This is a genomic window from Salinicoccus sesuvii, assembly GCF_042648145.1.
GTDB lineage: Bacteria > Bacillota > Bacilli > Staphylococcales > Salinicoccaceae > Salinicoccus > Salinicoccus sesuvii.
The window spans coordinates 1-55,551 of the sequence record NZ_JBHRWV010000002.1 but is presented as its reverse complement, the minus strand read 5'-3'; the positions used below and the strand labels follow the sequence as shown (position 1 = coordinate 55,551).

Genomic DNA, 55,551 nt, shown 5'->3' with positions numbered 1-55,551 from the left:
CCCGCCAAGACTGAGTGGTTAATGAAAAGCTGTAGCCTTTCAAAATTATTTTAACATGAAAGGGAGTCATTAATATGGAATACGAATATGGAGTAGCGAAAATTATCGATAATTATACACTTGTTATATCTGGTGGTGAGTTAGATGGTATCCGCAAGGGTGACACCGTGAAAATATTGGATCAAAGCGGAATAACTATTAACAACCCATATAGCGGAAAAGACTTAGGACAACTGCCACGCATAAAACAAGAACTAATAGTCGAACGAGTTTATGACGAATTTAGTATTTGTACAACACTAACTGAAACCTCTTATTCCACACTTGACTCGATGACAATGGCCAACAAAAAAGCTTACGGAATCCTTAATAACTTTAATGAGACTAAAGAAGTTAAGAAGAGATTAAATATTGACTCTATTGAACCTGTAGATCTTGGTAGTAATAATGTAATAAAAGTTGGTGATCCAGTTGTCATTGAAAAATAAATATGTTAGTATAAAAGTAATCGAAATAGTCGACCCAAGTCGACCTGGGGACCCCGAAGGTTACTGTAATCTAGTAGCTTTCGGGGTTATCTCATTTTCTGGAGGAAAAAATGGGCAAATTTAAAGATACATCAGATATTTTTGACTCTCTCATTCCAGAGAATAAAATAAACGTGAAGGATGAAAAAACTGCTAGATTCATCATTGACACATACGGCTACTATAACGTTATTAACGCGTATAGGGACTTGCTCAAAGATAATGAAAAAGAATTCGAATACTTTTATAATCTGTTTCAATTTGATCAAGCTTTAAAAAGCATAGTACTAAAATATATTCTCTTAATCGAAACTCACTACAAACACGTATTGTCTAAAGCCTTATCTGAAGAAATTGGAGAAAGTGTGAGACAGTACTTGAACGTGAAAAATTACAAAGGTTCAGCTAAGTCAAACTTATCTAAAGCAGTTAATAAAATTAATTTTAATGAAAAACCTATGTCTTCTTATACGAGTGAAAAGCAAGGAATAGATTTTCCTCCTTGGATATTTCTTAAAAGCCTGCCGTTTGGCAACTCTATTAAAATTTATACTATCTCTAAAGCCGATATAAAAGACAGAGTTGCTAACGAAATGATCACTAATACTAAGGGATTTAAAATAGACGATAAGAAAAGAATCTTTATTGATAACATTGAGTTTTTGAGACAATATCGCAATAAATTAGCTCATGGAAATAGGTTAATTAATCATAAGGTCAAGAAAAAGCTGAATTATAACGATTGCCAAAAGTTATCTAAAACTAGATATGTCTCAATAGAGCAGTTTAAGAAAGGTATTGGAGAATCAGATTTGCTAGCCCTATTTTACTCAATTATGATATTAACAAAATCTATAGAGCAACAAGATAAATTTCTAACAGAACTATTCTCCCTTTTCGAGGATTATGAGGTAGTGGACAATCAAAAATTCATTGATATCATACTTAAAGTTTCTAACTTACCAAACAATTTTCAAGATATTATGTTGGATGCTAGGATTATTTGGAGATGATTTAACTAGCTATATAATTGGAGGGAACACGTGAGAATTTACAAAAGAGATAATAAGTGGGCTTACGACATTCATGTGGACGACAAGCGTAAGAGGAAAAGCGGGTTTAGCACAAAGAAAGATGCGACAGCTGCAGCACGTAAGTTGCTAAACGATTACGAACAAGGACTGCAGTTAGATCACTCTCTTATTTTTAAAGATTTTTATATGGAATGGGTGAATGTCCATAAACGCCCTCATATAAGTAAAAGTTCTTACAAATGGTATATCAATGCATTGAATATATTCACTGAAGAGTTTGGAGAGCACAAGCAACTTAAAGATGTTAGAAAGAATGATTATCAACGGCTGCTGAATAAGTATGGAGCAAAGCGAACTCAAGAATCTACGCGTAAACTGAACAACTGTTTAAAGGCTGCCTTCAACCATGCACATGATGAAGGTATTATTGCCAGGAACCCCGCTAAGGGCGCAGTAGCAAAAGGAAAGAAACCGACCGCCAGTGAAGATTCTAAGTATCTCAGTCGCACGCACTTTGAAAAACTAAAAGATTATGTAAAAACGAAAGACGATACGTCTTATTTAGTAATTTATGTGCTAATGATTACTGGTGCACGTTTCAGCGAAGTGGCCGATATGAAATACACAGATCTTCGGATGGATAACAGGATTCATTTACCAGGAACTAAAAGTGACACTGCAGATCGTCTCGTCCCGGCCAGTAAGAAAGATATTGTCTTCATCAAGCAGCGCCTGGATCGGCATCCAATTAAAATTACAGGGTCGCCCTTCTCCATCTCGCATACTGCAGCTCAAAAAGCATTGAGGCACGCACAAAAACAAATTGGTATTCCGGAAGATAAGTGGATTACGTTGCATGGATTGAGGCACACGTTCTGCTCTATTATGTTGGACCAGGGCATTATGCTATCGACCATGAGTAAAAGATTGGGACACGCGAATGTGGAGATTACACAGAAAGTTTATGCACATCTGCTTGAAGAAAGAGAGCTTGAGGATGATAAAAAGATGGTGGAATATTTAGAAGCGAATTAAAAATGGCACAAAAAAGGCACAAAACCCCTCAAAACCGCATGGTTTCAAGGGGTGATTACGGACAGTGAGGGATTCGAACCCTCGATACGGGGTTACCGTATACACGCGTTCCAGGCGTGCGCCTTAAGCCGCTCGGCCAACTGTCCATGATTTAAAACAGAAGTGAGCATGCTCACTTCTGAGGTATGACCCGTACGGGACTCGAACCCGTGTTACCGCCGTGAAAGGGCGGTGTCTTAACCGCTTGACCAACGGGCCATGGCTCCACAGGTAGGATTCGAACCTACGACCGATCGGTTAACAGCCGATAGCTCTACCACTGAGCTACTGTGGAATCATAAAGATGGAGCGGGTGATCGGAATCGAACCGACGACATCAGCTTGGAAGGCTGAGGTTATACCATTTAACTACACCCGCTTAATAAAGTAAGGGCGGCTGATGGGGATCGAACCCACGAATGCCGGAACCACAATCCGGTGTGTTAACCACTTCACCACAACCGCCGTAATAAAGAGTGGTTCAGGACGGAATCGAACCGCCGACACTGTGAGCTTCAATCACATGCTCTACCAACTGAGCTACTGAACCTAATTAAAACTTATGTAATAACAAAAATGGCGGTCCCGACGGGAATCGAACCCGCGATCTCCTGCGTGACAGGCAGGCATGTTAACCGCTACACCACGGGACCTATATGTAAAAAATTGCGGGAGGTGGATTTGAACCACCGACCTCCGGGTTATGAGCCCGACGAGCTTCCAGACTGCTCTATCCCGCGCTAATATTATTTACGTCTTTTTCAACGCCTGATATATATACTATACTTTCCAAGATGTATTTTCAAGCGCTTTTAATGATTTTATTACGTAAAATTTACACTTTCATTAATTTGAACGGTTTTAAATATATGTTTTCTAAATATAAATATTTCATTTAGGGTAAAGGAGATAAAACACTCAAGGAGGATTCCTTAATGACTGAATTCAAGCATGATAATATTTCCCTATGGTCTGATACTGTAGAACTGCCTTCCTATCCAAAGCTCGAAAACGATGTAGAAACCGAAATCCTGGTTGTCGGGCTGGAATCGCCGGATTAATGAACGCCTACCAGCTTGCCATGAGGGGCCATAAAGTTACTGTAATTGATACAGACTACGTGCTCGGCGGTACAACAGCCAATACGACTGCACGCATCACGGCCCAGCAAGGCCTACTCTATAGCCAGCTCATCAAACAGAAAGATAAAGAGACGGCACGCCTGTACTATGATTCCCAGATGGCAGCAATTGAAGAATTAGAAGCTATCGGTAAGAAACATAATCTAGATGGAGACTTCCGGAGGGTTGATGGCGTAATATACGTAGAAGAAGAAACTTCTATCAGTGAACTTGAGACGGAAGCAGAGGCCTATCAGACACTCGGCATAGACGGTACGTTGCTGAAACAAGGCATAGACCTTCCTTTTGAAACGTCGGCCGAGCTAGTCATGCGCAACCAGGCAGAGTTCCACCCACTTAAATATCTGAAGGGCATACTTGAAGTGCTCGAGGAGAAAGGTGTCACAATCTACGAACATACGCGTGGGAAATCATTGGATGGTGATATGCTGACTACAAATGATGGAAATAACATACACTTCAAGAACATCATTATTGCCACCCATTTCCCTTTCCTTGATTATCAAGGGTTCTACTTTAATAGTTTTAAAATCAGTCGCTCCTACGGCTTGGTAGTCACTACCTCCACCCCGCCGCCCGAAAACGTTTCTCTTAGTGGTCATGATGGCCCAAGTTTGACGACACGGCATATAATTGGGAGGGATAATGAACACCCCACCCTCCTATTCGGCGGCATGGGCCACATGTCTTACATGGAAAAAGATATGATTGATCAACTCGAAAAACTTAGACTCTATGCCGACCAGAAGACAATAAACGAAGAGCGTTTCTATGCATACAGAGCCCAGGATTCGATGACAGCAGATTCATTGCCATTTATTGGATGCTTTGACACCAAACATGATAATAGATTTGTAGCCGCCGGATTTAACAAATATGGCATGACGAATGTTGTCCTCCCCTCAATGATTATATCGGATCTAATTGAAGGAAGTGATAATCGATATCATGAGATGGTGAGTCCGCACAGAAATAAAGGTGTACTCCAGCAGATTAAACAGCACGCGACGACACCGATGGAGAGCATGAGTGTGGAAGCAAAGAACATGCTGAAAAACTATCCGAATATCGATGATGTAGAGTTGTCAGCCGGTGAAGGAGCAGTTGTGAAAGATGGAATGCTTAAGAAGGGGCTCTATAAAGATGAGGAAAACAATGAATATTACGTAGTCGACAATCGTTGTACCCATATGGGCTGCAGTCTCAGCTGGAATCAACCTGACAAGACTTGGGATTGTCCTTGCCACGGTTCACGCTTCAATTTCAAAGGCAACGTGATTGAAGGACCAGCAACTGAAGATCTAGATGTTGAAATTAAAAAGGACAATGACTAGGTTTTTAGCGTTAACCATAAATAAATGGGAGGATGAAATCTTCTTGAGACTTCATCCTCCCACTTTTATATAATAATCATAGGTGTCGCAATCTACAGACTAGGTTATTTCTAGTCGATTTGGATCCATTCCTCTGCCCATTTTTCAATGTTTCTTAAGACGGGTTCAAGAGAACGTCCTTTTTCCGTAAGAGAATACTCTATCACTACAGGCGTCTCAGGATAAACGTCCCTTTTTATGAGACCTTCCTGCTCCATATCTTTAAGTCTGTCCGAAAGTACTTTCCCACTTATCCCAATCGCATTCTGTATCTCTCCAAAACGCTGCGGGGCCTCAAGCATTTGATAGATGACCAATGCCGTCCACCGCTGACTCAATGTCGTTGCGGCTTTTTCGAACCTTGGACAAAGCGTTGATTGTTTCAAATATATCACATCCTTACTTGTATATTATATCACATTTGATTGTATAACCGCTATATATAAAGATACTCTTTTACTTTACATATATCTATTACTAACATATACTTTGTTACATAATGTTATTAAAGGAGAATACTATGAGTTTCCATACCCCATCCTCAGTCCATGTCTCTCAAGTAAATTTAAATGTATCAAGTATTGAGAGTGCACTCCCATTCTATACTGATTTACTTGGCTTCTCGATACTTGAAGAAAATGATCGCATGGTCCATCTTACAGTTGATGGCCAGACAAGTTTTCTTACATTGAATGTACCGGTTTTGCCCATCGAAAAGAAGAAAACAGCGGGCCTATATCACTTTGCAATACTGCTTGCTGAGAAATCGGAGCTTGCAGCATTAGTTATCCACTTAGCACACAATAACATTCAGTTGGGTGCCGCTGACCATGGTGTGAGTGAAGCAGTCTATTTTAATGATCCTGATGGAAATGGGATCGAAGTCTATGTTGATCGAAATCCAGAAACTTGGACTTGGTCAGGAGGTAACGTTCAAATGGTTACTGACCCACTTGATTTCGATGGCCTAGCCAAGACACTTAAAAGTGACCAAAAGTGGAGAAAAATGCCCACCAGTACAGTTATGGGCCACTTGCACCTGCATGTTTCTGACCTTTCTAAAGCAGTCCCCTTCTACACCGAGGGACTCGGTCTAGATATTGTCAGTCGAGTCGGCGAAAGTGCTGTTTTCATGTCGTCCAGCCAATATCATCACCACATTGCAATCAACATCTGGAACGGTGCCGGTGCCCCACAACCTGAAGCAGGCAGTGTCGGCTTGAAAAGCTTTACTTTATCCTATCCGAACCAAGACACACTCGATGCTGCTACGGCTCGTCTTGAAAAGATGGGATATGAAGTTTTCGAAGAGGATGGCCTAACAGTTACACAAGATCCTTCGGGTAACAGGGTAGGTATAATTTCAAATTGATTCCGATATAGAAGATTAGTCAAACCCCTTGCAAATATATTTTGCAAGGGGTTTGACTTTTAAATAGAGGGGGAATAACTATTTAACTATAAATGGAGGTCATCACACATGTATAAAAATCAATACAAACCATTCAAAACGGTTGAAGACGCTAAAATCTATCTCGAAAACTACATCGATCTGAAAGATTATACTGTTATATCGAAAACTGACCTATCGGAGCTTAAAGAGGACTTTTCGGACATCAATATCATTGATGAGAATTCCGACAACGCAGATTACCATATAGATCAGCTGGATTTTGATGAAGGCAGCAAAAAAGATTTGATGACTCATTACGACAACGATGCAATCATCATCTTCGAGAGACTGAACGTTGAGGAAACAGATTCCCCTGATATGGATCCTGCAGGAGAAAAAACGACCAATGTAGTCCCGAGAAACGAGTACGACACTGAAGTAATCGATGTAACTAATGGAGAAAGAACAATGGTCAGTGTAGAAGACAATAACCCTAATATGATGACAGAAGATGAAGAAGAATACTTGAAAAAACATGACGACGAAGAAGATTTGTTCGTAAGAAGATAGCATAGATTTATCTTTAAAAGAGAGGGCTATCCCTCTCTTTTAAGAGTTTTTGTGTATCTCTTATTCAGTTTTGTAAACACTTCAGCAGTTACTCTTTAAAACAGCATTGGAAGTGCATAATGCCTAGTTATACCATTTGTAACGAATATAGAAAGCAAGGTGAGACAGATGCGGAAAATGAAACGGTGGGAACGGGCGGAATACTCCATTCAAGAAGTCCAAGCAAAAAGAGATTTGCACGAATTCAACGTGATTAAGAACGAGGAAGTAATCATGACTATTACACCTAAAAATGTTGCCGAAATGAATGAAACTATTCGTAAACTAGACGAAAATGAACCAATTTATGGAATTTGAGCATTCGTATATATGAACTAAATACATGACAGTACTTGCTATCTCGTGCTACAATTATAAAATACATTTAACGTCCTACCTACTTTTCACCACAACTTTAGATGGACAATAGTAAGATTATGATGAGTACCATCCAAAAATAAAAGCAGAAAAACTGGAAACTCAGCGAACATACACAAATATGGCACTGCACAATAAAAGGATGTTTATTCACACTTTAGGAGATGTGAGCATGCCAGAAGAATTAAGGTACCAAGCGACAGGTTATTTTGTCGAGGAATATGAATCAATTGATAAATTGTTGTGTGAGCGGGGTTGGACATTAGAAGAATGTCTTGCCAAAATCAATGATTCCAAACACAATATCATTCCTGATCTTCCTGTCATTGTATATGAGAATCCAGATCTTTCTATATTTAAATTAGGCTACCTTGAAGAAGGTTTAACACCCATAAATGTCCTTGATGCTCTCAAAGGTAGCGTATGACGAAAAACGGACTAATGTCCGTTTTTTTGTTTATTTCTACCACAAAGTGATCAACTTTAGCTTGTATTCAAAATTCACTTATCCTAATTTAAAGCGAGGCAAATAACAAAATTTAACTAAAGTAAATTGCACTTCTTTCAAAAACTTTATTTTAATATGGGGCCAAAAAGGGCCAGAAAAAACAAAAAACCCAGTAACCACGGGGGTTACTGGGTATATAACGGAGATGGAGGGATTTGAACCCTCGCGCCGCAGAACGACCTACACCCTTAGCAGGGGCGCCTCTTCAGCCACTTGAGTACATCTCCATGGCTCCACAGGTAGGATTCGAACCTACGACCGATCGGTTAACAGCCGATAGCTCTACCACTGAGCTACTGTGGAACAATGTTATTTTTCAATCGAACATTTACAATTATAACAACTCCACACAATTTTTCAACCGTTATTTAACATGTTTTAATTTAAATTTACACTCTGTCTCTAATTTGTAGGCCATTTATATAGTTAATATAAGAATGATAGATTGATTCATTAATCTGAGCGACTTCTCCTCTACTCACTGTAGGGTATTGAAAGTGCATATTCATTTCCTTCTTTTGATACTTTTCCTTTTGCTGATTGAATTTATAATGAAGTTTTAATGCGTTTAAATACTGGTTGTTAAACGACGCATAAGATATATCGATAATTCGTTCTTCATTGTTTGAGAACTGTACGCGTGTCATACCTCGATCATTTGAATAAGTCTGGATATGTTTAATGTTAAACCAATTATTTTCACTAACCCTATCGGAGTGAGTACAGAAGTATATGTAAGATCCAAAAAGATCGACTATAATGGGAACTTTGCTTGTGATGCCAGTAAGCGTCTTGCTGAGGTCCTTACGTGCTGAATAGTTTTGTGAGTGATTTCTGCAATTCCGTTCAATTAGCTTATTAGGTGAAAGCCTGCACTCAAAGCCTTCCCCATATGCCTCCCCTACTCTACTTTCAATACGACTCCCATTGACGACCGGTACAATGTACATAGTATCCTCATGTATCTGATAATGTAGTCTATTCATCTTAATCCCCTTTTTTAAATATTTCAGCATTTTTATGATATCACATATATTTAAAAATGTTAACTATATATAACATTTACGTTAAATGGTAATGATATGTAGTAAAATTACAATAATAAATAATCTAAATATTCAAAACTTAGTTTGACCAAACCTATTTCGTGTTATATAATTTGTAACAACCAAATGATGAAGGGGGATTTAGGTATGAATAAACAAGTATACCCGGTTAACCAGTTGCGTGTCTTCATCAATACAATCAACGATCTGTCCGCTGAACTACTACTCCAAGAAGCTATGGATGACTACAATCGCAATCGATATAATGAAAAGATTGAAGAGGCACTCATAGAGAAGGACCAAGAGAAGTTCATGACCTATACATCATTGCTGAAGGAATTGACAAATGAAGATGAAGATGGCGCCCAATAGACACAGAATAAGCTGACTTTCAACTTGTACAATGTACATATTGTTGAAAGTCAGCTTATTTATTATGCGATGAGATTGAGGAACTCTTCTCGAGTAATTCTACCTAGATAGAAACTAATATCCAAGTCGCGAAGTGCCTGATCAATTGCTTCCTTATTGTGTTCTACACCAACAAGTTTCTCTTCAATGACATCCACCTCTCCTACACCAAAGAAATCACCAAAGATTTTCGCCTGCTCAATTCTGCCTTTCCTGACATTCAATCTAACATCAAGCAGACCGGCATCGAACTTGTGGGAAGCATCGAAGTTATACTTCGGATTTCTGCCATAATTCCACTCCCATGTTTGGTACTTTTCTTCAGAGAGTTTTCTTATCTTTTCCCAGTCTTCTTCTGTTAGTACATATTCTTCAATATTTTCTTCTCCCTCAAATATATACTCAAGAATTTTCTTTTTAAAAACTTCGATATCCAGCTTGTCATTCATATAATCATTAATATTGGCAACACGCGATCTAACAGACTTGATACCTTTCGATTCAATTTTCTTGGGATTCACTTTCAATGCATTTTGTACCTCTGATATATCACTATCGAGCATTAATGTACCATGCGAGAACATCCTGCCCTTTAAGCTGAACATTGCGTTACCAGAAACTTTTTTCCCATCAATCTCAAGATCATTTCTACCCGAAAGCTCTGCATTCACTCCCATGTCCTGAAGGACATCTACAATGGGCTGTGTGAACTTCCTGAAGTTATGAAAACTTTCTCCATCATCTTCGGTGATAAAGCTGAAATTGAGATTACCTTCATCATGATAAACCGCTCCACCTCCTGAGACACGGCGCACAACTTTAATGTCGTTCTCACGGATGTACTCTTCGTTGATCTCTTCAATGGTATTTTGATTCTTACCGATGATGATTGACGGTTGATTAACATAGAACAGAAAATAAGAATCATCTGTTGGGATTTCACGAAGAATATATTCTTCCATAGCAAGATTGAGCATTGGATCTGTAATATTGTTGTTTGATATGAATTTCATTACGTTTGCCTCCTTAAAAAAATGCCCTGATATTATACATGATAACATCCAGGGCATTTTCTGCCATCTTATTAGATTAAAGATTTCACAGTTTCTTTGGCCTGCTTGATACAATCTGGCAAGCCAACGCCTCGGTGGGAGGCGCCTGTTAGAACCACTCCGGGATAATTCTCAGCCATATAATCATGTATTCCATCGATCATCGCCTTATGACCGACCTTATACTGGGGCATAGAATGTTCTAGTTTGGTCACAATAGTGAATTCAGGTTCACCATTAATCGTCATTATATTATCGAGATCTTTACGCGCTAAACGTACAATCTCTTCATCACTCTTCTCATTTACAATATAGTCGCCTGGGCGCCCCACATAAGCTCTTAGCAATGCTTTTCCTTCGGGTGCTGCATGCGCCCACTTCTTATTCGTCCATGTACACGCCGTAATGGAAGTGTCCATTTTCCTGCTAACTACAAAGCCTGTACCATTGATGTCATTCTCTACCTGATGATCTTCAAACGCCATAACAACAGTCGCAACACTTGTCGCTCCCATATGCTTAAAGTACTCGAATGGCAGATCCTGAAACCATCTCTTATATTGGAAGTGAGGAGTGGTAACAATGATATTATCGTAGACTCTAGACTCTCCGTTGACACGCATCAAGTATTTCGATCCGTCGCGGGTGATTGATTCAACATCATGCTTAAAAAAGGTATTAACGCCATTTGTTTCTATGAAGGAAAGCAAGTGATCAATAAAAGACTGCAGTCCATTTCTAAATTGGAGAAATTGACCTTGTTTCCTAGCGTTAGGATTTGATGCATTTTTTTTCTGTCTGTACATTCCCTTAATTAGGCTACCATGTGTCTCCTCTGTTTCCTTAAAGTGTGGGAAAGTGGACATTAAGCTTAGTTCATCAATGTTCGTACCGTATATTCCAGACAGTAGAGGTTCGATGACATTTTCGAGCATTTCATCGCCCACTCTGTTTCTAAAAAATTTACCCACTGAAATATCAGTATAAATATCGATAGGACCCTTTATAAAATCGAATCCTGTCCTGAGCTTCGCTCGTGCTGAAACGAGATCTGTCGTCAGAAATGGGACTAGCTCGGTTGGCATACCAAGTATTGCCCCTTTTGGCATTGGCGAAAGCTTGTCGTTCACGTAAATATACGAAGTGCCTGTCTGGTTACGAACGAGATCATCGCCTAGCCCAATCTCTTCAGCTAGTTCAGTCATAATCTCTTTTCTGGCGAGATAAGATTCAGGACCAAGTTCAATTGTGTACCCGTCCTGTTTATGGGTCTTTATCTTGCCACCAGCACGATCACTTTTTTCGAAAAGATCGACTTCGACATTCTCGTGCTTCGATAAATAATGCGCAGCCGATAATCCTGTAATGCCGGCCCCTATAACTGCTACTTTTCTCAATTTGATCAGCCTTCTTTACTACAGTTTATTAATCTCGTTGATCATTGCTTGGATATAACGTTCGTCTGTATTTGGCATTTTCGGTCTATGATAGCCAGCGCCTACTTCATCACACACTTCCTTACACTCCACGTCATTATCGAAAAGAACTTCGAGGTGTTCGCAAACAAATCCAACTGGAAGATAGACGAAATGCTTATAGCCGTACTCTTCGTGGAGATCTTTTGTTAGATCCTGTACATCCGGTCCAAGCCATGGATCCGGCGTATTGCCTTCCGACTGCCAGCCAACATGGACATTTTTCAAATCTGCACTATTCTTGATGAGTTCAGCCGTCTCTTCAAGCTGATCAGGGTAAGGATCGTTCTGCTCTTTGATCTTTTCAGGCAGACTATGTGCACTAACAACAATAGCCGTATCATCTAACTCCGATTGGGGGATTTCTTCTAGCGAAGACTTAACAGCCTCTGTCCAAAAATCAATGAATGGTTGCTGGTGATAGTAGGATTCAACAGATTTAATTGAGATGCCGTATTTTTCAGCTTCTTCCCGCGCTCTCTTATTATAGGACCCTACGGAGAAGTTGGAATAATGAGGGGCAAGTACTACAGAGACTGCCTCTGTTATTCCATGATCGTGCATAGATTCTACTGCCTCTTCAATAAATGGATCAATATGCTTGAGTCCGATGAAAAGTTTATATTCTATTTGATCTTGAGAATCATTCAACTGACGATGAAGCGCTTCTGCCTGTCTTTTTGTTGTATCAGCCAGTGGAGAGATACCGCCGATCGCTTCATAGCGATCCTTCAGATCTTGAAGTGCTTCCTCTGATGGTTTTCTACCACGACGGATATGTGTGTAGTAGGGTTCAATATCTTCTTCTTTATACGGAGTACCATATGCCATTACCAGCAAGCCTTTTTTCTGTTTCATTTCAATCACTGTCCTTTACTATATTCATGTACAAATGAGGTTAGTTTTTTTAGTGTCTCGGGATTTACTTCCGGGAACACACCATGTCCCAAGTTGAATATGTGTCCGTCATTTCCACCTTGGTCTAGAATAGCCTTTGTTTGTTTCTCAATGACATTCCAATCCGCAAGCAACAGTGCAGGATCCAGATTGCCCTGGAGTGCTTTCTTGATGCCGGCGGCTCTCGCCTGCTCAATCGAAGTTCTCCAGTCTAGTCCAATAACGTCAGTGCCAAGACTATCCCACTCATCCAATAGATGGGAAGCACCGATACCGAAGATGATAATAGGTGTGCCTGTCTCCTTCACACTGCTGATGATCCTTTTCATTGCAGGAGAGAGATAATATGCATAATCCTCGCTACTCAGTGCGCCGCCCCAAGAATCAAATATTTGGATCATACTTGCACCCGACTCGATTTGGGCCTTAAGATAACGGATATTCATATCAGCAAGCTTATCCATGAGTTTGAACCAAGTTTCCGGCTGATTATACATGAGTTGCTTCGTTTTATGATAATTTTTTGAAGGGCCGCCTTCTATCATGTAACTCGCTACCGTAAAAGGAGCACCACAGAAACCGATAAGTGGTACATTAAGTTTTTCTTTCGTCAAAATCTCGATCGTTTTATAAATATAATCGAGGTCTTTATAGGGATCAAGCTCCCCGAGTTTTTCTACATCTTTAATATCGCGGATCGGATTCTGTATGACCGGCCCGACTCCAGGTTTGATGTCGACATCAATACCGATCGGTGCCAGAGGAGACACGATATCTTTATAGAGTACCGCCGCATCCACATTGTAGTTTTCGACGGGTGTCGCAGTAAGATACGCAGTCAGTTCAGGCTGACGCGTGATTTCCAGCAGCGAATACTTTTCTTTGACTTTATTATACTCTGGTTGGCTGCGTCCAACCTGTCTCATGAACCAAACAGGAGTATAATCCGTCTTTTCTCCTCTAGCTGCTTTAATTATCGTATCATTGAACACAGTTTTTTCCCCCAATTTTTATATATCCATAAGTATTTTAACACACTGCTAATAATTATTATTAATTAGTGCACGAATGTCAAAAATTCGATTTATTTTTGGTGGTTTATCTTCATCTGAATTAAGGGTATATACCTAAATAGACTACTTATGAGGTGAAAGCAATGATATTACACATTACAACAGGAACTATTACTTACATGCAACAGCTTAAATCAAAGCATCCCGATATCAATCTTGGAGCTATCGGGCAAGACGCTGTGCTCTACTACGAAGATAACAGCAATGACAGCATTTTCAGTTCGAAGCAGTCCTATAACCTAGATAAAACTTCTAGCGATCTTGACGAGGACCGGCCCACCTCGATTCATTTCATTCCAATTCCAGGTACCAGAAAAGAACCAATGTATGGACACCTGGCAGAAATACATGAAATTTTGAATGAAACAAAAGGGGTTATGGCATACCGTATAGGTGAATCATTGTCTGAAGAGGGATTCATCGTGCTTACCCAATGGGCTAAAACATCGACATATAACGACTTCAAACAGACTAACAACTACAAAAACTACTTTACGGCCGAAGCACTTAACAAACATCGAACAGCGGAAGCACTCTTCCATAAATCGGTATCTTCGAAACTATATCTGCCACTAAAAGATAATGCAGCTGAAGAAGACGAATTTTAAGCGACTGATATAATCAGTCGCTTAATTCTTTTTCTTTTTTGTATACGGTTCTGCTCAGACTCCTATTAATAACAAAGCCCCACAATGGAAACAGCGCTACCAAGAAGAAATACTCATAATGGATACTTAGGAACATCAAACTGAAAATAACACTGATCAAAAGAACCAATTTATGCGAGTATGCTACATAGCTTTTCTGAATGAAACTACGGTCTACCGGCCAGATTTTAGGCCAGAGCAGGTAGGCCTGTGCAGTATAGATTTGGGATATCTGAAGGACGATAATGTAGATCCCAAACAATATAATAATAAGGGAGAGATAGAGATTAGCAATCCAGATCATCACAATACTAAAGAGTAAGATCAGTCGCAATATAATCATTGGCAAATCGTGACTTCTCGCAAATGTTCTGTAGAATAGGTATTCATACATTTTGTCTTTACCGAAGGCACGGCCTTTAGGCTGCCAAAGCAGAGGATCTAGGTATTTCCTCCTTTTGAACTGTTTGTCAATATGACTGACGTTAGTAAATAACGCAACGCTGCGATAATAGCTGTTAAGCTGAGATGTTTCATAGTCGATAAGTGCGTGCCAGTCAAGGCGCGGATGACTCTTCCGCCTGGCATATACAAGCCCACCATAGTAAAGACCGACTGCCGGCAGAATCCACAAGGGGTTTAGCAAAATCAGTAAAAGAAAAATAAAGCTCGTGGCAATAAGACCTGCAACCATCACTGGATTCGACAGGGTGGCATTTATGGAAGCCTTCTTGATATAGAAGTTCATAATATAGAAAATAGCTGCCCCAATAACGAAGGTAGTGATTTCAATTAGATTGTGCCCGACTGTCAGGAGCAAGACGGCAATTGTACCGCCAAGAAACGGTCTGATAATTCCGAGCATCAGCGAATACCTGTCAGCTGACGCAAGATATTTACCGAGTCTCGCCTCATAAGGCAGTAAAAAGATACCGTCTGCCTCTTTTAACAGTGTTCGGTAAGCTGGAATTAGCATAATACTAGTCAGAAGCGCAGCAACCATATCCAACCACCTCGATGGTTCGAGAGTCTGCAATAACGTCAGCAATGAGTAGAGGAAGAATCCGGCTGTGATCGTCAGAAATATGAGAAAGTGGCTATTGAAGATGAATTTCCCGTAGTAGCTTCTCCTCGATACATCCTCACTCATTCTGTTTCTGAATAATTGATCAGACATCGCCAATGCCGCCCCCTGTTATTCTTAGGTACACATCATCTAGAGTCGCATACGGCATGTCATATTTGGAACGCAACGATTCTAAGCTGCCGAAGGCAATTAGGCGTCCTTCATCGATAATTGCAAATCGGTCACAGTACCTTTCTGCTGTCGCTAGAATATGTGTACTCATAAGTATCGAGCGGCCCTTATGCTTCTCTTCCACCATCAGATTAATTAGGGACTCTATACCGAGTGGATCAAGTCCAAGAAACGGTTCATCTATAATATATAAGTTTGGATGCGACAGAAATGCACAGATCAGCATAACCTTCTGCTTCATTCCTTTTGAGAAGTGGGTCGGGAACATATCCACTTTTGTCTCGAGCCTGAATATTTCAAGCAATCGTGTAGAGCGTGCGTGGGCCGTCGCCTCATCTATACCATATGCCATCGCAGTCATCTGGATGTGCTCTTTAAGCGTCAGCTCCTCATACAGTACTGGGGATTCAGGAATATATGCAAGCTGTCTGCGGTAGGCTTCGATGTCATTTTCAGCAGTAAGGCCGCCTACTTTTATTTCACCGGAATGAGGTCTCAAAAGCCCCAATATATGCTTTATGGTAGTGCTCTTTCCTGCGCCGTTTAGGCCGATTAGCCCAACAATCTCCCCCTGCTCTATGGCAAAGGAAATGTCTCTTATCACCGGTGTTTTCGAATAACCGCCGGTCAGTTGATTTATTTGAAGTACCATATTCGACTTCCTTTTAATTAATATATATTATTTGTATACTTATACTAAACAAATATATCACAACTGATCAATGGAGGTACAACGAATGAGTAAAACTATTTTTGAACAGATTGCGGCAGGTGACATTCCTGCTAACATTGTCTATGAAGATGAGGTATGTATCGCATTCACCGACGCTTTCCCCCTATCCAAAGGCCATACCCTTGTCGTTCCCAGGAAACCTGTGGAAAACATCTACGACCTGGATGAAGAGACAGGCGCCCATCTAATGAAAACTATCACAAATGTGGCGAATGCTATCAGGGATGCTTTTTCACCAGATGGTCTCAACGTAGTACAGAATAATGGTTCCTATGCATCTCAGTCCGTTTTCCATATTCATTTCCATCTGATTCCACGCTACAAGGACGGATATGACGGATTCGGTTACCAGTGGGAACAGGATCCAAATGAACGGACAGATGCGGAAAAATCTGAAATAGAAAACACTATCCGTACCCATCTTAATGCTTAACGCTTTAGAAGTCAGGGTATGTGTAAGAAAAAAGGGCGTGACACAACTATGAAACTAAAAAATATAGCAATCGGTTTTCTCGTGGGTGTAACCGGTGGATCATTGATTGCGATGCTGAATGCACCAAAGTCCGGAAGTGAGCTGCAGTCTTCATTGAAGTCTAGTTCCGGGAATCTCAAAACACAGATGGATCAGCTGAAAGTTGAAGCGAATGAAGTAAAATCCTCATTCCTTAAAACGAAGCATGAATCACAGGAAGTGTTCAAGACGCTGGGGGACGAAATCAAGGCGATGATTAGTAATTATCAGGCCGATATCAACCCTAACATAGAACGTATAAAAGGTGACCTTGAGAACCTTCAGAACAGAGCTGAAGACGTTCAGAGTACATTCACTAAAAACTGATATGCGGAAAGTGGCGGTTGTACAATCATTTGTACGCCGCCACTTTCTTGTGCTATATTAATTTCTATAGCCATAACCAAAGGAGAATTTCACATGAAGAAGAAACTAGCGCCGATCGTAGTGGGCCTCGGTCTTATCGGACTTGCAGGCTGTGGGAATGATAGCAGCGACAATGCAACAGAAAATGAGACCGAATTCGGAAATGTGCTCGCCACCAGTGATGCCGGTGATGTCACAACCGACGATATACTTAATGAACTTGGGACCGAGAACATCGCAAACCGTACATTCCAACTGACGCTCGATAGCATATTGCAGGATAAATATGCAGATTCAGTTGATCGTGAGGAAATTGAAAGTCAGATTAATGAAGAAATAGAATCCATGGGGGGCGAGGAGCAATTCGCCATGGTGCTCCAACAACAACAGCCTGGCATGACTGTAGATACTTATAGGGAACAACGTATAAATAACATGTACCACGACGCTTTCTTCGCTGATAAGTTTGAAGTTACAGATGAGGAAGCAATGGAATCAGTACGTGAAGCATCCCACATCCTTGTCCAGACTTCCGATGAAGAAGATGGACTTAGTGACGAAGAAGCCAGAGAAAAAGCGGAATCACTACTCGAAGAAATAAACGACGGTAGAGACTTTGGAGAAGTTGCTTCTGAGGAATCAGACGACACAGGCAGCGCCCAAAACAACGGCGAGCTCGGTTATGTACAGCGTGGACAGATGGTAGAACCATTTGAAGACGCACTGTTTGAACTGGAGCCTGGTGAAATTTCCGATATTGTAGAATCTGAATTCGGATATCATATCATCAAAAGGCACGAAACAGAAAATATGGATGAAGAGATGGATACGATTAAGCGTCAGATCGTTTCCCAAAGAATTCAGCAAAACCAAGAACAGGTTCTCGGTTTCTATAACGAACTGCTCGACGAATACAATGCTGAGTTTGAAAACGAAGATATCCGTTCTTACATTGAAGAAACATATTTGAGTACCGAGGGTGAGACGTCTTCTGACGAAGAATCCATGGAAGAGTCTACAGAAGAATCATCTTCTAAAGAAGAAGTGACTGAAGATTCCAGTGAGGAATCCACTGAAGAGACTTCATCTGAAGAATAAAAAATAACGTGAGATAATGTGGGAATCCACAATGTCTCACGTTATTTTTATTTTTAGTCGAGTGATTCAGGTCGATAGAAGAAACGGTTCTCAAGGGGAAATACTCGCTCTGTGAACTGGCCTTTATCCACCTTTTCCACATGCTTGTCCAACATCATCATGCGCGCATCAATATTATCGATAAAGTGCAGAATTTCCGCCTCTTTCAACATCGGTGCTTTCGGTGATCCATATTCTAACTTGCCATGGTGACTCAGAATCATATGTTTGAGCAACATGACTTCTTCCCCATCGATTTTCAAGTCTTCAGCCACTCTAGAAATTTCTTCGCTGGCGATGACGATATGTCCAATAAGGTTTCCTTCAACCGTGTATGTCGTTCCCACCGGTCCTGAGAGTTCCTTCACCTTTCCAATATCATGGAGAATGATACTGCTGTATAGCAAGCTACGATTCAAGGAAGGATAAATATCACATAATGCTTCTGCAGTTCTGAGCATGTAGTGCACATGATAAGCTAAACCAGAGACAAAATCATGATGATTTGACATAGCTGCCGGAAAACTCAGGAATTCCTTCCTGTATTTGTTCAGGATTTGCCTGACTATGCGTTGGAGGCTACCGTTTTCTATCTTGATGACATAATCCATAATGCTTTCATATAATGTATCTTCATCGATTGGCGCCTTTTCTACGAAGTCTTTAGGATTCAATTCATCCGCTTCAGTTGCTGTTCTGAATGCAGCAACTTTCATTTGCTTCTTATTGCGGTAGTCAATGACATCCCCTTTAACTTTGATAAGCGTCTCAGGTTTCAAAACCTCCATATCTTCTCGGGAGACCGACCAGAGTTTCGCTTCGATTTCACCGGTGCGATCTTGTAGGAAAAGCGTCATATACGGCTTACCTTGAGAAGTAACACCTTGCTGGCTCCGTTTAATCAGGTAGAACGACTCCACCGAATCTCCTGGTTTCAATTTGGATATATTATTCAACTGCAGCACCTCATTTTACTCTTTCTTTAAGTTTGACTGTCTGTGAGGAAGAAATGGTACTATCCAGATTACATGTAAAGTACAGTACTTGGTCATCAACTTCACTGCGCAGATAGTCCATAATAATCTTTTTGCGCTCCTTGTCGAAATGAACGAAAGCATCGTCGATGATGAGCGGCAGCTGGTAGTACCCCTTCAATGCTTTGATTAGACTCAGTCTCAGACTGATGTAGAGCATCTCCTTAGTAGACTGTGACAGTTCCAACGGGTGGAAAAGCTGTCCATTAGAATGTCTTACCTTGATGCCGTCTTCATCATAAATAACATTGATATAGCGTCCCCGGGTCACTTTCTCAAAGATGCTTCTCGCCTCCTCGATCACTACGGGCAACCGCTCATCTTTTATTGCTTTAATATGTGTTTCTATAAGGATGCGGATGTAGTTCAGTGACATGTACTCCTGCGAAAGATTCTGAATGAAGGTCTTCTTCATTTCAAACTGATGATTGACTTCACTCAGCTTGCCGTCAGCCTCTAGGTTGCTAATTTCCGAATTCAATTCAGCAAGAACTTTTTGGTCATTCTGTACCTTCTGGTTGAACTCCTCTATCTGTTCTGAAATGTTGACTTCCTCTTCTTTCAAATCAGCAATAAGGAACCTTGATAGCTCATTTCTGGCATCATAATCAAAATGTTCCTCTTCGAGTTTTTCACTCAGTTCTTTGAACCGTTCAATATTATTGTGGTATTCCTTATACTTTCTTGCGAAATAGTAATACTCCTCTTCATCTTCTGCATCCACATAATCAAAGAGCTGAGTAATCTCTTGCCTACTCGTGCTATTTCTCTCAGTGAGTACTTTGATTTCGTTCTCAAGGAGACCGATTTGATCTTTGAGCCTGTTATAGTGGCTCTCGTCTTTATACATTTTCGAAACCATATTCTTGATATCATAGAAAACTGTAGTGTCGTCATAGTGAATATCGAAGTTCAGGAGCTCATCTTTGACTGATCTTTTGAACTCATTAAGCTCACGATTGATATTATCGATCTCTACATTATGACGATTGATCTGATTGCGCTTTTGCTTGATCTCCCTGATGGTATGGATGGCATCAACGATATTCTTATTTTCAATGTCCGGATTCACTTTCAAATCGCGCTTGATCGTGGCAAGATCCGTATTCAATGCATCGTGATTAGTTTCTTTCAAAGCCAATGTTTCTTTCATTTCTTCAAGCCTGACATTAGAAGAAATTCTCTTGGTTTTCTGAGTCTTGAGATCCATCTTTAAATCTCTTGCATCATTGAGATCGAAATCGACATGGTTGTTTCTCTTTATCGTTTCAATGATTTCCTTGAGCTCCCTGACCTCTACTTCGTAGTCATTTTTCAAGGAATCATCTTCCTTCTGATTGGTCAAGAAGAGAAGTAGAAGCGTTATGGCTCCAATTGCTATAAAGATGCCGCCCATCAGCCAATTCGAATTGAAGAGATAGAATATACCGGTGATGAGTGCGATGACACTGATACCAATGATCAGTCCTGACTGTCCCCGCTTAATCCGGTTGCGTTCTTTCTTTTCCCGCTCATAGTCTTTCTCGATGAGCCTGAACATTTTTTCCTTCTCTTTCAACTCGAACTCTCGATCAGTGACTTCTTTCTTAATGCGGATACGGTCGTCACTGATCTGCTCTTCCTCGAGTCGTTCAATATCTTGATTCAGCTGCTTGATATCGGATTTCAAATGATCAATTTCTCGCACGAGGAACTGTTCTTCAAGCGTCACTTCATCAATCTTTGAAAGTACTGTCTGAACGGACTCTTTGACGATGTTTGAATCATCCACTTCGTGGTGTTCATCATTCCAACCGATATCCCGCCTAAGTTGCGCAATTTCTTCCTCAAGCGATTCTATAGCTGAAGTGAGCCGGGCATATTCAAGGTGTTTCTGTTTGATATCCGGTTCCTTCTTCTGGATGCTTTCTAGGTAGGACAATTGATTCTTATCCGGCAATGTGATGCCTGACATTTCGGTTTTAAGCAATTTCAGTTTTTCTGATCTGAGCGCAATATCCTGTTTAGTCTGCTGGACTTGTTGCTTTAGTGATTCATAACGCTCCAGCCCCTGCTCAGGAAAGATGACAGGATCTATGTTCAGTTTATCTTCGAGTGACTTCCACTCTTTAATATCCTTATGATACATGACTTCCTTCATCTTCTGTTTGCGTACCGTATCCAGCTGATATAGCGCACTCTTTTTGGCGTTGAGACTTTCCTCGGTTTTGATTCTCTCATTGACCAAATGCTTATACTTTTCTTCAGTCTGCTCGAGCGTCTTAATTTTGCTTGTGATATCGGAAATCTCTTCCATTTCTTTGTTGAGTTCTGGGTTGGTGCCATTCTTTTTATATATCGATTTCATTTCCGTATCGATGGCGCTGAGCATTTCATCATATTCATGAGAACCGAGAGCACCGGCACGAAGCAGATATTCCTGCAATTTATCCTCAGTCATGTTTTTATGAATATCCTGAAGGCCGAGCACATCAAAAGAAAATATTGAACGGTATGTCTTCTTATCGATAAAGTTCAGCTTTTTGATGAGCCAATCTTCACCTCTTACTGTTCCATCACTGAAGTAGACTTTTACATCCCCTTGAATCTTTCCTTTTATACGTTCAATTTCGATAGGGTCTGATTCATCCGGAAACTCGACGGTTATCTTTCCGCCGTATAGATTGTGCATGCGGGGTTCTCTTCTTGGTTCCTGTTCCTTTCGTGTTGGGAAACCGAAAAGGATTGAATGGATGAATGACTGCATCGTCGATTTACCCGCTTCATTTTCTCCAAAGAATTGAATGAAATGCTGATTTGTGTTTATTTCAGTTTCCGTAATCTTTCCATAGCCGTATATATTGAGTCCGATAATTTTCATATATCCACTACTTCCTCATCAGCATTTTAAGGCGTTCTTCGCCTTCTTTTAGCAGTTCTTCCTGTTCAATATCCTGGACGGGACCAAGATGTCTATTGAGTCGTGGATCCATATAGAGTGCGTTTACCGCTTCCTTGAACAGTTCCTTGTTGGAAGAATAGCTGGCTTTTATATCATTGAGCAGAGCGATATTGTCCTGATTCATGTATTTGAGATGCAGTTCATCGACCCATATAAACTGACGAATATCCCGTTCATCTTCCTTCAGAAGTTCGATAACCTCAGTGAAATCCGCGTCGGAAATTACATCTTCTCCATCATAAACCAGCTCAAGCTGAATGATGTGACGGCCCTTTTCCCTGAGTCGATGCTTGAACTCGACGATTTTTTGATATATATCTTGCTTATTCAAAGAATCAATTTCCAGCTGATATTCTGCAAAAATAAGTTCCTGAACGGCAACAAATCGTGTATCCAAGTAAACATCGTCACCTTCAACAAGAAGGAAACCTTTTTCTCCGTATTCATTTTTATGACGCCCTTGTATATTACCCGAGTAGTGGATAGGCGGAAGATCACTAAGCTGATCTCGCTGGTGAATGTGCCCGAGGGCCCAGTAATGGTACAGTTTGTCGTTTAATACTTCTAGGTTGAACTCTGTATACCTTTCTTGGCTGTAGCGGCTTTTGGCGTATGTCCCATGGAGTATCCCTATATGTATGCCCTGATTCATTGTGTTAACCGGATAGTAGTCCAGTTTGTTTTCATAGGAATCATCAAGATAGTAACTGAAGCCATGGAGGAATATTCGTTCACCTTTGCCACTGACCATCTCGAACGTCTCCACGTTTTCTTTAAACACCGTGACATTATCCGGCCAAGAGGTCTTGAATCCGTCTGTCAGCGGATCATGGTTCCCATGTATGATATATACGAAGATACCTGAATCCTTCAGCCTTTCAAATTGGCGCTTCATGAATATTTCCGACTTCAGTGTCCGATTCGCCTGATCGAACACATCACCGGCGATGATGATGAAATCGACTTTCTCTTCAATCGCAAAGTCCATCATTCTTGTGACGCTATTATATGTACTTTCCATCAATACTTCAAATATGCTGGTTGGCATTTTGGAACGTGACTTAAAAGGACTATCCAGATGTAGATCTGCGCTGTGAATGAATTTAACCATATATTTCACCTGACTTTTCATGAACATTATATTTTGATTATACCAAAAAAAATAAAAGAAAGAGGCCTATAACAGACCTCTTCATCAATTAATTCTGGTTATTCAGACCATAGAGTTCCTCTATAGGTTTCATGATTACACGATTCAGATCCTGGATGAGCTCACTCATTTTTTGTTCTGCTTCCATCAGTGATTTGATATTTTCATCTTTTTCAATATCTTCTGCTGATTTCTGTGCTTGCTGAACATCTTCTTCGAGGATTTCTTCGCCTTGCATTTGTTTTTGTTGCAGGTCCATTTGGATCTGTCTGAAGTCGTCGAAGAGCTGTTTAGATTCCGGATTGGAATTTACCTTTCCGTAAAGGTCTTGCATGTTTTGAAACTCATCTGATTGACGCAGTGCATCTTCCAATGCATTGGCCTGATCGTATACATTAACTGCCATTGATTAAAAACTCCCTTTAATAAAGATATCTATACTGTAACATAAAAAGGCGGCTTATAAAAACACAACGATAATCCCTTGTATGATTCCGATGAGTCCACCGAGAAAGAAGCCGAGCATTGTAATCATCCGGAATTCCTTGCTCGAAATTTCCATTACAAGTGTTTCGATGTGACTGAGCTCAAAATTGTCAATTTGTTTTTTTATGACCTCTGCAAGCTGAAGTTTCTCGACAATCCTGCCTGTATTCTTCTGCATGTACGCTATGATGTTGTCGCGCAGCTGATATTTGCCCCGTTTTTTGAAAGACTCGAACATTTCACGATTGAATTCTGCAATTGGATAATCCAAAATGCCTTCTATATCAATCTGCTTTTTAAGTACATCGTAGACGCTGTGGACGAGTTTTTCGCGATCACTGTCTGAGATCAGCTCCTCCACCCTACTGTGCTTGATCTTTTCATACTCATCGTTAATGATGCGTACTTGGATTTCACTCATTTTAGGATGATGAATCAACTTGTTGAGTTCGCTCCGAATGCTGTCGACAATAGTCTCCTTAGACATCAGATATTTAAGTGACCGAGCCAGTCTGCCACGATTTTCAATAAATTCATCGGCCATTGTGTAGAGGTCCCGGTATCCTTTTTCGGAATTGATATATTCTTCCACTTTCTGGGTAATCTGGGGCTGGAGAGCATTGATTTTAACATCCAGTGTCGTCATCGCATCTTCTGGTATCAGAGTCGAAATTTCACGGCCGTAGAGTTTCACACCTTCTTCATCAACCTTTTCCCTGAGCTTGTCATTAAATCCGACAGCTACCTTATCGGCTAGTCCATCGTTGAGTCGGTTCATAAAATATCTCAGTGTCAGTTGCTCAGTTTCGATCGTTTCTATCTGCCGATCGATAAACAGCATGGTGAAATTCCCAGTCTCGCGACTTTCCAGCTTCTCTATGAACGCATCCGGCGTCAGCAGGTGCTTTGTAATGATCTGTCCCATTTTAGCTGAAGCTTCTTCCCGCCTGCGGGGGATGACCCCAGGTGTTAAAGGGAGGCGTTTGCCAAAGAGGTACTTTGCTTCATAGGGTCTAAACAGCATGCGAATGGCCAGCATGTTGGTCAAACCACCAATCAGCGCACCTAGTACAGTCATAATTATAATCTGTAAACCATCATTCAAGGAAATACCTCCTTTTCTTGTCATAATCGTACACGAAACCAAAAGAAAAAGCACCTCACGGTGCTTTCCTTGTTATTAGACGGGCTGCAAGTCCGTCTGTCTCATGAAATATGTTCTGATCTCTCTTTCAATATATGAGGCATGAACCGGTTGATTCATGTTGTTGAGAACTCTATATATCTTATTGTTTTTGTTGTATTGCAGACGGAAACCGTTCTTCCTGTCAAGATCGTCCCAATATAACGCTTCACCTTCGTAGTTCGGATAGACACAGTGACCTCTTGATATCACCTGCGCCAATTCCAGCGGATCGCCACCGAACGAATTGGTCAACACTTCACTATCCCTAAAGAGTGCACAAAGCGAGATGCATGTTGTCCAGTTGGGAAGGATGCGTTCTTTTTCGATCTGTACGAGCGTCTTTTTGGAGAGCCCGATTGTCTGGCTCATAGAATCCTGCGTGTAGCCGGCTTCTGTCCTGACAATTTTAAACTTGGACTGGAGCATCTCCGTAAAAGTCTGTTTATCCATTCTTTTCTTCCTTTCACTCATATCGGATATTGTAAAATTTCCATTCGATAATAATACACTTTTAATATAATAATATATTTCAAACAAAATTTAAAGAGCATATATTGAATTTCACTAAGTGTTCAATATATGCTCCCTAATAATATTCTGTATTTAGGCCTATGCCTGACTTTCTGAAGCCGCTTCTTTTCTTTTCTGCTGTTCGCTTATAAGCAGTGCAATCGCCGCATCGCCGGTGATGTTAACCATTGTGCGTGTCATATCAAGTAGTCTGTCGATACCGATGATGATACCAATGGCTGCCGGATCCAATCCGACCGCTGTAAGAACCATCGCCAGCATAACGAGGCCGACACCAGGAACGCCTGCTGTACCGATACTGGCAACCGTTGCGATGACAACTACTGTCACCATTTGCATCAATGTCAAGTCAACTCCTGAGAGCTGAGCGATGAACACAGTAGCGACACCTTGCATGATTGCCGTGCCGTCCATATTGATTGTCGCGCCAAGTGGCTGAACGAAGCTCGAAACACTTTTACGGACACCCAAGTTCTTTTGAGCCGTCTCGAGTGAAATCGGCAGTACAGCACTGGAAGAAGATGTACTGAAAGCAACACCCATAGCTGGTGCAAAGTTCTTAATGAACCAGACGAAACTTTTCTTTGCCAAAAACTGTACTGCACTACCATAGACGATGGCCAAGTGCAGGAATAATACGAGTAGGACGCAGATGAAATACATGCCAAGCTGTTGGATGGCACCGAATCCTGCCTGGACAAATGCCGTTGCCACCAGTCCAAAAGCACCGATTGGAGCAAAGTATTTCATAATCGCCATGACAATCCACATAACTACGTCATTCCCTTGTTCAAATAGGGAAACAATGCCGCTGGTCTTATCTTTATTGGCGATGATTGCTACGCCGACGAAAATGGCAAAAGCAATGATCTGTAGCATATTTTGTGTGCCCATCGCTTCAATGACGTTTGTTGGAATCAGATTGATCAGCGTCTGGTCGAATCCTTGATTGATAGATTCGGCTGTAGCGCCCCCTTCGAGTTCCGTTTCACGATACTCGGAGACTTCATCTGAGTCCAGTAGCTGGGATTGCCCCTCGCCTGGGTTCAGGAAGTTCGCAACAAGCATCGCAAGAGAAATAGCGATGGCTGTACTGGCTAGGTAAAATGCTAATGTTTTAAGACCAATACCCCCGAGCATCTTTGGGTCCCCAACATTGACGACACCAAGTACAATGGAGATGAATACAACTGGTACAACCATCATGAATATCATATTCAAGAACAGTTGTCCGACAACATTGAATATGTACTGATCAATCCATTGTACCCATGTCTGATCCACCATTAGATTAAATACCGACCCAATGATGATACCGAGAATAAGGGCAATGACAATCTGTATTGTCAGTTTATTTCCTACTTTCATATTAACCCTCCAAATCTTGAAATTCTTGTTTCAATTATACTGCCTTTTCAAAGGGGGTGCAAATTAATTTTTGTAAGCGGTTACTATAGCTTCATATTAGTTTTCCTACAGTTCTACAATATTGTATTTGATAGCGTATATCACTGCCTGTGTCCGATCTGAAACTTCAAGTTTGTTGAGTATGTGGCTGACGTGGGTCTTGACCGTCTTTTCGCTTACATACAGTGCTTCTCCAATTTCTTTATTGGACTTCCCTTTAACAATCTCCCGCAATACTTCAATCTCCCGCGCCGATAGTGCGTTCTTCTCGTGCGGCATATCCCCTTCGCGATCGATGACCTCAAGAATGTTGGGATGGATCACCTTCTCGCCTTCAATCACCCTGATAATCGAATCGATCAACTCCTCGGCCTCCATTTCCTTGATGATATATCCATCGGCATGCGCTGCAAAGACGGGACGTATATATTCCTCACTAGTGTAGCTGGATAGAATGAGTACTTTGGTGCCCGGGTAGTGGCTCTTGATGATGCGTGTCGCCTCTATGCCGTCCATCTCTGGCATAACCAGATCGAGTAGCACAAGGTCTGTTTCTGCATGCTTAGTCTTTAAGTATTCCAAGACTTCCTGTCCAGTGCTAAAATCATCCAACACGTTGATAGTCTCAGTGGTTGATAGGAGGAACTTCATTCCTTCCCTAACGATGTGGTGGTCATCCACCAGGATAATATTATACATATACTCACTCCTTTGAGGGGACGGTGATGATGATGCGTGTCCCTTTGCCTGTTTGTGATTTAATTTTAAATGTCCCGCCAAGCTTATGAATCCGCTCCCGCATATTTGAAAGTCCATAACCGAATTTCTTCTGTTCGAGCGTGTCGAATCCTCGACCGCCATCCTCAATAGTGACGCGAAGTACTTTTTGTCCTGCGTCCATTCTAATGGAGGCTGCATTTGCCCCGGAGTGTTTCCTAATATTGTTGAGACTCTCCTGTACCACTCTATACAGTCCAATCTCCACTTGATCTGACACGTCGTAGAAGCCGTCAATTTGTATCTCAATTTCGAGATCAAGAAGCTCTGCGTATTTTTCTACAGCATCAATAATGCCATTTTCAAGACCGATCGGCTTCAATTGCCAGATCAGTGCCTTCATCTCCTTCATCGCGTGCTTTGACGTATGTTCGATTGAGTCGAATGCACTCCTTATCTTGGTTTTATCCTGCATATTTTTAGCAGCATGCGAAGTGATGCCGATTGAGAATAACATCTGGTTGACCGAATCATGCAGATCGCGTGCGAGCCGCTGCCTTTCCCGGATGATCATATTCTCCTGCTCCTGTGCAGTGAGTTCGATCCGTTTTAATGTGGAACCGATTTGAAACGCGACCGACTCGAGTAAATCAAGTTCATCTTGGCTGAATTCTTCCCTATGAGGACTTGCCACGTTCAACAGGCCAAAAGATTCATCCCCGGATATTAGGGGTACTGTTGCGTGATGCGTGATGCCATTGTTTCCCTCTGGATAGTCGATTCTTGCCTTCTCAAGGCGCGAACAGACAAATATATTGGTTGCGGTTCTAAGTTCTTTATTGTTGTACTTATTGACACACCAACATTTCCCCCCGCAGAGATGCTCGTGACCGCCCTTTTGTAAAGACGGCGGGAGACGATAATGAGCACTTAGCTCGTGCTGACCCTCTTCGTTAATGAAGAACAGCCAACCAGTGTCGAATTCAGAATGGTCAATCAGCATTTTCAATGCTCCCTGAATCATAGTGCTGCGATCCGTCTCTTCATTGAGAAATTCAGCAATATCCTTGAGTAGCTGGAGTTTGCTTTTCATCGTGCCACCTCTTTTTCACTAAACGTTAATAACTTTGTAAATATATATTTCCCATTCGTGCAATACTATCAATTATAATGATATAGTATGAGTTTGAATTAAAACAGTAAACAGGAGGAATAGTGTGACCAATAATAAACTCTTTATGCAACTGATCTTCTTTATTTCGCTGATTGCCACACTCGGCTCTCTCTACTTTAGTGAGATCAGACAGTACGTGCCTTGCGAATTTTGCTGGTACCAGCGTATTCTTATGTATCCGCTTGTCATCATCTCCCTAGTCAGTATCATTCGAGGGGATATGGGTGCGAAATACTATATACGTATATTGAGCGGCATCGGCCTGCTTCTTGCAGTCTACCATTACGGTCTGCAAAAACTCAGCTTTCTCGGGGACAACCTTGCAGCATGTACAGGTGTGTCATGCACCGTCCAGTACATCAACTGGTTTGGTTTCATTACCATACCGTTCCTCTCGTTCATTGCTTTTACCCTCATATTTATATTATCATTTATGATAAAAAGAAAATAAAAAGGAGTTCATAATATGGGAAATAAAATATTCTATGCCATTATTGCCATCGTCATCGTTGGTTTCGCTGCTGCATTCATCTTCATGAACAGCACTTCAGAAAATCCTGAGGACGGCTACTATCCGTATACAGACCTGCAATCAGAGCAACTGAGTGGTGCCACAATCGATAAGCTCGATGACGAAAACTACCACTACAATAAGACGTTTGATGAAACAAAAGAAATCATCGACGCTGGTGACGGGGAGTTCGTCTACTTCTGGAGTCCGACATGCGTGCATTGTAATGCCGCGACACCGTTCTTGATGGATGCATTCGATCAAACCGGTGAAGAAGTGACACAACTGAATGTGTTGGAATATCAGCAGCCATGGCCAGAGTACGGTATTGAGTCTACACCGACCCTCATCTACTTTGAAGATGGTGAAGAAGTGGATCGATTCGTCGGCAATCCGGGTAATGCAGACGACTACGTTGCATTTATAAATGCAATGACTGGTGATGAATAGATGAATTTCAACATCAATTCGAAATTTGATGGAATGACACTGGAAACAGTACTGCAGTCGCTGCACGTTCCAAAAAAGGAGCTCCACTTCTTGCGAATGTCAAAGGACATTACTATTAACGGTGAAATTGCGCCGCTGAACACAACGATCGCTAGCGGTGACCAAGTCGTACTGCCAGACACCGGAGCGAGAAGTCAGTATAAGCCAAGCTACCGCAACTGCGACGTCATGTATGAAGATCGCTATCTTGCGGTGCTGTTCAAGCCACGCGGTGTAAAGACGCATCCAAACGAGATGAGTGAGACAAACACACTGATGAATCATGCAATTTATACACTGGAAGCTGATTATCTGGAACCCATTCACCGGCTGGATCAGGAAACAAAAGGTGTACTGCTCGTCGCCAAAAATCCACTCGTCAAGAAAATGCTCGATCATATGCTGAGTGAACGCGACATTAAGCGTACCTATATTGCTAGAATAGACACGAAAAAACGTCTTGAACCCCAAACAATCAGTGCACCCATTGCTAAGGATCCGAGAGAGCGCAACAAGTATCACGTGACTCAAAAAGGCAAGGAAGCCATTACACACATCATTGGTTCCAAGGTCAATACTGAGTACTGTGAACTGGAAATAGAACTCGAAACCGGCCGAACGCACCAGATTCGTGTACACCTTGCCCACGCCGGTTTCCCGGTCATCGGTGATCCACTCTACGGAAACTCGACACTAAGAGACCTTCAGCTCTTTAGTTACAAGATAGAATTCATTCATCCAATACTTCAAAAGACTGTCTCTGTACAACTAGACAAAGATACCCTTTAATAAGCGAAACACCTTTGAAACACTAACGTTTCAAAGGTGTTTTTTTATATTTGCAGTACTTTTCGACAACATTTTTAATAAGACGTCTGCCCTCTACAGAGCCAATGGATTCTGGATGGAACTGGACACCTTCGATTGGCAGTGTGCGATGTCTGATACCTGCAATCTCACCAAGCTCTGATTTTGCAGTGACAACCAAACAGTCTGGAAGCGTCTCTTTATCAACGATGAGGGAGTGGTAGTTCATCACTTCAGAGGACTGGGAGAGGCCTTGGTAGATACCCGTGCCTTCGTGATACAACAGTGATGTTTTACCATGCATGAGTCTGCTTGTACGCCCCACAGTGCCGCCGAAAACGTGAGCGATGGTCTGGTGGCCGAGGCAAACCCCAAATATGGGGATATCCCCTTTATAGTGTTCGATGACATCCATCGTCATCCCAGTATCTTCCGGTCGTTTAGCGCCCGGCGAGAGGAATATCAGATCCGGTGCCAGGGCATCAATTTCGTCCAATGCCACTTCATCATTTCTTCTGACGACAACTTCTTCACCCATTTCTCCAAGGGCTTGGACAATGTTGAAAGTAAAAGAATCGTAGTGATCGATCATGTATATCATATCAGCCCTCCTATACCTTCATTGTATTTCTGCTGCCGAAAATACTTTCAGTCAGACGGATGGTATGCTCAAGTGCACTCGCTTTGCTGATGGTTTCCTGGTATTCCGCTTCTGGATCGGAATCGGCAACTACCCCAGCACCAGCTTGGATATAGAGGTCCTCCCCAACCAACGTCATCGTACGTATTGTGATGCAAGAATCGATGTTGCCATCAAATCCGAGATAGAGGATGCTCCCCCCATAAAGATTCCGTGCTGTCGGTTCAAGTTCGCGCAGAATCTGCATCGCACGCACTTTAGGCGCGCCGGACAATGTACCTGCTGGGAATGAGGAGATGAATGCATCGATTGGGGATATTCCCCGCTTCAATGTCCCCTGAACCTTACTAATAATGTGCATAACTCTTGAGAATCGACCAATCACCATATATTCACTGACCTCCACAGAGCCGTATTCAGCCACTCTGCCAATATCGTTTCTAGCCAGATCAACCAGCATACGATGTTCCGCACGCTCCTTTTCGTCCCCAAGCAGCTCCTCGGCAAGTGCTTCATCTTCCGTTTCGGTAGCCCCTCTCCTCCTAGTACCGGCAATTGGATGAATTTCAAGATTCCCTTCTTGAACTTCCAGTTGGCGCTCGGGCGAGCTGCCAATGACTTCAACACCCTCGAACTTAAGATAATACATGTAAGGAGAAGGATTCACTTTTCTTAACACACGGTAAAGTTCAAAGCCACTTCTCGTTGTTTTCTTGTGAAAGCGCTGCGAGAGGACGGCTTGCAGTATGTCACCCGCTTCTATATAGTCTTTTATCTTGCCAACATCTTCTAGAAATCTATCTTTTTCATAGTTGCTATCGAGATCGAAACCTTCCGATTTTGGCAGGACAGTTGGCAGTAGCAGATCCGATAGCCTACTGCTCTGCATCAAAGTAGAGCGAATATGTGCTATCGCCGCTACAGCGGCAGAATGAGCTTCTTTCATACTCTGTTCTCCATCCACTCTGGCGAAATGTATAATCGTCAATTCCTTAGAGTGGTGATCATATACAAGAAGGGAACGGCAAAAAAGAAGATGGTAGTTCGACAAGTTTTCTTTCTCAGACGGAGCTTCTGGTACAGGTTCGTAGTCACTGATGGCATCATAGCTGATATACCCTACGCCGCCACCTTTGAATGGAATATCCACATCCGGAATTTTCACCTGCAGTCGGTCGACTGCCGTCTCAAATGCGGACTTAAAGGAAGACTCCGTCGACTGGTTGCTTCTTTCAAGATCGCGAATGGTGAACATGTTCGCCGACTCCACGATTTCCATCATTGGATCGAGTCCGATAAAGGAGAAGTTGGACCACGCTGAATCAGGCTCCTGACTTTCCAACATATATACTGCTTTATCTTTCAACGAATGAAACATCTGCACTGGAGTCAGCAGGTCAGTGCTGAACGATTCAATTACCGGTACAGTACGGTAATGACGGGCATTTTCAAGGAATTCCTCATACGTGGTCATGTCTTCACCTCTTCTTTTTAGTTATATCTAGCCAGTCTATATAATATTCAGAATAAAGTCAATATACAATACTATACTAAAAGGACCGGGAATGGTTTCCCGGCCCTTCTCTTAATTTCCACGCCTGAAGCGATTTCTGATCTTCATTAATAATTGGTTTTCCTTTTCTGCCAGTTGTCCCCTACCATGCATCTCAGCACGTCGCATCAGCTCCACTTGTGCACTAGTTGGCTCATATTCGTTCTTGACGTATTCGTAGGAGCCATCTTGCTTTTGGACACGTGCTTTCATGTTATCTTTTAGATAGAATCGACTGATCGATCTGATTTCCTCGACAATCATAGGGTCTTTAATCGGGAATAGAATCTCCACGCGCTTAATCATGTTTCGGGTCATCATATCTGCTGAGGAAAGGAACATCCTCTCCTCGCCATTATGGTTGAAATAGTATATTCTTGAGTGTTCTAGGAACCTACCGACAATACTGATGACCCTGATATTATCGCTGACACCCTCGATGCCCGGCTTCAGACAGCAAATGCCACGTATGACGAGATCCACCTCTATTCCTTCTTGGGAAGCCTGCAACAATTTATTGATAATCTTTTTATCCGTCAGGGAATTCATCTTAGCAAAAATGTATCCCTTGCCGTTCTTCCTGTGGAAATCTATTTCCTTATCGATGTATTCTGCAAAAAGGTCGCGTATTTCAAACGGTGCTACATGGAGGGCCTTATAGTCCGGCTTCAACGAGTAGCCACTCAAGTAATTGAAGAAATTGATTGCGTCGTTGCCAATATCTTCGTCTGTAGTGATTATCCCCATGTCCGTATAGAGCTTCGCGGTCGAATCATTATAGTTGCCGGTACCGAGATGGACATAACGTACAAGTCTGCCTTTTACACGCTTGACGACCAGGGTGATCTTACTATGCGTCTTCAAGTAGTTCATGCCATAGATGACATGACAACCGGCATCCTCAAGCTCTTTTGCCCACTGTACATTGTTCTGTTCGTCGAACCTTGCTTTCAGCTCAACAAGAACAGTTACTTGTTTGCCGTTCTCTGCAGCATTCTTCAGGGCTTCGATGATTGGTGAATCACTCGATACACGATACAGGGTCTGCTTGATTGCTAAAACGTTAGGATCTTCAGCCGCCTCCCGCATGAAGTCGACGATCGGCTGGAAGCTCTCGAATGGGTGGTGGAAGAATATATCCTGCTCAAGTGCCCGCTCGTATATATTTTTTCCTGACAATAGTGCCGGCTCCTGAGGCGTAAATGGCGGATACGCTAGATGTGGGAACCTATCTTTTAGATCAGAGGTCAACCCAAACAGGAAAGTCAGGTCGAGTGGCCCATCAAATTTATAGACATCCTGTTCTGACAATCCAAGTTCGCTACGTAGAAATGAACCATTTGTACTGTCATTTTTGCTGGTGTCTATTTCAAGCCTGACAGCCGCTCCTCGTGTTCGCTCCTTCAAGAACCTCTCGATTTCGATGAGAAGATCCGCTGCACCTTCCTCATGTATCGTCAAGTCCGCATTTCTAGTAATTCTAAATGGAAATGTACGGTTGATCTCATACCCATTAAATAGCTTACTGATGTGCTTTTCTATAATGTCTTCCGCCAATACAAAATAGGTTTTCTGCCCATCGGTCAGTTCGAAATAACGGCGGATAACTGTCGGTAGCTGTACGATTGCAGTCTGTTCTCCGAGTTTATTGGAGAGGTTTACAAATATATTGATCTTTTTGTTCATCAGTTTCGGGAACGGCCGATAGGCATCGATACCGAGGGGAGTGAGGGACGGATAGATTTCAGTGTCGAAGACGGATTCCACCTCTTCTTGAAGCGCTTCCGACAGGTCGTCCGGCCGCTTTAAGAAGATATTATATGTTTCCAATTCTTCCATCAGACGATGATAGTAGTTATACTGTACCGTGCTGTTCTGCCGGTTCAGTTCGCTGATGCCTTGGAGTTGTTCCTGAGGCGTTAGCTGTGTTTTTGTATCCGGCTCATGATAGTTCATTTTGACCTGATCCTTCAATCCAGCGACCCGAACCATGAAAAATTCATCGAGGTTCGAACTGGTTATGGCTAGAAACTTCAGTTTTTCAAGAAGCGGATTATTGACGTCTGCCGCTTCTTCAATGACCCTGTAGTTAAATCTGAGCCAGCTCAGTTCTCGATTGTTGTAATAGGCTTTATCATTCAATCGATATGTCATCTATTCTCCTACTCCCTTAAATTAAAAATAGTTGTCAGGCTTCCACGAATCTGACTTCTAGGTCTTTATCCATAATTTTTTCAATGTGCTTCTTCTGTCTTACCGTTTGATATTCTTCAGCAATCGGGTCGCCCTTGTACTTTACAGTCAGACACATGCCATCGCCGCTTTTTTCCAGGTACAGATCTTGAACGATATCAGTCTGTGAGACGTTCAGCGCATTAGCAAATTTCAGTATGCTGCCAAGTGCTTGCATGCTGTCGAGATCTTCTGTGTCGAACCACCCTGTATCTTCAGCGAAGAAGTGCAGTAGGGTCTTATTCTTGAAACTAGCAAGCAGAGCCAGACGAACCCGATCCTTATGCACAATGCCGTTGATGTTGCTGTTTGAAATCAGATAATACGTATGTTGACTTGAAGCGTCCCGGTCGATAAAGGAACCGAGTGAGAAGATGTGTGCAGCATTTTTCATCAAATACTTCTCGTGTTTATTCAGAGAAATGAAATCAAATTTCTCCAGTTCATGAGAAACACGTTCTGCAATCTGCTGACGCTTCCTGCCTTCCTCCATCTGGATATGGAAATCGTTGGACAGTTCAATGAGGGAATCCCTAAAAATATGGTACTTATTAAAAGCAGCCGGATAATCTTCCGAAATAATGGACATGGCTAGACCTTCCCTGAGCCCCTTACGGCTGAACTTGAATTCGTCCGCCTTTACGATGTCATAAAGGGACTTAAATACAATAGAGCTCGGCAAAATAATGTCACTGCGATCTTTACTCAAACCATCGATATCGTCTAGGTCGTCCGGCTTTGTCCCTTCAAGTAAATCATAAACATCCTGAAGATCGTGACGATCCATGGAATAGCCATGGACACCTGCAATCGGATAGTTTATCGATGACTGGTGGATGCGCGCAATATTTCGCGCACTTCCACCTATCGCCAGAATAGGCACTTTGCGTTTTGATAACCATTTGACCGACTTAAGCTGATCTTTAACGTATTTTTGTGTTTTCTCAAGTGCTTCTTCGTCATTATGGTCCTTGCCTTGGAAAAACATCGTATTCAGAGTAACTACACCAAAAGGGAGACTGACGGAATGAACCAGTTCTTTGTTTTCGAAAAATGTCAGTTCCGTACTTCCCCCACCGATATCGATAGTCACCGCATCCATATTGCTTATAGTATGAACAACCGCATGGTAGCCATAGTAGGCTTCCTCCTTGCCGGTAATTACTTTGATGTCCATGTCGATTTCCGATTTTGCGCGTTCCAGAATATCCGCTACGTTGACAGACTGACGGATAGCTGCGGTAGCCACGGGGTGAATTTCTTCTACGCCATATTTATCGCTGATTTGCTGGAAACTTTTCAGGATGGCTAGAAGATTATTGATCCCTTCTTCGGCCATTACATTATCTGCGTCGAGGAACCTTGCGAGCCTTGCAGGTGTTTTAATATTTTGTAGTTCTTTAAGCCCTGTCTCCTGTGTGTATTCAAACAATACAAGACGTACAGTATTGGAACCGATATCGATGAGTCCGATCCTTTTCATAATCAAGCTCCTAATCTTTGGATTGAATCATATCTGCAGGATTGATCCATTCATCGAACTGGGCTTCAGTAAGATGGCCAGATTCAACTGCAGATTCTTTCAATGTAATACCTTTTTCATGCGCATTTTTAGCGATTTTCGCCGCGTTTTCATACCCTATGTGCGGATTGAGTGCTGTCACTAGCATCAACGAGTTATTTAGGAAACGTTCGATGTTTTCCGCTATAGGCTCTATTCCCACAGCACACTTGTCATTAAACGTCTTCATACCATCAGATAACAGGTAGATTGACTGGAGTGTGTTATAAAGAATGACCGGTTTGAATACATTCAGTTCAAAGTTCCCCTGTGAAGCCGCAAAACCGACCGCTGCGTCATTTCCAAACACTTGGGTTGCGACCATAGTAAGCATTTCCGACTGAGTCGGGTTTACCTTTCCTGGCATGATTGAGGAACCAGGCTCATTTGCAGGGATTTCAATTTCTGCTATGCCTGCCCGTGGTCCTGAAGCAAGCCACCTGACATCATTTGCGATTTTCATAAGATCCGCTGCTAATGCTTTGAGCGCTCCATGTAAGTAGACCACTTCATCGTGAGAAGTCAGCGCGTGGAACTTATTTGGGGATGATATGAATTCATATCCGGTCTGATTGGAGATTTCTTGCGCTACTTTTTCGCCAAACTCAGGGTGAGCATTGATACCCGTACCAACAGCTGTGCCACCGATCGCTAGGTTTTTAAGCTGCTGCTTCGCTTCATTGATTAATGTCTCACATTTTTCGAGCATATATCTCCATCCACTGATCTCTTGACCGAGTGTCAGAGGGGTCGCATCCTGAAGATGGGTACGACCAATCTTGATGATATCCTTGAACTCGGATTCCTTCTCTTCGAATGTTGCTCTCAATACAGCAAGAGCTGGAATAAGTTGTGCTTCTACGGACTGATAGAGTGCAACGTGCATCGCCGTCGGGTAAGTATCATTAGAACTTTGCGATTTATTTACGTCGTCATTTGGGTGGACCTTCTCTGTACTGCCATTTTCAGAAAGGTATTCATTCGCTACGTAACTGACAACTTCATTAACATTCATATTACTCTGGGTGCCGCTTCCAGTCTGCCACACGACGAGTGGAAAATGCTCATCCAGCTCGCGTGCGATGATCCGGTCGCATGCATGAACAATGGCCGTTTTCTTATCATTCGACAACTTACCGAGTGAATGGTTCGCCACAGCAGCAGCTTTCTTCAGATGTGCAAAAGCGACGATGACTTCAAGAGGCATTTTTTCTTTGCCAACAGGGAAGTTCTGTCTACTTCTTTCCGTTTGTGCTGCCCAATATTTATCGCTTGGAACTTTAATTTCGCCAATCGTATCCTTCTCTATTCTATAAGACAATCAAAAAACCTCCTGAATAATTAGTATACATAAAATATTCTATACTAATTTTCAGAAGGATTCATCTGTTTACTAACATTTAATTGTCATCAGGCTCAAGTCCATGTGACTCATCATCGGAAGAATCGATTGGATAGTCTTCATTCTGAGACAGTTGCTCCATTTCCTTTCCGAGCGCCTTCACATCTTCCATATCTTGCGTCATTTCATTCTCATCGGGTTCAATATCTTTTCTGTAGTCGATCTCATTATCCTTTTTCATACTTTCCCTCACTCCTAGGCAAATTCGGAAGTATAATATTCGACAATATCCTGATCCAGTCGTGAAGCAGCTTCCGTATCCATCACGACTGTTACCATACGATGCTTCTTGACTTTGCCGAAATCATCATCATTGTTCTCGATGGCATCATACAATCCCCTGATTGCTTCGGCTTTGTCACTGCCTGTAGCAACGAGCATCAGTTCTCTTGAATCAAACAGTTGGTCATTGTCGCCAGATTCTGTGTATCCAAGTTTTTTATTGGCGCCGATGGACAGTACTGTTAAATTTGCCTGATCCTTATCATCCAGCACCTTCTTCAAGGTGTCGGCGGAACCGTCGAGCTTAAGTTGTTCATCAGGTATGTCAAGCTTTTTAAATATATCGCCGTCTCCATCACGATTGATGGCAACGAGGTAGATTTGGGAGAAATCTGCAGGGTGCTGCTTGGCTTCGCCTACAAATTTCTCATAGGTCCAGTCCAATTCCTCATTCAATTCGAGGCCGATTACACTGGTCGGATTATTGTGGACCTGTTTTCTGATGATATCAGCCATGTAGATGCTGACCAGTTCTTTATCTTGGAATATTTTAAGATTCATTGCCATGTTGATTCCCCCTAGATTTCTCAATATCTATCTTATTCTACCCTTTCACAGCAATATCTAACAAAACTTTTATTCCTTTTCAGCTTTTTTCTTTATGAGATATCGTATATAATAGTGATATATAAAAAATTAGGAGGCGCAAATTATGAAAGCATTTCTAATCTTGATGGTCTCCATAGCCTTCATTGGTTCCATTCTGTCAGCAAGCCGTGAATCAGAATGGGGCTACAGAGACGACGGAGAAGAGAAAATATAATAGTCAATAAAAATCAGCCATGCATGTGCATGGCTGATTTTTATTGACCAAGGAACCCTTGATCCTTCACAACATCATCTACGTCGAGACGTTGCTTTTGCTTTAGCATCCCAATGACTTGGTCACTCCAGGTATCACTCCGCTCGCCTTCACTGCGTTCACTATAGTAGGCGCTGATGCGCGCGTCGTATTCATCGACGACATCTTTAAGTTCAGTGACCGACTGATAAGTATTTTCATGATATACCGCTTCAAATGGCAGTCTTTCCTTTTTGCTGCCGGACTGGTCAGGATAACCTGCAACCATGCCAAAGAGCGGTACTACACCTTTTGGCAGTTCAAGAATCTCTATGACTTTAGCCATATCGTTTCTCAAAGAACCGATATAGCAGATCCCAAGACCCATGCTTTCTGCTGCCACTGCCAGATTCTGCGAGGCCAGCGCAGCATCAACTGTTCCGACGATCAACTGCTCTGTCTTATCAAAAGCAATTGGCTCTCCCTTCTCCTTAGATAGCTCGACATGACGGTTGTAGTCAATTAGGAAAACGAATAAATGGCCATTATGCTCAACATAGGACTGGGTACTGATTTCCCTGAGTGCCGACTTCTTGTCTTTATCCGTAACGCCTATAATACTGTATGCCTGTACATAACTCGATGTACTTGCAGATTGCGCTGCAGTAACAAGCGTACGCACTGTTTCTCGATCCAGTGTTCTATCCTGAAATTTTCTGATCGAACGATGATTATTTAAAAGCTCGATAACTTGATTCATATTCTGCCCCCTAGTGTAGTTTTGCGAACGATTGCTGTCTCAGTGCTTCATAAACAAGAATGGCAGCAGTATTGGCCAGATTAAGAGACCTGACTTTATCGGTCATCGGCACTCTAAGTGCAGTATCCGCATATTCTTCCTTCATCCAATCAGGTAATCCTGAAGTTTCTCTGCCGAATACGAAGTAATGGTCTTCTTCCAAGTTGCTGTAGTCGAGTTGTGTATAGTATTTAGTAGCAAACTTGGTGAGAAGATAGTAATTTCCTTCTGTCGCCTCGAAAAATGCTTCAACAGAATCATGATGGACGACGTTGATGTTCGGCCAATAGTCGAGACCTGCTCTTTTAAGCATCTTGTCATCGGTGGAAAAACCGAGCGGATGAATCAGATGCAGTGTTGTATCCGTCGCTGCACATGTCCTGCCGATATTCCCTGTGTTATTTGGTATTTCTGGTTGATATAGAACGATATGATTTGGCATTGAAACCTCCTAGACCACTTCTTGGATGCCTTTTAGCATCTCATCTTTCACTGCTTCATCTGTTTCCATTTTAAATCTTTCATTTATATAATCAAGTGCCTTGTCGCCTTCTATCTGGCCGACGGCCCAGTAGGCAGTTCCTTTGATTACCGGTCTCGGATCGGTTTCTGCGACCCGTTTTAACAGATCTACTGCACCCTCCTCTTTGAAATGCGCAAGCGCAATGATGGCATTGCGTTGAATCGGTTTTTTCCCCCGCCAGACACCTGAGAGGTGTCCATAGGTCTTTTTAAATTCTTTGTTGGATATTTCAAGCAAGCCAGTCAGTTCTGGTTTTAAAATCTCAGGTTCAAGAACAATATCTTCGTGGTGATCGGTATTTACCCCCTTATTTCTGGGACACACCTGCTGACATGTGTCACATCCATACAGGCGATTTCCGATTTTGCTACGATATTCATCAGGCAGAAATCCCTTCGTCTGGGTAAGATATGAAATGCATTTTTGAGAATTCAACTGTCCATTGCCTACCAATGCACCGGTTGGACAACGGTCGACGCATAGATTGCATTCGCCGCATGAATCGATTAACTCTTCATCAGGAGGGAAGGGATAGCTTGTAAGCATCTCTCCAAGGTAGGAATATGTCCCAAGATTCGGATTGATGACAAAACCGTTTTTGCCAATATAACCGAGACCGCTTCGTCTCGCGACTTCCCTGTCACTCATGACCCCAGTATCCACCATGGACTTCGTTTCAATAGAAGGATCAAGGGATTTCACATAGGTTTCCAATTTTTCGAGTCTACGGTTCAACAGCGTATGATAGTCGACACCCCATGAAGCTCTGGCAAACAGACCACGGCGTTCTCCCTTTCTACTTTTAGGAGCGTCGGGCAATCGGTTAGGATAACCGACTGCTATGGAAATGATACTTTGTGCAGAGCGGAGCGACAGCTTGGGATCTGTACGTTCATCGATCGTTCCTTTCTCGAATCCTGAAGCGTAGCCATTCGCGTGATAATCAACCAGCTTCTCTCGAAGCTCATGGAACGGCTCTGCATGAGTGAAGCCGATTTCATCTATTCCAATTGAGTGCGCATAGTCGACAACTTTTTGTTTGAATTCATGTCTATCCATTATTTCACCTCTCTTTACAATATGAAACACATATCAAACTATGTGTATGTCTAAAATCGCAATCATTATATTATACATTCACTCCTCCTCACTGACAAATAGAAACGCTGTCCAATTGGACAGCGTTTCTACATTCGTATCCCTAAATCGTAATCCGACTGCCATTCTGCATCTGGCACCATACTGCCTCCTGTGCTCCAGATGATGTGCGTCGCATCGCAATGTTTATGACCTTCATTATACTGATGAATTTTCGCAGGACCTGGAAAAGCAGTCGCTGCAGAAGGTTCTATCTTCATACCTTCCACATCATACACGCAAGCTAGAAGTCTGTACATTTCATTGTCTTCTACCGTAAAGAATGAGTGGATATGCGTCTTAAGCATTTTGCCGACGAATTTCGATGGTCTCCCGACTGCGAGGCCATCCGCAATCGTCTGATTGTCCAATCCGATGTCATTCACTGAAACCTCATCATGCAGTCCAGTCATGATCCCAAGCAGCATGCATGGTGAATTCACAGGTTCGGCGAAAACTGGATGTACTGCATCGCCGAAGACTTGTTTAAGACCGAAGCTGATACCACCTGGTGCGCTACCTACGCCACAAGGCAGATGGACATATAGGGGATGATCGTCATTCACCTCGATACCTCTTGAGCTGAGTTGCTTCTGCAGTCGCAGGGCAGCGACAGCATATCCGAGAAATAAAGGCACAGAGTCTTCATCATCCACGAAATAGCTACTGGCATCCTGAGAGGCCACTTCACGCCCGGCGGCAACAGCATTGCTGTAGTCGTCTTCATGTTCTACAACCTTGACTCCACGCTCACGCAACAGGTCTTTCTTCCACTGCTTGGCATCGCTCGACATATGGATGGTCACTTTGAATCCCAGTGCTGCACTAATGATCCCGATACTCAGTCCGAGGTTACCTGTGGAACCGCAGACTATGGTATGCCCACCAAAGAAGCGGCGAAATCTCTCGGAGTGGAACTGCGAGTAATCTTTATCTGGATCGATCATGTCATATGTCATAGCAAGGTCTTCGGCATGCTTCAGTACTTCATATATACCGCCCCTCGCTTTGACTGATCCGGAAACTGGAAGATCATTGTCTGCTTTGATATATACCGAACCGGTTATGTTTACACCGTACTTGTCATCTAGATGACGTTTCATTTTTTCTACTTCAATTAAAGGAGATTCAATAATACCGTCCTGTTCTCGTGTTTCGGGGAAAGCCGTTTTTATGAAGGGGGCAAAACGGGTGAGGCGGTCTGCCGCTTCTTCAATGTCTCGTTTTCCTGACGTCCATTCCCCATTCTCAGAATCAGATGCTCCATAGTTCGTATTTTTCCAAAATATAGGTTCATGTTCTGCCATCTGGGCAACCATTGGATGATGCTTGAATATTTGATTTTTGATGACATTCTCCTCCTTGATCTTATATTTTTCCATCCCACTCATTGTAAAACTGTTCGAGGTACATCTCCATGAATTGATGACGTTTTTCAGCAACCACCTTCGCGGTTTCTGTATGCATGAGCAGTTTTAATTTCAGTAACTTCTCATAGAAATGGCTGATCATTGTGTTGTCTTCTTGACTGTACTGTTCAAAGGTCATATCTTCGCGCACCTGGCTATTCGGGTCGTGCATATCGTGCCCCTTACTTCCACCATATACAAAAGTGCGTGCAATCCCTACTGCGCCGAGTGCATCCAGTCGATCCGCATCCTGCACAATCGCGTCTTCAAGCGATTCAACAGTGACAGGATTATTACCACCGTTGAAGGACACAGCCTGCATTGCATGGATGATCCTCTCTATGGTAGCCCTGTCCACTTCCCTATCGCTCAAAAATCTCTCGATTTCAATGATCTGCTGATCTATACTATTGGTTAGTTTATAGTCAATTAAATCATGTAAGAGAGCTGCCACCTCGATGATGAAGCGGTCGCCGCCCTCTTTGTCCTGGAGCATCATAGCGTTGTTGTATACACGCATGATATGCCAGTAGTCATGGCCGGTCGCATCCTTTTTATGAAATTCACGTACCCATGCCATGACATCTTCGATGATAGTGCTCTGATCCATATACTTTACTCCTTATAACATTATTTTTCAGCTTTCGTCATATACTGTTGGAATCATTATCAGATAAAATGGAGACCATGTCGAGGGACATGGTCTCCATTATGTGCTTTATATTACTGACCTGACCCGCTATCAGTATAGTCCACACCACGTGTATAATTATTGGAGGCATCCCAAAGCAAGAATTCCTCCACTCCATTATCGTAAAGTGCCTGAACTTGTGCCTCGATTTCTGCGACACCGTATTCCTTATAGTTACCGGCTCCGAGATAAGATGCCGTAAAGTCTTGGAGCCATGGACGGGAAACCGGTGCCTCTTCAAGCTCAGCAAGTACATCATTTTCTACCTTAATGTACTCAGAGATGGTTTCATAAGGCTCAAGATCCGGTTTCGCTATTTCGAAATAGCCATCTCCCCAGTGACTTGGGTAGATCATGGATGAGATGACATCAACATTACTGGATATCTCAGAAAAATTCTGACCGATACCCGGTGCTTCTGGTAATGTCGCCGCGTAGCCGAAGATGTCGACGGATACATCAACATTGTAAGGTTCGAGTGCTTCATTTGCATACTCTACAAAATCAGTCACGGCAGCAACGCGTTTTTGGACTGGATCCATATCTGCACTTTTGTATTCTCCCATTGTATACTGTAGTGTATCGGCACGATTTTCAAATCCTTCAGGGAAACGTACATAGTCGAATTGTATTTCCTTAAAGCCGAGCTTTGCAGCCTGTTTTGCCACTTCTACATTATAGTCCCAAACATCTTTCGAAAATGGATTAACAAAACTTTCTCCACGACCGTTTTTCCACACATCACCATTCTCATCTGTAAAGGAGAGTTCCGGCTTCGCTTCAGCCAGTTGTGAATCCTTAAAGACCACAACGCGTGCAATCGGATATATCTCTTCTTGCTCCATATGATTCATCAAACTCTCAGGATCTACATATTCGTAGGAAAGCGACTGGATTGTCTCATCTTCAGAATCCAGATCCATCATCATATATCCCTCATCTTCTTTTACGTCGATGACCATTGCATTCAGTGGTGTGTTCGACAAGAGTTCCGTAAGGTCTTGCATTTTCGCACCGCCGGCCGAATAGCCAGACACATAAATGCCCTTTACACCTGATTCAGGATAAGCAATATCAAAACCACTATCATATTTGAATTGCTCAGGAAATGCTTCCGGCACACTCAGTATCGGCGCTTCATGAAGATCAAGTACTGATGTTTCAGCAGCTTCGGATTCTGTTGTAATAAACAGACTCGAAAATATAAGTGCAATTCCCATACCAATCATACGCATTCTCATTCAGACGCCGCCTCTCTATCCGGGGAGGAAATCTTTGCCGGATCTACAATTGAATACCCTTTTTCTCTTAAACCTTGAATAATGTCAGCAGAAGCATCCCTAGTCCACTCACGATCATGCATCAGCAGATTGGCTCCTGCATTGAGATATTCTGTCTCTACCATGATGTTTGCCAAGGCACCTGCTTCCTGGTATTCAGCCTCCCAGTCATATCCATATGTCCAGTTCATAAGCTCCATACCTTGTTCAGTCGCAATTTCTCTTGAGATCTCGGTGTTCTGACCGAAAGGTGCCCGGAAAAATCGTGGCCGTTCACCTGTTATCTCCTCAACCAAATCACTTGTCTCAACAATTTCAGTACGTTGTGCTTCCGGGGTAAGGTCAGGCAAGCTCGCATGCGTCTGGGTGTGGTTACCAATTTCAAAGCCCATTTCATGAATTGTAGTTAAAGCTTCCCTGCCAGCTTCTGCTTCAAGGTACATGCCATTTACGAAGAATACGGCCGGTGCATCATGCTGGGCAAGTATTTCAGCGATTTCAACAGCATAGCCATCTGGCGCATCGTCATATGTCAGTAGTGCAACCTGAGGATCCGCATCACTGTTCTCAAGGGGCTGTATAGCGTATGTATTTTCATTGACCCCGTATTCGTATTCCATTGGCTCCGCTTCATCTGAATCCGTTTCTTCAACCGACTCTGTCTCTTCGGTTGCTTCTCCCACCGACGATTCTTCCGACACTTCTTCACTCGTCTCTTGCTGCTCGGACATTTCATTTTCCGACGCGTTGTCCGTATCATCGTTCTGACAGCCAGCAAACAACATTCCACCACAACACATTAATAAGAGTGCTCTTTTTTTCATCATCCTAATCTCCTTTAGCAATCTTATTCATTGGCAGCTGCATCCAACTGCGAGGAAAGCTCGTCCTTTAGGCTCTGCAAATCCGCAAGTTCTGTATCCACATCGACAAGCAGGGATTGTGTTGTCTCACGACTTTCATTCACCGATTCTATACCGTTTTCGAATGTCTCGTACGTTGCGTCATCTTGGCCGAGAGATTCAAAGTAGTCCGCCTGCTGGTCTAGATCTACATCATACGCTGATGTAAATTCATCAACGGAACCGCTCAGGGATCCAAGTCTGTCGGCAACACTATTAACAGTTTCCCCAGAAACACTTTGAACATCAATTTCTGCGAATTTCTCTCTTTGTTCAGAGAATTCATTACTTAAGCTCTCAAGGTTCTCCAATTTTTGTTTTCTTTCGTCGATATTATTGAACACGGTAGCAGAACCATCAGCAAAAGAACTCAAGTCTTCGTCTTCGGAAATATCGGTATTGAACGCATCTTGAAGCTGACTTTCTAGTTCTACCAACTGCTGTAAATCAGAAACAGCGGATTCCTGCGTTTCCTCTGTCTCTTCAAGTGCTTGTTCTATGCTGTCGATATCATTATTGCATGCTGACAACAGTAGTATCGACAAGGCAGCACCTGATAGAATATTGATTTTTCTCATTCCCATGTTCCATCTCCTTTATTGAATCGCTCTGGAGAGTATAACAGTTCTGAATTTTTTTGTAAATTAAGGAACTGGCTACTATGCTCTATTGTATATCCCCTGTCGAGATATAAAAAAACCACAAAGAGTAATTTTTACTCTTTGTGGTTTTTTGTATTGGTTATTCTTAACTTATTCGCTCTTTTCGGAGAATTGAAGCTCAAGCATTGCTTTTACGTCTTTGCTGACAAGTACGCCGCCTGTCTCAAGCGTCTGGTTCCATGTCAATCCGAAGTCTTCACGGTTAATCGTAAATTCTCCTTCAAATCCGTGAACTTCTTGTCCCCAAGGGTTTGTGCCTTTGCCATTGTACTGAAGATCGATACTCATTTCTTTAGTGACGCCATTGATAGTCGCATCGCCATCAATCGTTACTGTATCTCCGTTCTTAGTTACATTCCGTGACTTGAAGATAATCTTTGGATTTTTTTCAACGTTAAAGAAATCTTCGGATTTCAAGTGCGCGTCACGATCTGCATTTTTAGTACTGACGCTATCTACGTCGATTTCTGCATAAACTTCAGCGTTTTCGAACGTTTCAATTTTATCTGTATCCACTTCAAATGTGAATGATTCAAAGTAACCTTTCACTTTTGAAACCATCATGTGTTTTACCTGAAAACCGACTTCTGAGTGTGCTGCATCTGATACGAACTTTGTCATTGTAATACCCCCATTAATTATTATCTCTAATTTAAGATAATTTAACTTTACAACACTTACTTACTTTTGGCAAGTAGTTTTATTTATTTTTTTAAAAAGAAATAAACTTGAATAATATATTTTAAGCTTTGCTTGACAGAATATTCTTTATCCTTTAGAGTACTCAATAATATAATAATTGCAATTCTTATCCAGAGAGGTGGAGGGACTGGCCCCATGAAGCCTCAGCAACGTACATTCCGTGTCGTGCTAAATCCAGAGAGCAGTGCTCGCAGATAAGGTAAAAGGATATCCATCCCCAACTTATCTTAATTTGAAAAGTTGGGGATTATTATATTAAAAATTGGAAATGAGGAATTATAATGACAAAAGCAACTGTACAAGCACCATTCAAAGCAGATCACGTAGGAAGCCTTCTACGCCCTGAGAGTATCCATCAAGCAAGAAAGGACTACGCTCAAGATAAAATATCCTATGAAGAACTTCGAGAGATTGAAACAAAGGAAATCTCACGTGTCGTCGACAAACAGATTGAAGTCGGTCTTAAAGCTGTAACCGATGGCGAATTCAGACGCCGGTTCTGGCACACTGATTTTCTAGAACATCTGAATGGCGTAGAAGGATACATACCAGATCACGGTTACCAGTTCGATGGCATAGAAACGGAACGGTACAACGTGCGTGTAACTGGCAAAGTTTCATTCGATCCAGACCATCCGCACGTAGCTGATTTCGTTGAATTCAAAAACATTGTGGGTGATCGTGCGGTGGCGAAGCAGACCATCCCGAGTCCGAATCAGCTGTTCAATGCTGGTATAAGGAACCTCGAAATATATCCCGACTTAGAAGAATACGCAGAAGATGTTATCAAAGCATACCAAGATGCTATCCAGGCTTTCTATGATGCAGGTTGTCGCTACCTTCAGCTGGATGATGTGTATATCGCCGGTCTAAGCGCTCCTGGAGTGCCATTCAATGACGGCGATTACGATAGGGAAACACTGATCAACCTTGCTTTGAAAGTTGCGAATGGTGCGCTTGAAAACAAGCCTGAAGATCTGGTCGTCACTACTCACCTATGTCGTGGAAACTATCGTTCGAAGTGGGCCTTTGAAGGCAGCTATGCCAAAATCGCTCCTGTCCTTTTCAAAAAAGAACGTGTCGACGGCTTTTTCCTAGAATATGATGATGACCGTTCCGGCGACTTCGGTCCACTCTCCTATATTCCTGAAGACGGACCACAGGTCGTACTCGGCCTCTTCACATCGAAACATGGGCAACTCGAAGATGCAGACGTCATCAAGGCACGCATTGAGGAAGCCACACAATATGTATCAAAAGAGCAGATTTGTCTGAGTCCTCAGTGCGGATTTGCATCCACGCACCACGGTAATGAACTTACAGAAGAAGACCAGTGGGCAAAACTCAAATACATTGTTTCACTTTCTGAAGAATTGCTAAGTGAATAAAAATAAGAAGCACCTTGAGGTGCTTCTTATTTTTATTTTTTCTCGTGTAGTGTCGTAAGAAAATTAGCTATTTTGTGATGCATATCCTCTAGGTTTTCACGATGCATGAAGGTATGTCCTTCATTATCATAGACTGTAAAAGTAACATCCTGTCCGTTTTCTTCCATGACTTCTGCCATTTGTTTCGATTCAGTATAGGGTACACGAGAATCATGATGACTATGGAATATCATCAGAGGCGCAGTGATTTGGCGGCTTCTGGAGAGTGGCGAAATATCCTTAAGAAAAGACCCATGTGTCTCCATGGAGCCATATTCTGCCGCTCTCATGCGTCGTCTCCAAGGCGGTGTATGACTGAAGAAAGTACCCAAATCGGATAAACCCACAATATCCACCGCAGCCCTCCACAAACTCGGTTGATGCGTTACAAGTAGAAGAGTCATTAAACCTCCGTAGCTTCTACCCATTACACTGACACGAGAGGCATCTGCATGTTCTGTTTTAATGAGGTGACGTCTTAATTCCACAACGTCCTTCATAGCATCGAGACGCTTCTCCTTGTCGTCCGCTTCTAAATACGGTCGTCCATAACCCATGCTCCCCCGTATATTTGGTACAGCGACACAAAGGCCTGTCTTATTCAGAAGATAGTAGAGCGTATTAAATTCCGGTCTGGATTGAGATTCAGGGCCCCCATGGATGTGAATGACGGCTCCCATATCAGATTCCGATTCATAGATGAAGTAAGGAATCTGTGTTCCATCAAATGACGGATAGCTCGCTGTTTTAAATGATATCGGCTCGCACGCTTCATTCCCAGCCATAACCTTAAAACTCTTCTGATCCAGGTCATAACAGTATATTAAGTGTGGTTGGTCTACTGAGGAATAGATTAAAAAGACTTCCTGTTGCCCCCTGATTGCCAGTGAATGGATAACACCCTCCCGATTGAAGGGCAACTGAACGACTTCCCATGTTGTTAGATTGAGTCTGTAAAGCTTAGAAAAACCATCCTCATTACATGATATCATCGCTTCTTTATTATCATTAAACAGTTTAAAATGTTCGATATCCCATTTGAAAAACGTTCTTTTTTTATATCTTCCATTATTTATGTCTATTTCGTATATGTTCTTATATCCGTCTTCTATATCACATAGACAAAAGCAAGTGTCACGAATGAACTTAAAAGCTGAAAATCGAGCCTTGGGCAGTGGCAATACCACCGGTTCTCCTGATTTTTTATCAAAGATCATTAGTATCTGATCGATATTATCTACATCCATCGAGAGCAAGTATCTATCTGTCGAGAGTTCATGGATGAAATGAATAGGGTTACTAAAAACATATATAACTTCGATATTGCCCTGCCCTTCCATCTTGCACAGTTCAAAAGTAGAGTGTTCATAGTGGTTGCGGATGACTATATACGAATCTTCGCCTACTTTATATTTACCGTAGTAGTGGAAATAGTCCGGCCGGCTAGTTATCTCAGTTGCTATTCTACTATCCAACTTATGATACTGATTCCTCTCATTTCCATTGTAGTCTGTGGCGACGACGATATGGTTCGCTTCAATCCAAAAGTTTTTGGTGTTCTGACTAAAACTTGTGACCTTTCGCTTTTTTTGATCGGCGATATCCATCTCCCATAGCTGATGCATGCCGCTCTCATTACTGATGAAATAGAGTCTTCGCTTTTTATCGCAGTATTTGAGATTCATATATTTGATATAATGATCCAATGTGCATCTCCCCTTTAACTATTACTCTACCATTTCTTCGATGCTATTACGTGACTTTTCAGTCTATTTAAGGTGATAATGTAATTATCAATATGGAGAGGCTGATGAAACTTGAAGGTAAAGACGATAAGTGCAATGACAGAAAAGGGATTGGATAAAAAAGTGAATGAATTTCTCTATGAAAATCATCAGATAGAAATCATAGACATTAAGTTTTCCTATGCAAGTACACTCGCCGTTTTAATTATTTATAGAGAACAGTAAAAATCGCCCCTACTTCGTTGAAGAGGGGGCGATTTAACTTTATATGTGAAACCTTCTGCTCAGTTGCGACCATACTGCATGGTGGGCATATACGAAAAAGCATACAATCAACATCAATGAATATAAACTTGCGACTGCACTCGGCCAGATGACCGTAGAGAAACCTGAGAAATACAGCACAGCTGGCAGAAAGCTTAACGTAACCATTAGAACAGAACTGATATGTCCTTTCCATTTCAGTCGCTTCGTCAAAATTGACAGTGTAACCATCACGAGTCCTGCTACAACGAGGAAAGGAACTGCATAATTTATCGACCATTTGAAGAATCCAGACTGTGAATCAATCAGTAACAGCAGCAATGTCAGGCTGGCGACCTGTCCAACAATCTTACTTCCAAGATGTGATTTAGACAAAATGGTATGGTTCAATGAAACGACAGCATAAATGACTGTTCCCATAACATAGAAGACCCACAGATAATGCGGCATGACGATAAGATTGATGAACACGCACGTAAGTATGATCATCAAGCCCGCAATGATTGCTATTTTCGGTGTTCTTCTTTTTTCTAGTGATTCTCTGTCGTAGAACGGATATGATCTATCTGCCAAGTCGATGTTAATTGCTGATAGTTGCTGACTGCATAGTGGACATACATTATGCTTTGAATTAATACTACATTTTTCACAATGGTTCACTACTGTTCCCCCACTCATTAGAATTGACTTCTATTTCAAGTCCTGTCAATCGTGTCAGTTCCTTGAAGAACGACCTTACAACACCAGTTTCCGAAATGGATAATGTAAAGGTAATTGTCATACGACCATTGACTGTTCCTGTTGCACAACTTATCGGACTCCTACTTGTAGGATACAGTGCGATATCCATTCTTTCGACATGTGCTTCCATGGACTTCGGCAACTTCACGTTGCCCATGTTGGATAGTGTCATCGACTTGGTGCGTTCACCCATGTGATTGAAACCGTATCGCATTGCGGGATATTTAAGAAATATTGGAATAATGCGTGTCATTATACCTCTTTGAAGTTCGAAGTGGTGATTAATGCCTGACTGTAAATTTTCACGAGTGGTGCGTGATGCAAGCTTTTCAGCAACTTCATCGAGAATGTCTTCAAACTTTGTATCATCTTCTACTTTAACACCTACATTGGCTACCGCAAAGAAATTTCTCATCGTTCTTGATGGAAACTGCCGTCTCAAATTGACAGGCAACGCAATAGTCATCAAATTATCTGCCGAGTCCGGATGCTCTGTACTGGCAACTTTAATAAGAAGTGCTGTTAGGTAGGTAGTAAGTGTCACGCCTGAGTGTTTGGCATGCTGGTTCAACGCATTTCCATCCATAATTCCATGAATGATATTAATACCTGTAGTTTCAAGTGCTGTACCTGTTATCTGATAAGCTGTATGTTCTTTTTGACGTACTTTATTTTTATTTTTCTCATTCTTATATGCATATTTTATAAAACTGTCTTCTGTTTCTTCTGCTCCTGGTATGTCTTGAGGTAGCATTATCATTCCATCGTGAATAATATGCTTTCCTTGAAGAAGCAGATACTGATAGACGATCGTCTTCAAAAACTCCATCGCTCCACTTCCATCAGTAAGTGAATGAAAGACTTCGAATGAAATTCTCTTATTATAATAGAGGACACGAATCAAATAGCCATTACTCTGTTTTGGATCAATCGGTGCACATGGATAGTTTTTTTCAGGCTGCACGATAAGTCTCTGATTATTTTTTTCTAAATAATCCCAAAACAGACCCTTTCTAAGCGAAACAGCCAATGTAGGAAATCGATGTACAATACGATCAAGTGCTTCTTGAAGCAACTGAGGATCTACTTCTTCTTTCAGTATCATGGAAACTCTGAAGACAAAAGAGTTTTCCGCGTTGGATAAAGCGTGAAAGATTTTACCTGTGTTGTCGATTCTATACCATTGATCTGACATGTATATACCTCCATTCCCCTTTTAGCCTTCGTGTCATTATGCCACAATTAATTCGGGAATGCTTACATCAGTTCGATATTTAAGACACTATCGTCTTTGAAGTATTTCTCTAACTAATAATACAACATTCTTTGGTTTTTCTTTAGTATTCGTATTATCTCCTCCTTCTTATTTAAAATCACAAACTCATTTAAAAGTACAAAAAAAGACGGTCAGGATGAAATGTTTCATCCTGACCGCCATGGGCAATTTCAGATATAGCATTTATACTCAATCAAAGACTTGTAATACCACCGGTCGGGTTCGAACCGACACTCCCGCAAAGGGAACTGGATTTTGAGTCCAGCGCGTCTGCCAATTCCGCCACGGTGGCCCAGTAATAATAAATTTATGGAGCGGAAGATAGGATTTGAACCTATGTCTTGCTTCAGGTAGAAGCATGTTCTAAACACTAAACTACTTCCGCATTATAACTAATGGAGGCGCCAACCGGATTTGAACCGGTGATAGAGGATTTGCAGTCCTCGGCCTTACCACTTGGCTATGGCGCCTTTAAGCTGGGCTAGCAGGATTCGAACCTGCGCATGACGGTACCAAAAACCGTTGCCTTACCGCTTGGCGATAGCCCAATAATGGGGCGGCTGATGGGGATCGAACCCACGAATGCCGGAACCACAATCCGGTGTGTTAACCACTTCACCACAACCGCCATTTGGCAGGGGTAGTAGGAATTGAACCCACATCAAAGGTTTTGGAGACCTCTATTCTACCATTGAACTATACCCCTATGAATGGAGGGGGGCAGATTCGAACTGCCGAACCCGAAGGAGCGGATTTACAGTCCGCCGCGTTTAGCCACTTCGCTACCCCTCCATGATACGCTGAAAAATGGTGCCGGCCAGAGGAATCGAACCCCCAACCTACTGATTACAAGTCAGTTGCTCTGCCAATTGAGCTAGACCGGCAAGACAAATGGTGGTTCAGGACGGAATCGAACCGCCGACACTGTGAGCTTCAATCACATGCTCTACCAACTGAGCTACTGAACCACTACATATTAAAATGGCGGTCCCGACGGGAATCGAACCCGCGATCTCCTGCGTGACAGGCAGGCATGTTAACCGCTACACCACGGGACCACATATAAATAAAAAAATTGCGGGAGGTGGATTTGAACCACCGACCTCCGGGTTATGAGCCCGACGAGCTTCCAGACTGCTCTATCCCGCGATAATAATAATGGCGGAGGAAGAGGGATTCGAACCCCCGCGAGCCGTTAAGCCCCTGTCGGTTTTCAAGACCGATCCCTTCAGCCAGACTTGGGTATTCCTCCGTATGATAAAACAATTAAAGCATGGTGGACCTTGCAGGACTCGAACCTGCGACCCAACGGTTATGAGCCGTTTGCTCTGACCAACTGAGCTAAAGGTCCAATAATGGCGGTGGAGGGGATCGAACCCCCGACCTCACGGGTATGAACCGTACGCTCTAGCCAGCTGAGCTACGCCGCCATGAATATGATATTGAGTAAAATGGTGGAGACTAGCGGGATCGAACCGCTGACCTCCTGCGTGCAAAGCAGGCGCTCTCCCAGCTGAGCTAAGCCCCCATTTTATAAAAAGAAATTTCGATGCGGGTGAAGGGAGTCGAACCCCCACGCCCGAAGGCGCTAGATCCTAAATCTAGTGCGTCTGCCAGTTCCGCCACACCCGCATATTTCTAAAGAGTCGGGAAGACAGGATTCGAACCTGCGACCCCTTGGTCCCAAACCAAGTGCTCTACCAAGCTGAGCTACTTCCCGTGATTATTAAAGCGCGCCCGAGAGGAGTCGAACCCCTAACCTCTTGATCCGTAGTCAAACGCTCTATCCAATTGAGCTACGGGCGCATCTTATAGAGTTTTAAACTGGTGCCGAGGACCGGAATCGAACCGGTACGGTAATTACTTACCGCAGGATTTTAAGTCCTGTGCGTCTGCCAGTTCCGCCACCCCGGCGTAATAATGGAGCGGAAGACGGGATTCGAACCCGCGACCCCCACCTTGGCAAGGTGATGTTCTACCACTGAACTACTTCCGCTTATGGTGCGGGTGAAGGGAGTCGAACCCCCACGCCCGAAGGCGCTAGATCCTAAATCTAGTGCGTCTGCCAGTTCCGCCACACCCGCATATGTGAGCCATAGAGGATTCGAACCTCTGACCCTCTGATTAAAAGTCAGATGCTCTACCAACTGAGCTAATGGCTCATATACATATAATGATTAAATGGTGCCGGCCAGAGGAATCGAACCCCCAACCTACTGATTACAAGTCAGTTGCTCTGCCAATTGAGCTAGACCGGCGAATGAATGGTGGAGAATGACGGGTTCGAACCGCCGACCCTCTGCTTGTAAGGCAGATGCTCTCCCAGCTGAGCTAATTCTCCAAAAGTAAATATTAAAATGTATACTGCCCGGCGGCGTCCTACTCTCACGGGACGTCAGTCCAACTACCATCGGCGCTGGAGAGCTTAACTGCTGTGTTCGGCATGGGAACAGGTGGGGCCTCTCC

At 42.4% G+C, this 55,551-nt stretch carries 55 protein-coding genes, 34 tRNA genes, 1 rRNA gene and 1 riboswitch; of the genes, 19 read left to right on the top strand and 71 right to left on the bottom strand.

Annotation, left to right across the window (positions count from 1 at the left end; genetic code table 11):
* The first annotated feature begins 74 nt into the window (after positions 1-74).
* The 3 genes from ACFOJ8_RS02870 (at position 75) to ACFOJ8_RS02860 (ending at position 2,596) form a co-directional block, all read left to right on the top strand.
* Positions 75-488, top strand: coding sequence for a hypothetical protein (locus ACFOJ8_RS02870; protein WP_380653043.1), 414 nt, complete (start codon positions 75-77; stop codon positions 486-488).
* A gap of 110 nt (positions 489-598) precedes the next feature.
* On the top strand, positions 599-1,540 hold the full coding sequence (locus ACFOJ8_RS02865; protein ID WP_380653040.1) for an Abi family protein: 942 nt from the start codon (positions 599-601) through the stop codon (positions 1,538-1,540).
* 30 nt (positions 1,541-1,570) lie between these two features.
* Positions 1,571-2,596, top strand: a complete 1,026-nt coding sequence (locus tag ACFOJ8_RS02860; RefSeq protein WP_380653037.1) for a tyrosine-type recombinase/integrase — start codon at positions 1,571-1,573, stop codon at positions 2,594-2,596.
* 58 nt (positions 2,597-2,654) lie between these two features.
* Here ACFOJ8_RS02860 and ACFOJ8_RS02855 read toward each other — a convergent pair.
* From ACFOJ8_RS02855 to ACFOJ8_RS02820, 8 genes are all read right to left on the bottom strand, one after another.
* Positions 2,655-2,742, bottom strand: a tRNA-Ser gene (locus ACFOJ8_RS02855).
* A 40-nt stretch (positions 2,743-2,782) separates the two neighbouring features.
* A tRNA-Glu gene (locus tag ACFOJ8_RS02850) sits at positions 2,783-2,854 on the bottom strand.
* A gap of 1 nt (position 2,855) precedes the next feature.
* A tRNA-Asn gene (locus tag ACFOJ8_RS02845) sits at positions 2,856-2,930 on the bottom strand.
* Positions 2,931-2,940: 10 nt separating this feature from the next.
* Positions 2,941-3,014: transfer RNA gene (locus ACFOJ8_RS02840), tRNA-Gly, on the bottom strand.
* A 13-nt stretch (positions 3,015-3,027) separates the two neighbouring features.
* A tRNA-His gene (locus ACFOJ8_RS02835) sits at positions 3,028-3,100 on the bottom strand.
* Between the two features lie 12 nt (positions 3,101-3,112).
* Positions 3,113-3,185: transfer RNA gene (locus ACFOJ8_RS02830), tRNA-Phe, on the bottom strand.
* A 27-nt stretch (positions 3,186-3,212) separates the two neighbouring features.
* A tRNA-Asp gene (locus ACFOJ8_RS02825) sits at positions 3,213-3,288 on the bottom strand.
* Positions 3,289-3,301: 13 nt separating this feature from the next.
* A tRNA-Met gene (locus ACFOJ8_RS02820) sits at positions 3,302-3,375 on the bottom strand.
* A 195-nt stretch (positions 3,376-3,570) separates the two neighbouring features.
* Here ACFOJ8_RS02820 and ACFOJ8_RS02815 point away from each other — a divergent pair.
* Both ACFOJ8_RS02815 and ACFOJ8_RS02810 read left to right on the top strand, forming a co-directional pair.
* Entirely contained in the window at positions 3,571-3,696 is a 126-nt protein-coding gene (locus ACFOJ8_RS02815; protein WP_380653035.1) for a hypothetical protein, read from the top strand.
* Positions 3,696-5,111 (top strand): FAD-dependent oxidoreductase, encoded by a 1,416-nt coding sequence (locus tag ACFOJ8_RS02810; protein WP_380659878.1) that lies wholly within the window; start codon positions 3,696-3,698, stop codon positions 5,109-5,111. The genes ACFOJ8_RS02815 and ACFOJ8_RS02810 overlap by 1 nt, the downstream gene beginning before the upstream one ends.
* Positions 5,112-5,221: 110 nt before the next feature.
* Here ACFOJ8_RS02810 and ACFOJ8_RS02805 read toward each other — a convergent pair whose 3' ends face one another.
* Positions 5,222-5,536, bottom strand: coding sequence for a winged helix-turn-helix transcriptional regulator (locus ACFOJ8_RS02805; RefSeq protein WP_380653030.1), 315 nt, complete (start codon positions 5,534-5,536; stop codon positions 5,222-5,224).
* Between the two features lie 134 nt (positions 5,537-5,670).
* Here ACFOJ8_RS02805 and ACFOJ8_RS02800 point away from each other — a divergent pair, with 134 nt between their 5' ends.
* The 4 genes from ACFOJ8_RS02800 to ACFOJ8_RS02785 all read left to right on the top strand — a co-directional run bounded on the left by ACFOJ8_RS02800 (position 5,671) and on the right by ACFOJ8_RS02785 (position 7,957).
* Positions 5,671-6,522, top strand: coding sequence for a VOC family protein (locus tag ACFOJ8_RS02800; protein ID WP_380653027.1), 852 nt, complete (start codon positions 5,671-5,673; stop codon positions 6,520-6,522).
* Positions 6,523-6,630: 108 nt separating this feature from the next.
* Positions 6,631-7,113 (top strand): hypothetical protein, encoded by a 483-nt coding sequence (locus ACFOJ8_RS02795; protein ID WP_380653024.1) that lies wholly within the window; start codon positions 6,631-6,633, stop codon positions 7,111-7,113.
* 168 nt (positions 7,114-7,281) lie between these two features.
* On the top strand, positions 7,282-7,470 hold the full coding sequence (locus ACFOJ8_RS02790) for a hypothetical protein (RefSeq protein ID WP_380659877.1): 189 nt from the start codon (positions 7,282-7,284) through the stop codon (positions 7,468-7,470).
* A 232-nt stretch (positions 7,471-7,702) separates the two neighbouring features.
* Positions 7,703-7,957: a hypothetical protein gene (locus tag ACFOJ8_RS02785; RefSeq protein WP_380653019.1), complete on the top strand. Its 255-nt coding sequence runs from the start codon at positions 7,703-7,705 to the stop codon at positions 7,955-7,957.
* 221 nt (positions 7,958-8,178) lie between these two features.
* Here ACFOJ8_RS02785 and ACFOJ8_RS02780 read toward each other — a convergent pair.
* From ACFOJ8_RS02780 to ACFOJ8_RS02770, 3 genes are all read right to left on the bottom strand, one after another.
* Positions 8,179-8,265 (bottom strand) — tRNA-Ser (locus ACFOJ8_RS02780).
* Position 8,266: 1 nt separating this feature from the next.
* Positions 8,267-8,341: transfer RNA gene (locus ACFOJ8_RS02775), tRNA-Asn, on the bottom strand.
* Positions 8,342-8,427: 86 nt separating this feature from the next.
* Positions 8,428-9,024 carry a competence protein ComK gene (locus ACFOJ8_RS02770; protein ID WP_380653017.1) on the bottom strand — a complete coding sequence of 199 codons (597 nt, stop codon included), beginning with the start codon at positions 9,022-9,024 and terminating at the stop codon, positions 8,428-8,430.
* A gap of 207 nt (positions 9,025-9,231) precedes the next feature.
* Between ACFOJ8_RS02770 and ACFOJ8_RS02765 the strand changes: the two genes are divergently transcribed.
* Positions 9,232-9,456, top strand: a complete 225-nt coding sequence (locus ACFOJ8_RS02765; RefSeq protein WP_380653014.1) for an IDEAL domain-containing protein — start codon at positions 9,232-9,234, stop codon at positions 9,454-9,456.
* Positions 9,457-9,518: 62 nt separating this feature from the next.
* Here the strand turns inward: ACFOJ8_RS02765 and ACFOJ8_RS02760 are convergent, their stop codons facing one another.
* The 4 genes from ACFOJ8_RS02760 to hemE all read right to left on the bottom strand — a co-directional run bounded on the left by ACFOJ8_RS02760 (position 9,519) and on the right by hemE (position 13,911).
* Positions 9,519-10,508, bottom strand: a complete 990-nt coding sequence (locus tag ACFOJ8_RS02760) for a lipoate--protein ligase (RefSeq protein WP_380653011.1) — start codon at positions 10,506-10,508, stop codon at positions 9,519-9,521.
* A 71-nt stretch (positions 10,509-10,579) separates the two neighbouring features.
* Positions 10,580-11,944, bottom strand: a complete 1,365-nt coding sequence (gene hemY / locus ACFOJ8_RS02755; RefSeq protein ID WP_380653009.1) for a protoporphyrinogen oxidase — start codon at positions 11,942-11,944, stop codon at positions 10,580-10,582.
* 18 nt (positions 11,945-11,962) lie between these two features.
* The gene (hemH, locus tag ACFOJ8_RS02750) at positions 11,963-12,880 is read right to left on the bottom strand and encodes a ferrochelatase (RefSeq protein ID WP_380653006.1); all 918 of its coding nucleotides are present in this window, start codon (positions 12,878-12,880) and stop codon (positions 11,963-11,965) included.
* 5 nt (positions 12,881-12,885) lie between these two features.
* Positions 12,886-13,911, bottom strand: coding sequence for a uroporphyrinogen decarboxylase (hemE, locus tag ACFOJ8_RS02745; protein ID WP_380653003.1), 1,026 nt, complete (start codon positions 13,909-13,911; stop codon positions 12,886-12,888).
* 164 nt (positions 13,912-14,075) lie between these two features.
* Here hemE and ACFOJ8_RS02740 point away from each other — a divergent pair, with 164 nt between their 5' ends.
* On the top strand, positions 14,076-14,600 hold the full coding sequence (locus tag ACFOJ8_RS02740; protein WP_380659876.1) for a hypothetical protein: 525 nt from the start codon (positions 14,076-14,078) through the stop codon (positions 14,598-14,600).
* A 13-nt stretch (positions 14,601-14,613) separates the two neighbouring features.
* Here the strand turns inward: ACFOJ8_RS02740 and ACFOJ8_RS02735 are convergent, their stop codons facing one another.
* Together ACFOJ8_RS02735 and ACFOJ8_RS02730 are read right to left on the bottom strand one after the other, a co-directional pair.
* Positions 14,614-15,816, bottom strand: coding sequence for an ABC transporter permease (locus ACFOJ8_RS02735; RefSeq protein ID WP_380652998.1), 1,203 nt, complete (start codon positions 15,814-15,816; stop codon positions 14,614-14,616).
* Complete coding sequence (locus ACFOJ8_RS02730; RefSeq protein WP_380652995.1) at positions 15,809-16,549, bottom strand: ABC transporter ATP-binding protein; 741 nt, start codon at positions 16,547-16,549, stop codon at positions 15,809-15,811. The genes ACFOJ8_RS02735 and ACFOJ8_RS02730 overlap by 8 nt, the downstream gene beginning before the upstream one ends.
* A gap of 85 nt (positions 16,550-16,634) precedes the next feature.
* On the opposite strand from ACFOJ8_RS02730, the gene ACFOJ8_RS02725 reads away from it, so the two are divergent.
* The 3 genes from ACFOJ8_RS02725 (at position 16,635) to ACFOJ8_RS02715 (ending at position 18,605) form a co-directional block, all read left to right on the top strand.
* Entirely contained in the window at positions 16,635-17,063 is a 429-nt protein-coding gene (locus ACFOJ8_RS02725; protein ID WP_380652992.1) for an HIT family protein, read from the top strand.
* Between the two features lie 48 nt (positions 17,064-17,111).
* Positions 17,112-17,468, top strand: coding sequence for a YtxH domain-containing protein (locus tag ACFOJ8_RS02720; RefSeq protein WP_380652989.1), 357 nt, complete (start codon positions 17,112-17,114; stop codon positions 17,466-17,468).
* Between the two features lie 93 nt (positions 17,469-17,561).
* Entirely contained in the window at positions 17,562-18,605 is a 1,044-nt protein-coding gene (locus ACFOJ8_RS02715; RefSeq protein ID WP_380652986.1) for a foldase protein PrsA, read from the top strand.
* 53 nt (positions 18,606-18,658) lie between these two features.
* Here the strand turns inward: ACFOJ8_RS02715 and yhaM are convergent, their stop codons facing one another.
* The 9 genes from yhaM to ACFOJ8_RS02670 form a co-directional block, all read right to left on the bottom strand.
* On the bottom strand, positions 18,659-19,600 hold the full coding sequence (gene yhaM, locus ACFOJ8_RS02710; protein WP_380652983.1) for a 3'-5' exoribonuclease YhaM: 942 nt from the start codon (positions 19,598-19,600) through the stop codon (positions 18,659-18,661).
* 10 nt (positions 19,601-19,610) lie between these two features.
* Positions 19,611-22,538: an ATP-binding protein gene (locus ACFOJ8_RS02705; RefSeq protein WP_380652980.1), complete on the bottom strand. Its 2,928-nt coding sequence runs from the start codon at positions 22,536-22,538 to the stop codon at positions 19,611-19,613.
* Positions 22,539-22,545: 7 nt separating this feature from the next.
* On the bottom strand, positions 22,546-23,730 hold the full coding sequence (locus tag ACFOJ8_RS02700) for a metallophosphoesterase family protein (RefSeq protein ID WP_380652977.1): 1,185 nt from the start codon (positions 23,728-23,730) through the stop codon (positions 22,546-22,548).
* An 88-nt stretch (positions 23,731-23,818) separates the two neighbouring features.
* Positions 23,819-24,175 carry a YlbF family regulator gene (locus ACFOJ8_RS02695; protein ID WP_380652974.1) on the bottom strand — a complete coding sequence of 119 codons (357 nt, stop codon included), beginning with the start codon at positions 24,173-24,175 and terminating at the stop codon, positions 23,819-23,821.
* Between the two features lie 54 nt (positions 24,176-24,229).
* Positions 24,230-25,360, bottom strand: coding sequence for a DUF445 family protein (locus ACFOJ8_RS02690; protein ID WP_380652971.1), 1,131 nt, complete (start codon positions 25,358-25,360; stop codon positions 24,230-24,232).
* A 75-nt stretch (positions 25,361-25,435) separates the two neighbouring features.
* Entirely contained in the window at positions 25,436-25,891 is a 456-nt protein-coding gene (gene xdrA / locus ACFOJ8_RS02685) for an XRE family transcriptional regulator XdrA (protein WP_380652969.1), read from the bottom strand.
* Positions 25,892-26,050: 159 nt separating this feature from the next.
* Positions 26,051-27,340, bottom strand: a complete 1,290-nt coding sequence (locus tag ACFOJ8_RS02680) for a dicarboxylate/amino acid:cation symporter (protein ID WP_380652967.1) — start codon at positions 27,338-27,340, stop codon at positions 26,051-26,053.
* Positions 27,341-27,445: 105 nt separating this feature from the next.
* The gene (locus tag ACFOJ8_RS02675) at positions 27,446-28,078 is read right to left on the bottom strand and encodes a response regulator (protein ID WP_380652965.1); all 633 of its coding nucleotides are present in this window, start codon (positions 28,076-28,078) and stop codon (positions 27,446-27,448) included.
* A 4-nt stretch (positions 28,079-28,082) separates the two neighbouring features.
* Positions 28,083-29,189, bottom strand: a complete 1,107-nt coding sequence (locus ACFOJ8_RS02670; RefSeq protein ID WP_380652963.1) for a GAF domain-containing sensor histidine kinase — start codon at positions 29,187-29,189, stop codon at positions 28,083-28,085.
* Between the two features lie 145 nt (positions 29,190-29,334).
* On the opposite strand from ACFOJ8_RS02670, the gene ACFOJ8_RS02665 reads away from it, so the two are divergent.
* Genes ACFOJ8_RS02665 through ACFOJ8_RS02655 form a run of 3 tightly spaced genes read left to right on the top strand, consistent with a single transcriptional unit; the run spans position 29,335 to position 31,059 of the window.
* The gene (locus tag ACFOJ8_RS02665; protein WP_380657011.1) at positions 29,335-29,721 is read left to right on the top strand and encodes a disulfide oxidoreductase; all 387 of its coding nucleotides are present in this window, start codon (positions 29,335-29,337) and stop codon (positions 29,719-29,721) included.
* Between the two features lie 15 nt (positions 29,722-29,736).
* Positions 29,737-30,231, top strand: a complete 495-nt coding sequence (locus ACFOJ8_RS02660; protein WP_380652960.1) for a thioredoxin family protein — start codon at positions 29,737-29,739, stop codon at positions 30,229-30,231.
* A complete protein-coding gene (locus ACFOJ8_RS02655) occupies positions 30,232-31,059 on the top strand; it encodes an RluA family pseudouridine synthase (RefSeq protein ID WP_380652958.1) in 828 nt (275 codons plus the stop codon).
* Positions 31,060-31,081: 22 nt separating this feature from the next.
* On the opposite strand, the gene ACFOJ8_RS02650 is transcribed toward ACFOJ8_RS02655, so the two are convergent.
* The 16 genes from ACFOJ8_RS02650 to ACFOJ8_RS02575 form a co-directional block, all read right to left on the bottom strand.
* Positions 31,082-31,678 (bottom strand): anthranilate synthase component II, encoded by a 597-nt coding sequence (locus tag ACFOJ8_RS02650; protein WP_380652955.1) that lies wholly within the window; start codon positions 31,676-31,678, stop codon positions 31,082-31,084.
* A 10-nt stretch (positions 31,679-31,688) separates the two neighbouring features.
* Complete coding sequence (trpE, locus tag ACFOJ8_RS02645) at positions 31,689-33,191, bottom strand: anthranilate synthase component I (protein ID WP_380652952.1); 1,503 nt, start codon at positions 33,189-33,191, stop codon at positions 31,689-31,691.
* A 111-nt stretch (positions 33,192-33,302) separates the two neighbouring features.
* Entirely contained in the window at positions 33,303-35,423 is a 2,121-nt protein-coding gene (locus ACFOJ8_RS02640) for an RNA degradosome polyphosphate kinase (RefSeq protein ID WP_380652949.1), read from the bottom strand.
* Positions 35,424-35,457: 34 nt separating this feature from the next.
* A complete protein-coding gene (ppx, locus tag ACFOJ8_RS02635; protein WP_380652946.1) occupies positions 35,458-36,984 on the bottom strand; it encodes an exopolyphosphatase in 1,527 nt (508 codons plus the stop codon).
* 10 nt (positions 36,985-36,994) lie between these two features.
* On the bottom strand, positions 36,995-38,383 hold the full coding sequence (gene fumC / locus ACFOJ8_RS02630) for a class II fumarate hydratase (RefSeq protein ID WP_380652943.1): 1,389 nt from the start codon (positions 38,381-38,383) through the stop codon (positions 36,995-36,997).
* A 79-nt stretch (positions 38,384-38,462) separates the two neighbouring features.
* Positions 38,463-38,645, bottom strand: coding sequence for an SAS053 family DNA gyrase inhibitor (locus ACFOJ8_RS02625; protein ID WP_380652940.1), 183 nt, complete (start codon positions 38,643-38,645; stop codon positions 38,463-38,465).
* 14 nt (positions 38,646-38,659) lie between these two features.
* Positions 38,660-39,253 carry a hypothetical protein gene (locus ACFOJ8_RS02620; protein ID WP_380652938.1) on the bottom strand — a complete coding sequence of 198 codons (594 nt, stop codon included), beginning with the start codon at positions 39,251-39,253 and terminating at the stop codon, positions 38,660-38,662.
* Positions 39,254-39,549: 296 nt separating this feature from the next.
* A complete protein-coding gene (gene nfsA / locus ACFOJ8_RS02615; protein ID WP_380652936.1) occupies positions 39,550-40,287 on the bottom strand; it encodes an oxygen-insensitive NADPH nitroreductase in 738 nt (245 codons plus the stop codon).
* Between the two features lie 10 nt (positions 40,288-40,297).
* Positions 40,298-40,768 (bottom strand): tRNA (uridine(34)/cytosine(34)/5-carboxymethylaminomethyluridine(34)-2'-O)-methyltransferase TrmL, encoded by a 471-nt coding sequence (trmL, locus tag ACFOJ8_RS02610; RefSeq protein ID WP_380652934.1) that lies wholly within the window; start codon positions 40,766-40,768, stop codon positions 40,298-40,300.
* 9 nt (positions 40,769-40,777) lie between these two features.
* A complete protein-coding gene (gene queG, locus ACFOJ8_RS02605) occupies positions 40,778-41,908 on the bottom strand; it encodes a tRNA epoxyqueuosine(34) reductase QueG (protein ID WP_380652932.1) in 1,131 nt (376 codons plus the stop codon).
* 128 nt (positions 41,909-42,036) lie between these two features.
* Positions 42,037-43,368: a D-serine ammonia-lyase gene (locus ACFOJ8_RS02600; RefSeq protein WP_380652930.1), complete on the bottom strand. Its 1,332-nt coding sequence runs from the start codon at positions 43,366-43,368 to the stop codon at positions 42,037-42,039.
* The gene (locus ACFOJ8_RS02595; RefSeq protein ID WP_380652927.1) at positions 43,355-44,005 is read right to left on the bottom strand and encodes an HD domain-containing protein; all 651 of its coding nucleotides are present in this window, start codon (positions 44,003-44,005) and stop codon (positions 43,355-43,357) included. The genes ACFOJ8_RS02600 and ACFOJ8_RS02595 overlap by 14 nt, the downstream gene beginning before the upstream one ends.
* 113 nt (positions 44,006-44,118) lie before the next feature.
* Positions 44,119-45,327, bottom strand: a complete 1,209-nt coding sequence (locus tag ACFOJ8_RS02590; protein WP_380652924.1) for a putative glycoside hydrolase — start codon at positions 45,325-45,327, stop codon at positions 44,119-44,121.
* Entirely contained in the window at positions 45,324-46,190 is an 867-nt protein-coding gene (locus tag ACFOJ8_RS02585; protein WP_380652921.1) for a polysaccharide deacetylase family protein, read from the bottom strand. The genes ACFOJ8_RS02590 and ACFOJ8_RS02585 overlap by 4 nt, the downstream gene beginning before the upstream one ends.
* Before the next feature lie 23 nt (positions 46,191-46,213).
* The gene (locus ACFOJ8_RS02580; protein WP_380652919.1) at positions 46,214-46,852 is read right to left on the bottom strand and encodes a YkyA family protein; all 639 of its coding nucleotides are present in this window, start codon (positions 46,850-46,852) and stop codon (positions 46,214-46,216) included.
* 168 nt (positions 46,853-47,020) lie between these two features.
* Positions 47,021-47,551, bottom strand: a complete 531-nt coding sequence (locus tag ACFOJ8_RS02575; RefSeq protein WP_380652917.1) for a YceI family protein — start codon at positions 47,549-47,551, stop codon at positions 47,021-47,023.
* Positions 47,552-47,735: 184 nt separating this feature from the next.
* A riboswitch (SAM riboswitch) is annotated at positions 47,736-47,833 on the top strand.
* Between the two features lie 80 nt (positions 47,834-47,913).
* Between ACFOJ8_RS02575 and ACFOJ8_RS02570 the strand changes: the two genes are divergently transcribed.
* Positions 47,914-49,020 carry a 5-methyltetrahydropteroyltriglutamate--homocysteine S-methyltransferase gene (locus ACFOJ8_RS02570; protein ID WP_380652915.1) on the top strand — a complete coding sequence of 369 codons (1,107 nt, stop codon included), beginning with the start codon at positions 47,914-47,916 and terminating at the stop codon, positions 49,018-49,020.
* A gap of 32 nt (positions 49,021-49,052) precedes the next feature.
* Here the strand turns inward: ACFOJ8_RS02570 and ACFOJ8_RS02565 are convergent, their stop codons facing one another.
* Positions 49,053-50,744 (bottom strand): S9 family peptidase, encoded by a 1,692-nt coding sequence (locus ACFOJ8_RS02565; protein ID WP_380652912.1) that lies wholly within the window; start codon positions 50,742-50,744, stop codon positions 49,053-49,055.
* Positions 50,745-50,876: 132 nt separating this feature from the next.
* Between ACFOJ8_RS02565 and ACFOJ8_RS02560 the strand changes: the two genes are divergently transcribed.
* Positions 50,877-51,029: a sporulation protein Cse60 gene (locus ACFOJ8_RS02560; RefSeq protein WP_380652909.1), complete on the top strand. Its 153-nt coding sequence runs from the start codon at positions 50,877-50,879 to the stop codon at positions 51,027-51,029.
* 39 nt (positions 51,030-51,068) lie between these two features.
* Here the strand turns inward: ACFOJ8_RS02560 and ACFOJ8_RS02555 are convergent, their stop codons facing one another.
* The 27 genes from ACFOJ8_RS02555 to rrf form a co-directional block, all read right to left on the bottom strand.
* Positions 51,069-51,641 (bottom strand): DUF6320 domain-containing protein, encoded by a 573-nt coding sequence (locus tag ACFOJ8_RS02555; protein ID WP_380652906.1) that lies wholly within the window; start codon positions 51,639-51,641, stop codon positions 51,069-51,071.
* 73 nt (positions 51,642-51,714) lie between these two features.
* Positions 51,715-53,004, bottom strand: a complete 1,290-nt coding sequence (locus ACFOJ8_RS02550; protein ID WP_380652903.1) for an alcohol acetyltransferase — start codon at positions 53,002-53,004, stop codon at positions 51,715-51,717.
* Positions 53,005-53,292: 288 nt separating this feature from the next.
* Positions 53,293-53,377 (bottom strand) — tRNA-Leu (locus tag ACFOJ8_RS02545).
* An 18-nt stretch (positions 53,378-53,395) separates the two neighbouring features.
* Positions 53,396-53,470: transfer RNA gene (locus ACFOJ8_RS02540), tRNA-OTHER, on the bottom strand.
* A gap of 11 nt (positions 53,471-53,481) precedes the next feature.
* Positions 53,482-53,555: transfer RNA gene (locus ACFOJ8_RS02535), tRNA-Cys, on the bottom strand.
* A 6-nt stretch (positions 53,556-53,561) separates the two neighbouring features.
* A tRNA-Gln gene (locus ACFOJ8_RS02530) sits at positions 53,562-53,633 on the bottom strand.
* Between the two features lie 4 nt (positions 53,634-53,637).
* Positions 53,638-53,713 (bottom strand) — tRNA-His (locus tag ACFOJ8_RS02525).
* Positions 53,714-53,717: 4 nt separating this feature from the next.
* Positions 53,718-53,791: transfer RNA gene (locus ACFOJ8_RS02520), tRNA-Trp, on the bottom strand.
* Positions 53,792-53,796: 5 nt separating this feature from the next.
* Positions 53,797-53,877 (bottom strand) — tRNA-Tyr (locus ACFOJ8_RS02515).
* 16 nt (positions 53,878-53,893) lie between these two features.
* Positions 53,894-53,969, bottom strand: a tRNA-Thr gene (locus ACFOJ8_RS02510).
* An 8-nt stretch (positions 53,970-53,977) separates the two neighbouring features.
* Positions 53,978-54,053: transfer RNA gene (locus ACFOJ8_RS02505), tRNA-Phe, on the bottom strand.
* A 14-nt stretch (positions 54,054-54,067) separates the two neighbouring features.
* Positions 54,068-54,143: transfer RNA gene (locus tag ACFOJ8_RS02500), tRNA-Asp, on the bottom strand.
* A 17-nt stretch (positions 54,144-54,160) separates the two neighbouring features.
* Positions 54,161-54,234, bottom strand: a tRNA-Met gene (locus ACFOJ8_RS02495).
* A 10-nt stretch (positions 54,235-54,244) separates the two neighbouring features.
* A tRNA-Ser gene (locus ACFOJ8_RS02490) sits at positions 54,245-54,337 on the bottom strand.
* A 22-nt stretch (positions 54,338-54,359) separates the two neighbouring features.
* Positions 54,360-54,436, bottom strand: a tRNA-Ile gene (locus ACFOJ8_RS02485).
* 5 nt (positions 54,437-54,441) lie between these two features.
* A tRNA-Met gene (locus ACFOJ8_RS02480) sits at positions 54,442-54,515 on the bottom strand.
* Between the two features lie 22 nt (positions 54,516-54,537).
* Positions 54,538-54,613, bottom strand: a tRNA-Ala gene (locus tag ACFOJ8_RS02475).
* Positions 54,614-54,635: 22 nt separating this feature from the next.
* Positions 54,636-54,717, bottom strand: a tRNA-Leu gene (locus ACFOJ8_RS02470).
* A 14-nt stretch (positions 54,718-54,731) separates the two neighbouring features.
* Positions 54,732-54,805, bottom strand: a tRNA-Pro gene (locus ACFOJ8_RS02465).
* Positions 54,806-54,817: 12 nt separating this feature from the next.
* Positions 54,818-54,891 (bottom strand) — tRNA-Arg (locus tag ACFOJ8_RS02460).
* 19 nt (positions 54,892-54,910) lie between these two features.
* Positions 54,911-54,999, bottom strand: a tRNA-Leu gene (locus tag ACFOJ8_RS02455).
* 7 nt (positions 55,000-55,006) lie between these two features.
* Positions 55,007-55,081: transfer RNA gene (locus tag ACFOJ8_RS02450), tRNA-Gly, on the bottom strand.
* A 3-nt stretch (positions 55,082-55,084) separates the two neighbouring features.
* Positions 55,085-55,169: transfer RNA gene (locus ACFOJ8_RS02445), tRNA-Leu, on the bottom strand.
* Positions 55,170-55,174: 5 nt separating this feature from the next.
* Positions 55,175-55,247: transfer RNA gene (locus tag ACFOJ8_RS02440), tRNA-Lys, on the bottom strand.
* A 20-nt stretch (positions 55,248-55,267) separates the two neighbouring features.
* Positions 55,268-55,343 (bottom strand) — tRNA-Thr (locus ACFOJ8_RS02435).
* A 7-nt stretch (positions 55,344-55,350) separates the two neighbouring features.
* A tRNA-Val gene (locus ACFOJ8_RS02430) sits at positions 55,351-55,426 on the bottom strand.
* A gap of 25 nt (positions 55,427-55,451) precedes the next feature.
* Positions 55,452-55,551: ribosomal RNA gene (gene rrf / locus ACFOJ8_RS02425) — 5S ribosomal RNA — on the bottom strand; the annotation flags it as partial.

Coding starts and splice junctions, on each gene's coding strand:
- ACFOJ8_RS02870 (WP_380653043.1), top strand. CDS start 75: ATGGAATACGAATATGGAGTAGCGAAAATTATCGATAATTATACACTT.
- ACFOJ8_RS02865 (WP_380653040.1), top strand. CDS start 599: ATGGGCAAATTTAAAGATACATCAGATATTTTTGACTCTCTCATTCCA.
- ACFOJ8_RS02815 (WP_380653035.1), top strand. CDS start 3,571: ATGACTGAATTCAAGCATGATAATATTTCCCTATGGTCTGATACTGTA.
- ACFOJ8_RS02810 (WP_380659878.1), top strand. CDS start 3,696: ATGAACGCCTACCAGCTTGCCATGAGGGGCCATAAAGTTACTGTAATT.
- ACFOJ8_RS02800 (WP_380653027.1), top strand. CDS start 5,671: ATGAGTTTCCATACCCCATCCTCAGTCCATGTCTCTCAAGTAAATTTA.
- ACFOJ8_RS02795 (WP_380653024.1), top strand. CDS start 6,631: ATGTATAAAAATCAATACAAACCATTCAAAACGGTTGAAGACGCTAAA.
- ACFOJ8_RS02790 (WP_380659877.1), top strand. CDS start 7,282: ATGCGGAAAATGAAACGGTGGGAACGGGCGGAATACTCCATTCAAGAA.
- ACFOJ8_RS02785 (WP_380653019.1), top strand. CDS start 7,703: ATGCCAGAAGAATTAAGGTACCAAGCGACAGGTTATTTTGTCGAGGAA.
- ACFOJ8_RS02770 (WP_380653017.1), bottom strand. CDS start 9,024: ATGAATAGACTACATTATCAGATACATGAGGATACTATGTACATTGTA.
- ACFOJ8_RS02765 (WP_380653014.1), top strand. CDS start 9,232: ATGAATAAACAAGTATACCCGGTTAACCAGTTGCGTGTCTTCATCAAT.
- ACFOJ8_RS02760 (WP_380653011.1), bottom strand. CDS start 10,508: ATGAAATTCATATCAAACAACAATATTACAGATCCAATGCTCAATCTT.
- hemH (WP_380653006.1), bottom strand. CDS start 12,880: ATGAAACAGAAAAAAGGCTTGCTGGTAATGGCATATGGTACTCCGTAT.
- ACFOJ8_RS02740 (WP_380659876.1), top strand. CDS start 14,076: ATGATATTACACATTACAACAGGAACTATTACTTACATGCAACAGCTT.
- ACFOJ8_RS02735 (WP_380652998.1), bottom strand. CDS start 15,816: ATGTCTGATCAATTATTCAGAAACAGAATGAGTGAGGATGTATCGAGG.
- ACFOJ8_RS02730 (WP_380652995.1), bottom strand. CDS start 16,549: ATGGTACTTCAAATAAATCAACTGACCGGCGGTTATTCGAAAACACCG.
- ACFOJ8_RS02725 (WP_380652992.1), top strand. CDS start 16,635: ATGAGTAAAACTATTTTTGAACAGATTGCGGCAGGTGACATTCCTGCT.
- ACFOJ8_RS02720 (WP_380652989.1), top strand. CDS start 17,112: ATGAAACTAAAAAATATAGCAATCGGTTTTCTCGTGGGTGTAACCGGT.
- ACFOJ8_RS02715 (WP_380652986.1), top strand. CDS start 17,562: ATGAAGAAGAAACTAGCGCCGATCGTAGTGGGCCTCGGTCTTATCGGA.
- ACFOJ8_RS02705 (WP_380652980.1), bottom strand. CDS start 22,538: ATGAAAATTATCGGACTCAATATATACGGCTATGGAAAGATTACGGAA.
- ACFOJ8_RS02700 (WP_380652977.1), bottom strand. CDS start 23,730: ATGGTTAAATTCATTCACAGCGCAGATCTACATCTGGATAGTCCTTTT.
- ACFOJ8_RS02695 (WP_380652974.1), bottom strand. CDS start 24,175: ATGGCAGTTAATGTATACGATCAGGCCAATGCATTGGAAGATGCACTG.
- xdrA (WP_380652969.1), bottom strand. CDS start 25,891: ATGGATAAACAGACTTTTACGGAGATGCTCCAGTCCAAGTTTAAAATT.
- ACFOJ8_RS02680 (WP_380652967.1), bottom strand. CDS start 27,340: ATGAAAGTAGGAAATAAACTGACAATACAGATTGTCATTGCCCTTATT.
- ACFOJ8_RS02675 (WP_380652965.1), bottom strand. CDS start 28,078: ATGTATAATATTATCCTGGTGGATGACCACCACATCGTTAGGGAAGGA.
- ACFOJ8_RS02670 (WP_380652963.1), bottom strand. CDS start 29,189: ATGAAAAGCAAACTCCAGCTACTCAAGGATATTGCTGAATTTCTCAAT.
- ACFOJ8_RS02665 (WP_380657011.1), top strand. CDS start 29,335: ATGCAACTGATCTTCTTTATTTCGCTGATTGCCACACTCGGCTCTCTC.
- ACFOJ8_RS02660 (WP_380652960.1), top strand. CDS start 29,737: ATGGGAAATAAAATATTCTATGCCATTATTGCCATCGTCATCGTTGGT.
- ACFOJ8_RS02655 (WP_380652958.1), top strand. CDS start 30,232: ATGAATTTCAACATCAATTCGAAATTTGATGGAATGACACTGGAAACA.
- ACFOJ8_RS02650 (WP_380652955.1), bottom strand. CDS start 31,678: ATGATATACATGATCGATCACTACGATTCTTTTACTTTCAACATTGTC.
- trpE (WP_380652952.1), bottom strand. CDS start 33,191: ATGACCACGTATGAGGAATTCCTTGAAAATGCCCGTCATTACCGTACT.
- ACFOJ8_RS02640 (WP_380652949.1), bottom strand. CDS start 35,423: ATGACATATCGATTGAATGATAAAGCCTATTACAACAATCGAGAACTG.
- ppx (WP_380652946.1), bottom strand. CDS start 36,984: ATGAAAAGGATCGGACTCATCGATATCGGTTCCAATACTGTACGTCTT.
- ACFOJ8_RS02625 (WP_380652940.1), bottom strand. CDS start 38,645: ATGAAAAAGGATAATGAGATCGACTACAGAAAAGATATTGAACCCGAT.
- ACFOJ8_RS02620 (WP_380652938.1), bottom strand. CDS start 39,253: ATGGCAATGAATCTTAAAATATTCCAAGATAAAGAACTGGTCAGCATC.
- nfsA (WP_380652936.1), bottom strand. CDS start 40,287: ATGAATCAAGTTATCGAGCTTTTAAATAATCATCGTTCGATCAGAAAA.
- trmL (WP_380652934.1), bottom strand. CDS start 40,768: ATGCCAAATCATATCGTTCTATATCAACCAGAAATACCAAATAACACA.
- queG (WP_380652932.1), bottom strand. CDS start 41,908: ATGGATAGACATGAATTCAAACAAAAAGTTGTCGACTATGCGCACTCA.
- ACFOJ8_RS02600 (WP_380652930.1), bottom strand. CDS start 43,368: ATGGAAAAATATAAGATCAAGGAGGAGAATGTCATCAAAAATCAAATA.
- ACFOJ8_RS02595 (WP_380652927.1), bottom strand. CDS start 44,005: ATGGATCAGAGCACTATCATCGAAGATGTCATGGCATGGGTACGTGAA.
- ACFOJ8_RS02590 (WP_380652924.1), bottom strand. CDS start 45,327: ATGAGAATGCGTATGATTGGTATGGGAATTGCACTTATATTTTCGAGT.
- ACFOJ8_RS02585 (WP_380652921.1), bottom strand. CDS start 46,190: ATGAAAAAAAGAGCACTCTTATTAATGTGTTGTGGTGGAATGTTGTTT.
- ACFOJ8_RS02580 (WP_380652919.1), bottom strand. CDS start 46,852: ATGGGAATGAGAAAAATCAATATTCTATCAGGTGCTGCCTTGTCGATA.
- ACFOJ8_RS02575 (WP_380652917.1), bottom strand. CDS start 47,551: ATGACAAAGTTCGTATCAGATGCAGCACACTCAGAAGTCGGTTTTCAG.
- ACFOJ8_RS02570 (WP_380652915.1), top strand. CDS start 47,914: ATGACAAAAGCAACTGTACAAGCACCATTCAAAGCAGATCACGTAGGA.
- ACFOJ8_RS02565 (WP_380652912.1), bottom strand. CDS start 50,744: ATGAATCTCAAATACTGCGATAAAAAGCGAAGACTCTATTTCATCAGT.
- ACFOJ8_RS02550 (WP_380652903.1), bottom strand. CDS start 53,004: ATGTCAGATCAATGGTATAGAATCGACAACACAGGTAAAATCTTTCAC.